The 57671-nt window shown below is 48.2% G+C and carries 59 protein-coding genes, 1 tRNA gene, 1 riboswitch and 1 other annotated feature (2 of these 62 running past the window's edge); of the genes, 7 read left to right on the top strand and 53 right to left on the bottom strand.

Features of this window, described 5'->3' with window-relative positions; all coding sequences use genetic code 11:
• From plsY to FN782_RS16630, 13 genes are all read right to left on the bottom strand, one after another.
• Positions 1-238, bottom strand: the 5' end (the start) of a protein-coding gene (gene plsY, locus FN782_RS02725; protein WP_142504218.1) for a glycerol-3-phosphate 1-O-acyltransferase PlsY. Its footprint begins 368 nt before the window's first position; only the first 238 of its 606 coding nucleotides appear in the window; the start codon lies at positions 236-238; the stop codon falls past the left edge of the window.
• Positions 239-325: 87 nt separating this feature from the next.
• The gene (der, locus tag FN782_RS02720) at positions 326-1645 is read right to left on the bottom strand and encodes a ribosome biogenesis GTPase Der (protein ID WP_142504217.1); all 1320 of its coding nucleotides are present in this window, start codon (positions 1643-1645) and stop codon (positions 326-328) included.
• 96 nt (positions 1646-1741) lie between these two features.
• Positions 1742-2203, bottom strand: a complete 462-nt coding sequence (locus FN782_RS02715) for a DUF3189 family protein (protein WP_142504216.1) — start codon at positions 2201-2203, stop codon at positions 1742-1744.
• A gap of 5 nt (positions 2204-2208) precedes the next feature.
• The gene (locus FN782_RS02710) at positions 2209-2586 is read right to left on the bottom strand and encodes a hypothetical protein (RefSeq protein WP_142504215.1); all 378 of its coding nucleotides are present in this window, start codon (positions 2584-2586) and stop codon (positions 2209-2211) included.
• Positions 2583-2780 (bottom strand): capping complex subunit for YIEGIA, encoded by a 198-nt coding sequence (locus FN782_RS02705; protein ID WP_425462669.1) that lies wholly within the window; start codon positions 2778-2780, stop codon positions 2583-2585. Before FN782_RS02705 ends, FN782_RS02710 begins: the two co-directional genes overlap by 4 nt.
• Complete coding sequence (locus tag FN782_RS02700; protein ID WP_342778340.1) at positions 2764-3663, bottom strand: YIEGIA family protein; 900 nt, start codon at positions 3661-3663, stop codon at positions 2764-2766. The genes FN782_RS02705 and FN782_RS02700 overlap by 17 nt, the downstream gene beginning before the upstream one ends.
• A 17-nt stretch (positions 3664-3680) precedes the next feature.
• Entirely contained in the window at positions 3681-4292 is a 612-nt protein-coding gene (locus FN782_RS02695) for a hypothetical protein (protein ID WP_142504214.1), read from the bottom strand.
• 99 nt (positions 4293-4391) lie between these two features.
• Positions 4392-5540 carry a 30S ribosomal protein S1 gene (gene rpsA / locus FN782_RS02690; protein ID WP_142504213.1) on the bottom strand — a complete coding sequence of 383 codons (1149 nt, stop codon included), beginning with the start codon at positions 5538-5540 and terminating at the stop codon, positions 4392-4394.
• A gap of 79 nt (positions 5541-5619) precedes the next feature.
• Positions 5620-5901 carry a hypothetical protein gene (locus FN782_RS02685; protein ID WP_142504212.1) on the bottom strand — a complete coding sequence of 94 codons (282 nt, stop codon included), beginning with the start codon at positions 5899-5901 and terminating at the stop codon, positions 5620-5622.
• Positions 5898-6491 carry a lysophospholipid acyltransferase family protein gene (locus FN782_RS02680; protein ID WP_142504211.1) on the bottom strand — a complete coding sequence of 198 codons (594 nt, stop codon included), beginning with the start codon at positions 6489-6491 and terminating at the stop codon, positions 5898-5900. Before FN782_RS02680 ends, FN782_RS02685 begins: the two co-directional genes overlap by 4 nt.
• A gap of 3 nt (positions 6492-6494) precedes the next feature.
• The gene (gene cmk / locus FN782_RS02675; protein WP_142504210.1) at positions 6495-7172 is read right to left on the bottom strand and encodes a (d)CMP kinase; all 678 of its coding nucleotides are present in this window, start codon (positions 7170-7172) and stop codon (positions 6495-6497) included.
• 500 nt (positions 7173-7672) lie between these two features.
• Complete coding sequence (ypeB, locus tag FN782_RS02670; RefSeq protein ID WP_142504209.1) at positions 7673-9019, bottom strand: germination protein YpeB; 1347 nt, start codon at positions 9017-9019, stop codon at positions 7673-7675.
• A gap of 242 nt (positions 9020-9261) precedes the next feature.
• Positions 9262-9429 carry a hypothetical protein gene (locus FN782_RS16630; protein WP_185955990.1) on the bottom strand — a complete coding sequence of 56 codons (168 nt, stop codon included), beginning with the start codon at positions 9427-9429 and terminating at the stop codon, positions 9262-9264.
• A gap of 157 nt (positions 9430-9586) precedes the next feature.
• Here FN782_RS16630 and FN782_RS02665 point away from each other — a divergent pair, with 157 nt between their 5' ends.
• Positions 9587-10576, top strand: a complete 990-nt coding sequence (locus FN782_RS02665; protein WP_142504208.1) for an asparaginase — start codon at positions 9587-9589, stop codon at positions 10574-10576.
• On the opposite strand, the gene FN782_RS02660 is transcribed toward FN782_RS02665, so the two are convergent.
• Positions 10577-11560, bottom strand: a complete 984-nt coding sequence (locus FN782_RS02660) for a YpdA family putative bacillithiol disulfide reductase (protein ID WP_142504207.1) — start codon at positions 11558-11560, stop codon at positions 10577-10579.
• An 84-nt stretch (positions 11561-11644) separates the two neighbouring features.
• Positions 11645-12925, bottom strand: a complete 1281-nt coding sequence (locus FN782_RS02655; protein ID WP_142504206.1) for a Glu/Leu/Phe/Val family dehydrogenase — start codon at positions 12923-12925, stop codon at positions 11645-11647.
• A 192-nt stretch (positions 12926-13117) separates the two neighbouring features.
• Here FN782_RS02655 and FN782_RS02650 point away from each other — a divergent pair, with 192 nt between their 5' ends.
• Entirely contained in the window at positions 13118-13819 is a 702-nt protein-coding gene (locus FN782_RS02650; protein ID WP_142504205.1) for a PIG-L deacetylase family protein, read from the top strand.
• 45 nt (positions 13820-13864) lie between these two features.
• Here FN782_RS02650 and FN782_RS02645 read toward each other — a convergent pair whose 3' ends face one another.
• The 17 genes from FN782_RS02645 to FN782_RS02565 form a co-directional block, all read right to left on the bottom strand.
• Entirely contained in the window at positions 13865-14458 is a 594-nt protein-coding gene (locus tag FN782_RS02645; RefSeq protein WP_142504204.1) for a genetic competence negative regulator, read from the bottom strand.
• A 308-nt stretch (positions 14459-14766) separates the two neighbouring features.
• Positions 14767-14858, bottom strand: a tRNA-Ser gene (locus tag FN782_RS02640).
• Positions 14859-14899: 41 nt separating this feature from the next.
• Complete coding sequence (locus FN782_RS02635; RefSeq protein WP_142504203.1) at positions 14900-15298, bottom strand: hypothetical protein; 399 nt, start codon at positions 15296-15298, stop codon at positions 14900-14902.
• Positions 15299-15637: 339 nt separating this feature from the next.
• Positions 15638-17098, bottom strand: coding sequence for a CoA-acylating methylmalonate-semialdehyde dehydrogenase (locus FN782_RS02630; protein WP_425462668.1), 1461 nt, complete (start codon positions 17096-17098; stop codon positions 15638-15640).
• A 34-nt stretch (positions 17099-17132) separates the two neighbouring features.
• The gene (gene iolC, locus FN782_RS02625; protein ID WP_142504201.1) at positions 17133-18074 is read right to left on the bottom strand and encodes a 5-dehydro-2-deoxygluconokinase; all 942 of its coding nucleotides are present in this window, start codon (positions 18072-18074) and stop codon (positions 17133-17135) included.
• The gene (locus FN782_RS02620) at positions 18074-18991 is read right to left on the bottom strand and encodes a Cgl0159 family (beta/alpha)8-fold protein (protein ID WP_142504200.1); all 918 of its coding nucleotides are present in this window, start codon (positions 18989-18991) and stop codon (positions 18074-18076) included. The genes iolC and FN782_RS02620 overlap by 1 nt, the downstream gene beginning before the upstream one ends.
• A gap of 13 nt (positions 18992-19004) precedes the next feature.
• Positions 19005-19850: a 5-deoxy-glucuronate isomerase gene (gene iolB / locus FN782_RS02615; RefSeq protein ID WP_142504199.1), complete on the bottom strand. Its 846-nt coding sequence runs from the start codon at positions 19848-19850 to the stop codon at positions 19005-19007.
• Between the two features lie 30 nt (positions 19851-19880).
• Positions 19881-20810: a myo-inosose-2 dehydratase gene (gene iolE, locus FN782_RS02610; protein WP_142504198.1), complete on the bottom strand. Its 930-nt coding sequence runs from the start codon at positions 20808-20810 to the stop codon at positions 19881-19883.
• Positions 20811-20857: 47 nt separating this feature from the next.
• Positions 20858-22792: a 3D-(3,5/4)-trihydroxycyclohexane-1,2-dione acylhydrolase (decyclizing) gene (iolD, locus tag FN782_RS02605; protein WP_142504197.1), complete on the bottom strand. Its 1935-nt coding sequence runs from the start codon at positions 22790-22792 to the stop codon at positions 20858-20860.
• A 65-nt stretch (positions 22793-22857) separates the two neighbouring features.
• Entirely contained in the window at positions 22858-23685 is an 828-nt protein-coding gene (locus FN782_RS02600) for a sugar phosphate isomerase/epimerase family protein (protein ID WP_142504196.1), read from the bottom strand.
• Positions 23686-23706: 21 nt separating this feature from the next.
• Positions 23707-24705: an ABC transporter permease gene (locus FN782_RS02595; protein ID WP_142504195.1), complete on the bottom strand. Its 999-nt coding sequence runs from the start codon at positions 24703-24705 to the stop codon at positions 23707-23709.
• 28 nt (positions 24706-24733) lie between these two features.
• The gene (locus FN782_RS02590) at positions 24734-26197 is read right to left on the bottom strand and encodes a sugar ABC transporter ATP-binding protein (RefSeq protein ID WP_425462675.1); all 1464 of its coding nucleotides are present in this window, start codon (positions 26195-26197) and stop codon (positions 24734-24736) included.
• A gap of 95 nt (positions 26198-26292) precedes the next feature.
• On the bottom strand, positions 26293-27276 hold the full coding sequence (locus tag FN782_RS02585) for a sugar ABC transporter substrate-binding protein (protein WP_142504193.1): 984 nt from the start codon (positions 27274-27276) through the stop codon (positions 26293-26295).
• Positions 27277-27401: 125 nt separating this feature from the next.
• Positions 27402-28565, bottom strand: coding sequence for a Gfo/Idh/MocA family protein (locus FN782_RS02580; RefSeq protein WP_142504192.1), 1164 nt, complete (start codon positions 28563-28565; stop codon positions 27402-27404).
• Between the two features lie 36 nt (positions 28566-28601).
• Positions 28602-29609, bottom strand: coding sequence for a Gfo/Idh/MocA family protein (locus tag FN782_RS02575; protein WP_142504191.1), 1008 nt, complete (start codon positions 29607-29609; stop codon positions 28602-28604).
• A gap of 60 nt (positions 29610-29669) precedes the next feature.
• The gene (locus FN782_RS02570; protein WP_142504190.1) at positions 29670-30677 is read right to left on the bottom strand and encodes a LacI family DNA-binding transcriptional regulator; all 1008 of its coding nucleotides are present in this window, start codon (positions 30675-30677) and stop codon (positions 29670-29672) included.
• A 70-nt stretch (positions 30678-30747) separates the two neighbouring features.
• Positions 30748-31767, bottom strand: a complete 1020-nt coding sequence (locus FN782_RS02565) for a Gfo/Idh/MocA family oxidoreductase (RefSeq protein ID WP_142504189.1) — start codon at positions 31765-31767, stop codon at positions 30748-30750.
• Positions 31768-32376: 609 nt separating this feature from the next.
• Here FN782_RS02565 and FN782_RS02560 point away from each other — a divergent pair.
• Complete coding sequence (locus FN782_RS02560) at positions 32377-32589, top strand: ferredoxin (protein ID WP_142504188.1); 213 nt, start codon at positions 32377-32379, stop codon at positions 32587-32589.
• A 39-nt stretch (positions 32590-32628) separates the two neighbouring features.
• On the opposite strand, the gene FN782_RS02555 is transcribed toward FN782_RS02560, so the two are convergent.
• Complete coding sequence (locus FN782_RS02555) at positions 32629-32961, bottom strand: rhodanese-like domain-containing protein (protein WP_221930155.1); 333 nt, start codon at positions 32959-32961, stop codon at positions 32629-32631.
• Between the two features lie 148 nt (positions 32962-33109).
• On the opposite strand from FN782_RS02555, the gene FN782_RS02550 reads away from it, so the two are divergent.
• On the top strand, positions 33110-33601 hold the full coding sequence (locus FN782_RS02550; RefSeq protein WP_142504187.1) for an inorganic diphosphatase: 492 nt from the start codon (positions 33110-33112) through the stop codon (positions 33599-33601).
• A 45-nt stretch (positions 33602-33646) separates the two neighbouring features.
• On the opposite strand, the gene FN782_RS02545 is transcribed toward FN782_RS02550, so the two are convergent.
• Entirely contained in the window at positions 33647-34204 is a 558-nt protein-coding gene (locus FN782_RS02545; RefSeq protein WP_281285907.1) for a short-chain dehydrogenase, read from the bottom strand.
• A 175-nt stretch (positions 34205-34379) separates the two neighbouring features.
• Positions 34380-36752, bottom strand: a complete 2373-nt coding sequence (locus tag FN782_RS02540; RefSeq protein ID WP_142504185.1) for a WIAG-tail domain — start codon at positions 36750-36752, stop codon at positions 34380-34382.
• 210 nt (positions 36753-36962) lie between these two features.
• Positions 36963-37187: a binding site (T-box leader), on the top strand.
• Between the two features lie 60 nt (positions 37188-37247).
• On the opposite strand from FN782_RS02540, the gene FN782_RS02535 reads away from it, so the two are divergent.
• The 3 genes from FN782_RS02535 (at position 37248) to FN782_RS02525 (ending at position 40759) form a co-directional block, all read left to right on the top strand.
• Positions 37248-38411 (top strand): pyridoxal-phosphate-dependent aminotransferase family protein, encoded by a 1164-nt coding sequence (locus tag FN782_RS02535; RefSeq protein ID WP_142504184.1) that lies wholly within the window; start codon positions 37248-37250, stop codon positions 38409-38411.
• The gene (serA, locus tag FN782_RS02530; RefSeq protein ID WP_142504183.1) at positions 38389-39969 is read left to right on the top strand and encodes a phosphoglycerate dehydrogenase; all 1581 of its coding nucleotides are present in this window, start codon (positions 38389-38391) and stop codon (positions 39967-39969) included. Before FN782_RS02535 ends, serA begins: the two co-directional genes overlap by 23 nt.
• Positions 39970-40057: 88 nt before the next feature.
• The gene (locus FN782_RS02525; protein ID WP_185955988.1) at positions 40058-40759 is read left to right on the top strand and encodes an SDR family oxidoreductase; all 702 of its coding nucleotides are present in this window, start codon (positions 40058-40060) and stop codon (positions 40757-40759) included.
• 39 nt (positions 40760-40798) lie between these two features.
• On the opposite strand, the gene FN782_RS02520 is transcribed toward FN782_RS02525, so the two are convergent.
• From FN782_RS02520 to FN782_RS02435, 18 genes are all read right to left on the bottom strand, one after another.
• Complete coding sequence (locus FN782_RS02520) at positions 40799-42592, bottom strand: ATP-binding protein (RefSeq protein ID WP_246064815.1); 1794 nt, start codon at positions 42590-42592, stop codon at positions 40799-40801.
• A complete protein-coding gene (locus FN782_RS02515) occupies positions 42589-43314 on the bottom strand; it encodes a response regulator transcription factor (RefSeq protein WP_425462674.1) in 726 nt (241 codons plus the stop codon). The genes FN782_RS02520 and FN782_RS02515 overlap by 4 nt, the downstream gene beginning before the upstream one ends.
• A 63-nt stretch (positions 43315-43377) precedes the next feature.
• Positions 43378-44580, bottom strand: a complete 1203-nt coding sequence (gene ccsB, locus FN782_RS02510; protein ID WP_142504180.1) for a c-type cytochrome biogenesis protein CcsB — start codon at positions 44578-44580, stop codon at positions 43378-43380.
• A 12-nt stretch (positions 44581-44592) separates the two neighbouring features.
• Complete coding sequence (gene resB, locus FN782_RS02505; RefSeq protein ID WP_142504179.1) at positions 44593-46206, bottom strand: cytochrome c biogenesis protein ResB; 1614 nt, start codon at positions 46204-46206, stop codon at positions 44593-44595.
• Positions 46207-46346: 140 nt separating this feature from the next.
• Positions 46347-47057: a pseudouridine synthase gene (locus tag FN782_RS02500; RefSeq protein WP_142504178.1), complete on the bottom strand. Its 711-nt coding sequence runs from the start codon at positions 47055-47057 to the stop codon at positions 46347-46349.
• Positions 47058-47209: 152 nt separating this feature from the next.
• Positions 47210-47746 carry a spore maturation protein gene (locus FN782_RS02495; RefSeq protein WP_142504177.1) on the bottom strand — a complete coding sequence of 179 codons (537 nt, stop codon included), beginning with the start codon at positions 47744-47746 and terminating at the stop codon, positions 47210-47212.
• Positions 47747-47775: 29 nt separating this feature from the next.
• Positions 47776-48369: a nucleoside recognition domain-containing protein gene (locus FN782_RS02490; RefSeq protein WP_142504176.1), complete on the bottom strand. Its 594-nt coding sequence runs from the start codon at positions 48367-48369 to the stop codon at positions 47776-47778.
• Positions 48370-48372: 3 nt separating this feature from the next.
• Positions 48373-49521 carry a D-alanyl-D-alanine carboxypeptidase family protein gene (locus tag FN782_RS02485; protein ID WP_142504175.1) on the bottom strand — a complete coding sequence of 383 codons (1149 nt, stop codon included), beginning with the start codon at positions 49519-49521 and terminating at the stop codon, positions 48373-48375.
• Positions 49522-49640: 119 nt separating this feature from the next.
• Positions 49641-50093, bottom strand: coding sequence for a GerW family sporulation protein (gene ytfJ, locus FN782_RS02480; protein WP_142504174.1), 453 nt, complete (start codon positions 50091-50093; stop codon positions 49641-49643).
• Positions 50066-50743 (bottom strand): DUF2953 domain-containing protein, encoded by a 678-nt coding sequence (locus tag FN782_RS02475; protein ID WP_185955987.1) that lies wholly within the window; start codon positions 50741-50743, stop codon positions 50066-50068. Before FN782_RS02475 ends, ytfJ begins: the two co-directional genes overlap by 28 nt.
• A gap of 99 nt (positions 50744-50842) precedes the next feature.
• Positions 50843-51478: an SMC-Scp complex subunit ScpB gene (scpB, locus tag FN782_RS02470; RefSeq protein WP_142504312.1), complete on the bottom strand. Its 636-nt coding sequence runs from the start codon at positions 51476-51478 to the stop codon at positions 50843-50845.
• The gene (locus FN782_RS02465; protein WP_142504172.1) at positions 51447-52232 is read right to left on the bottom strand and encodes a segregation and condensation protein A; all 786 of its coding nucleotides are present in this window, start codon (positions 52230-52232) and stop codon (positions 51447-51449) included. Before FN782_RS02465 ends, scpB begins: the two co-directional genes overlap by 32 nt.
• Positions 52233-52257: 25 nt before the next feature.
• Positions 52258-52740 carry a 6,7-dimethyl-8-ribityllumazine synthase gene (gene ribH, locus FN782_RS02460; RefSeq protein WP_142504171.1) on the bottom strand — a complete coding sequence of 161 codons (483 nt, stop codon included), beginning with the start codon at positions 52738-52740 and terminating at the stop codon, positions 52258-52260.
• Positions 52741-52759: 19 nt separating this feature from the next.
• A complete protein-coding gene (locus FN782_RS02455) occupies positions 52760-53959 on the bottom strand; it encodes a bifunctional 3,4-dihydroxy-2-butanone-4-phosphate synthase/GTP cyclohydrolase II (protein WP_142504170.1) in 1200 nt (399 codons plus the stop codon).
• A gap of 13 nt (positions 53960-53972) precedes the next feature.
• Positions 53973-54611 (bottom strand): riboflavin synthase, encoded by a 639-nt coding sequence (gene ribE, locus FN782_RS02450; protein WP_142504169.1) that lies wholly within the window; start codon positions 54609-54611, stop codon positions 53973-53975.
• 1 nt (position 54612) lies between these two features.
• The gene (gene ribD, locus FN782_RS02445) at positions 54613-55734 is read right to left on the bottom strand and encodes a bifunctional diaminohydroxyphosphoribosylaminopyrimidine deaminase/5-amino-6-(5-phosphoribosylamino)uracil reductase RibD (protein ID WP_246064814.1); all 1122 of its coding nucleotides are present in this window, start codon (positions 55732-55734) and stop codon (positions 54613-54615) included.
• 392 nt (positions 55735-56126) lie between these two features.
• Positions 56127-56260, bottom strand: a riboswitch (FMN riboswitch).
• A gap of 112 nt (positions 56261-56372) precedes the next feature.
• Positions 56373-57320, bottom strand: coding sequence for a COX15/CtaA family protein (locus tag FN782_RS02440; RefSeq protein WP_142504168.1), 948 nt, complete (start codon positions 57318-57320; stop codon positions 56373-56375).
• A 138-nt stretch (positions 57321-57458) separates the two neighbouring features.
• Positions 57459-57671 carry the final stretch of a murein hydrolase activator EnvC family protein gene (locus FN782_RS02435; protein ID WP_142504167.1) on the bottom strand. It continues 864 nt past the right edge of the window, so only the last 213 of its 1077 coding nucleotides appear in the window; its start codon lies beyond the right edge, outside the window; it ends in the stop codon at positions 57459-57461.

The following is a 57671-nucleotide window of genomic DNA, read 5'->3' as shown; positions in this document are numbered from 1 at the left end:
TGGGAGTTCCCGATAACCAGGCAGCCAAAGCGACTGCTGCTGTTCCTTTTAATGCATCCAGGATAAAGACGGCAGCTGCAGGACCTTTTCCAACAACACGTAACATATTGGTGGCTCCGGCATTTCCGCTTCCCCGCGAACGAATATCAATCCCTTTCAGCAATCGGGCAAACCAGTAACTGAAGCTAAAAGAACCCATCAGATAAGAAAGTACTACTACAAGTATGGAAATACCCATATCATCCCTCCTCATTGCATGACATTGATTAAGAGGTTATCAATAAAGTGGACAGAGGAAACCGGTTCCACACCTTTTTCCCGAATCTCAATTTCTCTTTTTCTTTCGCAACATCATTCGGATCGGTGTCCCGATAAAGCCAAATGCCTCACGAAGCTGATTTTCCAGATAGCGAGTATAGCTGAAATGGACAGATTCCGGATCATTGACAAACAGAACAAATGTGGGAGGTTTAACAGATACCTGTGTTCCATATTGGATTCGAGCCCTTTTTCCCTTTACTGAAGGAGGGGGCGTCGACATCGTTGCATCCTGAAGCACTTGGTTTAATACCGATGTGGAAACACGCATGGCATGTTGCTCGGCCACCTCTTTTACTACTGGCAAAACCCGGTTGACGCGTTGGCCGGTTTTGGCAGATGTAAACAGAACCGGAGCATAGTCCATAAACCCAAACGCTTCCCGTATTTCCTCTGAGAAGCGCTTCATCGTCTTATCATCTTTCTCTACAGCATCCCATTTGTTAACAACAAAGATCGCACCCCGTCCACCCTCATGAGCAATACCTGCCACCCGTTTATCCTGCTCGGTCACTCCTTCTACACCATCCAACACAATCAAGACGACATCGGAACGTTCAATCGCTTTTAAGGCACGGATGACACTGTACTTTTCCGTTGACTCATACACCTTCCCACGCTTTCGCATTCCAGCCGTATCCACAATAACATAATCCTGATCATCATGGGAAAAGGGAGTATCAATGGCATCGCGAGTAGTGCCGGCCACTGAACTTACGATAACCCGTTGTTCACCGAGAATTCGATTCACCAAAGAGGACTTGCCGACATTGGGTCGGCCGATAATGGAAACACGGATTGTATCGGTATCGTATTCCTCCTCCTCTCCTTCTGGGAAACAACGGATTACTGCATCCAACAAATCTCCTGTTCCAGAGCCATGCAGAGAAGAGATGGCAATCGGTTCCTCAAAACCCAAGCGATAAAAGTCATAGACATGATCCTCATGCTTGATATGATCCAGCTTATTAACCGCTAACACCACAGGCTTATTGGAACGATGAAGCAACCGACCCACTTCTTCGTCAGTAGCGGTCACACCTTCCTTACCATCCACGACAAACAAAATCACATCCGCTTCCTCGATGGCCAGTTCGGCTTGATGCCGGATATGCTCCACCACTTCATCTTTTTTGTTAAATTCCAAGCCCCCTGTATCGATTAAATGAAATGCTCGCCCTGACCAATCGGAGCGACTGTAGATTCGATCACGGGTAATTCCCGGTTTATCTTCCACAATAGCAATCCGTTGTCCTGCAATCCGATTGAAAAGCGTCGACTTGCCTACGTTGGGTCGGCCGACGATTGCTACAACAGGCATACTCATACCGAATTCCTCTCCTCAACATTTTCCAGTCAACATATTCCGAAAGATATACGAACAGTATGATTCTAACACAGAAGGGAGATGAAGCCCATAACCTTATGTACGATGAAGGTCATTTTTCACCTCTTGAACAAGAGTAACCAAGCGAGGGTAACTCTTACGAACTCCATAAGCAGCCAATCGCCTTCCCATCCACCAAAAGCCGTATTTTCTGGATAATGCCCCTCCCAGCTTTGTGGTAAAGGTAATACAATTCAACGCATGCACAATTCGAAACGTACTGGGATCTTGACCGATCAGTTGCAATAAAGATTCTACCGATCGCAATCCAACCTGCCACTCTCTGCCCAGTCCCAGGGTATAAACAGAAATTCCACATTCATCCTTTCCTTTATAGAACAATGTACCAATATAGGTATCCAATGATCGATCAAAGTCAGGCAAATTCATAACTTCCTTCACAGTGGGAATCCGGTTCTCAGGAAGCTTCCCCAAGTGGATCGCCGCAGCTGTTACCGAAGAATGTGCACTTCCATAGCATTGATAAATAATATTCATCTTGGTCAACCTCTTTCCGAAAGAATACGAATCAGTCGTGGATAATTCCGTACAAAGCCAGACCAAGACTTCACATTCTTACACCCATGATTCAATCGAATCATTTCCCATTCCAGCAGGCACTCACCAGCTAACTGAAGGATATGGGTCAATGCCCGCTCAAGGACTACTGGCTTCCACATCGTACCAATCATATAAATACTGACATTGGAGGGTGTACAACCCACCCAATAAATTCTTCCCGGTGTGCTCCAGATATCTTCCTTCCACAACGTACATTGTTGAATCTTTGCAGCCATCGAAGCTCCTTCATCCTGCAAATCTCTGAGTGCGGCAACCAAGGCCATGGCCCCATAATCAGAGCTGAGATATAAGCGGTTCATGATCGGTGACGAACCACAATTTTCGTTCTAGAATTCAATTCATGAACCATTCCATCCAAGATTTTTTCCAATAGAAAAGCGGTTTCTTCCATCTGCTCCTTATTTTTTGCATAGAAAATCGGAGCACCGCCGGCCACTTGCTCTCGATCAGTGGATACAATTGCCAATATGGCTTTTTCAAATGTCATTCCCATTACTGCGTCCCCTCCACGACAAACGTTTAAGAAGTTCCGTCGGCATCCGCACCGCGCTTTCCAACACAGGTACCCGTTGGATCATATCGATGGCCGCCTTTGAATCTTTTTCTTCAGGAATAAGAAAAACGCCCAGCCGACCATCATTTAGATCACGCTTAATCAAAGGAACCAATGAAGGCTCACCCGTATCTCTGTATACACCCAATACGGTGGATACATCATGTAGTATCGCCTGTCGTTGTCCAAGATTGGAAAGCGTAATCCGACTGTCTTTATCTTTGGGAGTAACGACAGCACCTAAACCCTGCTTCCTAATGCGATCTCGATTGTCCTTCAGCCCAATATTCATAATATATATATCATCCACATACAGACTGGAACCCTCAAATCGCAGAGTTCCCTCCTCTACATCCGCAATGTCGCCCAATAACTTGCCCGTTCGGAGCAGTCCTGATACTCCCACCAACACTACACCCATCAATACGCCCCAAATCCATTGACCCGCCAACAAAACGACAAGACTGGTTAAAAGTGCGGATAAAATAACGATATAATTTCTTCCTTCGAAAACCATCGCAATGCCTTCAATATAAGTGCTTCCTCTTTTCACCAACACCATTTCATCCAGCTTGGACAACGTCTCTCTTTCCATGTTTCTTACTTCCCGGAACTGTTGTGCTGCTAAAGAGAGAAAGGTAATCGCGGTATAGTTTTTATTGAGAAGAGCAGGAACAGCCACCGCTCCCAAACCTGCCGCAATCAGACCTAGGGACAAATGAATGACTCGCCCATGAGGATAAGTCGGATATTGCCGATAATCCGTTCGAAGCATTCGCATTCGACATAAAAAGCCTGTTAAGATCCCAATGACCACAGCCATCGTATTTGGACTCCACATCATATTTTCACCATCCGCCAGATTGTTCGAATCCACATCCGAATGTGTGGAAGAGCAGAGTGAGAAACCAGAATCACCACAAAAGTCATCCACAATAGATCTAAAAAACTCGGATCTCCAAAGAATACGGGATTCATCTCGTTTTGATGCAGAAGGACATGCAACCCTTCACTAAAACACAGCCCTCCCATAGCAACGACCAATTTACCGGCAAGGCATGAGGAAGAAACAAAAGCTAGCCCCGTAATGACTAACAACCCCAAGCTTCTCAACCCTGACCACGCCATTGCCGATTCAAACCGATATAACTCTTGCAGAAAAAACGTAAAAGAGCCTGTAAATAAAACGGAAAGAAACAATGGAATTCGTTCCTCTTCAACCCTTTGATAAAGGTAGTACAAAAACGGAATAAACAGAATCATCCCTGCATGCATGCGAACGTTTCCTTCAGGGGGAAGTTCTACCCAAAGCAACAGAGACTCCAACAGCAACCCCAACACCAACCACTCTTTTTTCAACTTCAAGCTTTTTTCCAAACCGGAAAACCAACCAGTCTGAATTAAGACTGCCAGGGATAAACACGACAGCATAGACAATGTCCCTGCAACCACATTCCTTTTCCTCCCTCCTTTTCTCATAGTATGGCTGACTTTTGTTCATTTCAGCCAAAAAAAAAAGCTTCCGGTTTTCACCGGAAGCTGTCTTTCAGCTTACTTTAGACGACGTAGTTGATCCCCCAGGACATCACCAAGGGTGACATTCATCCCACTATTGTTTCGATCCAGGTTTTCCATCTCCTGTTTTGCCTCTTCCTGTTCCACCTCTTTAATGCTGAGGCTAATCCGTTTCTGTTCAGGCTGCATATCCAATACTTTCACCCGTACTTCCTGACCTTCTTCCAACTCCTCAGAAGGGGAAGCGATATGCCGGCGGGAAATTTGCGAAATATGAACCAAACCTTCAACTCCCTCAGCCACTTCTACAAAGGCACCAAAAGAGACAAGACGTTTCACCGTACCATTGACAATATCTCCGGAATGAATGGAATCAGATACTTTTTCCCAGGGACCCGGTTGGGTTTCCTTAATACTGAGGCTGATCCGCTCGTTCTCTTTATCCACTTTGAGCACTTTCACCTTTACTTGATCTCCCTCTGAAAGCATCTCGGAGGGATGCTCCACACGAGACCAAGCCAATTCAGAAACATGTACCAAACCATCCACTCCGCCAATGTCAACAAAGGCACCGAAATCCGTAAGACGTTGTACGGTTCCGTCCAGAACTTCTCCGGGGGTCAGACGCTCCAAGGTTTCACGTTTCTGTTTCTCTTCCTCTTCATCAAGAACTGCTTTCCGAGAAAGGATCAGTTTGTTCTTTTCCCGATCCATTTCGATCACTTTCAAAGACAAGGTGCGACCTTTATAATCGGAAAAATCTTCTACATAATGCCGTTCCACCAAAGAGGCCGGAATAAATCCACGAACTCCGAGATCCACTACAAGCCCGCCTTTGACCACATCAGCGATTTCAGCTTCCAACGTTTCACCGGTTTCAAATTTTTGTTCCAGATCATTCCAGGCCCGATCGGCATCAACTGCTTTTTTGGAAAGGACCAGCTTTTCCTCTTCATCATCAATGCGGATCACCTTCACTTCAACTTCTTCCTCTTCGGAAAGAACATCGCCGGCTTTATCCACATGAAGACTGAAGAGCTCAGAAATCGGAATCACACCATCAAACTTGTAATTCACATCCACCAGAACTTGATTATCCTCCACCTTGGTGACTTTCCCTTTTACAATGTCTCCGCTTTTTAACGAAGTCACATCCGTCATTTCTGATTTCATTTCTTCCACCATGAACGACAACCTCCTCATTACCTGCTATATCAACCTAATTATATAATCTCCCACGAAACTGGAGAGATGAATAATGAAATCAAGAAAACCAGTTCCTTAATTTCATTAATCCCATGACCAATGCACCAGCCAAGAGAATCACACCAGCCAGAGCCGTCAATCCGCCAATCAGACCCACTTTAAAACCCAAACCCGTTAATGCAAGACCCCCTGCAAAAACATAAAACAAGAGTGAAAATTGACGAGACCGACGTTGGGCTTCAGCACTGGTGCCCCCTCGCCGAAGGCATTGCTTGACAATGATTCTTCGATAAGAAAAAAACAAGAGAAGAACCAGAAAATACAGTAGCAACCATCTCATTTGGAATGACCTTTTGACAAAAGCTTTTCAATCTCAGCCATAATTTGATCAGTAGCCTCCCGAAGCGTGTGAGAAGTCCATTGTTGGTTCTGGAAGTTCTCAAGATCCACTGGGGGACCAAAAACAATACGAACTTTTTGGAAGATCCGATAGGGACCGATCACTGCCGCCGGAACCACTTTGGCCTTTCCTTTCAAAGCGATAAAGGATGCTCCATTATGGGCTTTTCCGAGCGACCCATCCCGTGAACGCGTTCCCTCCGGGAAAACACCGAGTACTTCTCCCTGCTTCAACACTTCCAAGGCACTCTTCAAAGCTCGTTTGTCAGTGGAACCCCGTTTGACGGGAAACGCTCCAAACCGACGTAAAAGAAAGGATAAAACCGGTACTTTGAACAGTTCCTCCTTGGCCATAAACCTCACTGGCCGATTCGCGGCCGCCCCTACAATCGGCGGGTCCAAATTGTTGATATGGTTGCAACAGATGACTACCGGTCCCTGGGATGGGATATGTTTTACCCCTTCTATCTCCCATCGGTAGAATAACCTAAACAGAAACCGGAACAGGAGCCTAAATGTTCGGTACAGCATATATTACTCCCCACCGATCGCTTTGGTTCGAGATAGATTCAGAATCGCTTGAACCACTTCTTTAATCGAAAGACCGGTCGTATCTAGATGTATCGCATCTTCCGCCGGACGAAGGGGAGAATGTTCGCGTACACTATCTTTTTCATCCCGAAGCCGGATTTCTTCTTTCAGTTGATCCCAATCGACAGAATAGCCACGTTGTGTTAATTCACGATGTCGACGTTGGGCTCTTTCTTCGATTGATGCAGTTAAGAAAATCTTCAGATTAGCTTTTGGTAACACATGGGTACCGATATCCCGACCATCCATTACAACCCCCGTCTTTTGGGCGATTTCCCGTTGCTTATCTACCAATATCTCTCTTACACGCGCTTGACTTGCGATCAGAGAGACGTTGGATGTTACTTGAGGGGTTCGGATATCGTTGGTTACCTTTATCCCATCCACCCACACATCCACTCCATTTTCAGAAGATAGTTGGATATCGGTTTCCTGGGACATACGCGCAACAGAGGATTCATCCTCCAAATCAACATTTTGTTTCAGGGCTTTCCAAGTGATTGCCCGATACATGGCACCGGTATCCACATAAGTTAGCCCCAACTCTTTAGCCACTTGGCGAGCCACTGTACTCTTGCCAGATCCCGCCGGGCCATCAATTGCAATGGAAAAACATGTCACAAGTTACATCCTCCCCACGTTTAAGAAGGGATACACGACTATTGTACCCCAAAGGAAGTTCCTATGGGGTACGCAGATCCTCGGATTATGGAGTGCAAGAACTGCATCCTTCTCCTGAAAATCCCCATAAATTGACAAGAATCGTTTTTTAATTTTACACGATTCAATTGTCCAGATGCGAGTCGTTCATAAGTTTACCTTATTGTACACTCGCTTTCATCCTAACCCTGAAGGGCTGTCTATAAAAACATAAAGAGCAGGCATGGCCTGCTCGAAGCGGATGAACAGTATTTGATTCATCTCGAGAATAATTAGGATTTCCAAATTGGAAATCCAAAGGCCAGCGACTAAAATTGCGAACTTAAAATCGCTATGTATTCCCTTTTACCAATTCATTTATAGAATACCACAAAGGGAAATCGCTTGCAACGACCAAACCCGTTATTTACAGTGTTTAGAACGAAAAGATTTGGATCGGCTTTTTGCCGATCCAAAAAATTTTACAGTTCATCGGAAATTTGATCTTTCATTTTCTCTACAAATTCCTCATCACCGTTCTTTGCATTAATAAACACTGTGTATTTACTTTTCCCCAATCTACCGGCAAATTCGTAACATAACGTTTCTTTTTCATTATCTCCAAAGATGACCGCTAACTGCGATTCTTTCACTTTCAACTTGGGATTCACATATTTCCTGGCTTGGTCTTTGGTCAGTGTCGGTTTTAAATTTCGGTTTTCCTTATGGTTAAAAACATAATCATTTGCCTGATATCCAGTAATTTCTCCATTGTCCAACGCCACTTTGATAACAACCGATTCTGGATAGATCAATACATCATCTTCTTTTCTTACAAACGTAAAGGATGACATATTGCCGGCATCGTCATAATTGACCGCTTCCATTTGCGGATAACCCAAGCGGTCCATAAACTGGATCGCCTTCACCTGTGCCTGTTCCAAACTTAGGTTCTGTTTTTTTACATCTCTGTCATAATCCATCCACAACACATGCCCGCCTTTTTTCGTTACATCTGCATAGACCTCTTCACCGTTTTTCATCTTGACCCGTGCACTGTATATGGAAGTGTTTCTTTTTTTGTTGGCAACAACCTTTACCTGATCTGAATCCTGAAGGTTCAAGATATCGGCAATCTTCTCTTTCACTTCCTCCGGGGTTACAGGTTCTCCTTTTAGTTTGGTCACTTTTTTTCGCTGATGGGATTCCAGGTTGTTAACACTGGGACCCCAATCCACTTCCTTATAGCCTTCAGAGAGTTTATCAACTTTTTTAAAGCCATTGATAATGGTGTTGTCCATAACCTTGTCTTCAGAAGCCATCGCCAGCTCTACATCCATCCATCGTAAATTCTTCTCAAGGATTTGCGACTGAACCTTTGACAGGTCCTGCTGGATGGCATTGGATTTTTTATACAGTGTTTGCAGTGTATGATATTCCCGTTCATTGAGGGGCTTTCTGTCCAGGTCTCTGACTCCCAACCGATAAGTAAAATCTCCGATCTTTGACAGAAAGGATTCCGTTTTATCAAAAGGCATTAACGATAGTGGTAACTGACCTAAATCATTCTGGGCAACAAAGGATAAACGCCATACATTTGTTAGACAAGTGGATAACTGTTTTTTTGTATTCAGTGCCAGAGCCTTGCCCAATTCATCCTGAAGCTTATCCACATGAAAGTTCAGATCATGAAACGCCCGTTGATACTGGTTTTCCGCCTTGATTAATAAGCTGTTTTTCTCTTGGTTCTCTTGATATCCCCATACTGCTGTGCCAATCAATGCCAAAGTAACGATCGGAAAAAGCACAGCGGCAATCCGTCTGTACACGGCTGAACCACCCCTTCATTCTCTGAATAACCTAATGTTGGCTCTTTGAATGACTCAAATGATGTCAAATATAGCTTGATCCACATCTCCCATCTTTATGCAAAACAAAAAAGCCGGACCTCTCGGACCGACAGACTACTGATAAAGACTACAATTTAGAAAAGAAGGGGATTTCCGGTGAATCATTCTGCGGAACCTCCAGAGGTCCTATCGGTTCAGCGGATAATTGGGTTCCGACCGGCTTATAGCCTTTCAGATGAGATATCAAATCCTCGTGGATCATCATTATCGCAAATGCATTGCCGAAACCCTGTATCCAATTTCCCTTTTTTCATGCTGCCCTTTAAAACAAAGCGCTCCCCACACTGTTTACATCGGATTTTCACCAAGTAACGACGAGAATCTGCCATAAGCACTCCCTCCCACCACTAGGAAATCCTTTTTCTATTATCGGCAAAATCAATGCTTTTTAGTCTATGTTCAGACCATAGATTTACCATTCGCATTGCTCTTTGAATTCCATATAATAAGGATAGAGAACTTAACAGCTTTTTCGGGAGGTCGAGTATGAAACGGATAACAATTATTACTACTGGTGGTACCATTGCCATGGCAGAAGATGAACAATCAAACAGCGTAAAACCAAAAGGAATGGAAAGCTTTCAATCCTTCTTTCCTCTGCTTTCCCGTTATGCTCAAATTGAAATGGATGACTTCATAAACCTCCCAAGTCCCCATATCACTCCGGAATGGATGTATCAGATTGGAAAACGGATTTCTTACCATTTATCCCGCTCAGAAGTAGATGGGGTGGTTGTGACACACGGGACAGATACATTGGAGGAGACAGCCTTTTACTCTGACCTGACTGTTCCCGGCAATAAACCGGTTGTTTTTACAGGTGCGATGCGAAGTCAAAATGAATTGGGAGCCGATGGACCCGTTAATTTGGTCAATGCCATCCGAACCGCTGCTCACCCTGAAGCCCAAGGCAAAGGCACTTTGGTGGTCTTTAATGATGAGATCCATGCAGCCCGATGGGTAACGAAAACCCACACCAGCAATGTGGCGACTTTCCGCTCTCCGGCTCAAGGCCCTGTGGGTACACTGACCAAAAAGGATATAGTGTTTCATCAATCTCTGACGAGAAACCGGCTGTTCCCACAACTCCCCCCCGTAGATGACATCTTTTTAATAAAGGCAGCAGTAGGAACAGACGACCTGTTTATCCGCGCTGCTCTGGATCAAGGGGCATCCGGGCTTGTATTGGAATCTCTTGGGCAGGGAAACCTTCCTCCAAAGATGCTCCCTGGGCTTTTGGACGCTTTGAAACAAAATGTTCCAATTGTATTGGTATCCCGCTGTTACAACGGTTTTGTGGAAGATACCTATGGCTATGAGGGAGGCGGAAAGCAATTGAAAGAGTGGGGAGTGATCTTTTCCAACGGGCTAAACGGACAAAAAGCGCGGATCAAACTGATGACCGCGCTTCATGTCAGCCGTGACGCAACTGAACTTCAAACCCTTTTCAAGGATTCTCTGAGAGACCGGGATTGATCAGGAGGTCGCTGTCCGCATCTTTTCACCAATGTGGGCGGCGATTTTTCCCCCATGATACCGTCCATTTTCAATAAAAATGGAATTGGCATCCTTACCGGCGGCAATGACACCTGCAATATATAGTCCCGGCACTTGTGTTTCCATTGTCTCTGAATCATGGATTGGAGCACCGGTTTCCGAGTCGATATTTACACCCAGTTTCTGCAACATATCTGTCTTAGGACGGTATCCCGTCATGGCAAAGACCGCATCATTGGCGATGGAAAACGTGTGACCTTCCTGTTCCAACTCCACTTTATCTTCCAAAATACGTTTTACAACGGTATTCCAGTACATCTTAATCCAGCCTTTTTGAATCGCACTTTCAATCACTGGTTTCACCCATGCTTTTACACTGTTTGTAAACGCTCCCCGACGGTAAGCCATAGTTACATTGGCCCCCGCCTGATGTAAGTCCATCGCACAGTCAACAGCGGAATTTTTCCCGCCAATCACCAACACATTTAAGCCAGCGTATGGATGCCCTTCCGTATAATAATGTTTAACTTTGGACCGTTCCTCCCCAGGGATATTCAATTTATTGGGGTTGTCATAATACCCTGTAGCCATCACGACGTGGCGAGTGGTGTAGCGTTGGATCTCTCCGTTTTTTTCTGTTTGGATGACAAAATGTCCGTCTTCCTTTTCCATCCCGGTTACACGTTCATAGGTGTGAACATCCAGATTATATGCTTTTACAGCTGCCCGGTAATACTTGAGGGCTTCCAGACGATTGGGCTTTTCATTTGTTGTGACAAAGGGAAGACCACCAATCTCCAACAATTCCGGTGTACTGAAGAACTGCATATTTGTCGGATAGTAATATATCGAGTTGACAATACAGCCTTTGTCGATCACCAACGGATTTAACCCCTGTTTTTTTGATTCAATGGCAACAGATAACCCACAGGGCCCTGCTCCGATGATAATAAGATCCTTCATGACTGAATACCTCCTTATGAAGAAAACAGAAAAACACCTCCCAATTTCAGGCCAGGTGCCTTTCTGTCCTTTTCTTTGCTATTATTATACCCAACCGCGAAAACGAGAAGCTTCCGCTGCTTTACGTACTCCCACCATATAGGCCGCCAAACGCATATCCACTTTTCGGTTTTGAGCAGTCTGATATATATTATCAAAGGCCTTGACCATAATATCTTCCAGTTTTTGTTCCACTTCTTCTTCCGACCAATAATATCCCTGGTTGTTCTGCACCCATTCAAAATAGGATACCGTAACTCCACCTGCACTGGCCAAAACATCCGGTACCAGAAGGATATCACGTTCACTCAGAATCCGGGTCGCTTCCAGAGTCGTGGGACCATTGGCTGCTTCCACCACAATCTGCGCTTTGATCCGATGGGCGTTGGATGCAGTAATCTGATTTTCCACCGCAGCAGGAACCAAAATATCACAGTCCAACTCCAGAAGTTCCTCGTTGGTAATGGTATCCTTGAACAAATTGGTAACTGTACCAAAGGAGTCACGACGATCCAACAGATAATCGATATCCAGGCCATCCTCATCATACAAGGCACCATAAGCATCGGAAATGCCAATCACTCGTGCACCAGAATCGTTCATGAATTTTGCAAGGAAGCTACCCGCATTACCAAAACCTTGAATGACCACTCTGGCTTCTTTTAGAGACACACCCCGCTTTTTGGCGGCCTCACGAATCATAAGAGCCACACCTTTGGCGGTTGCTGTCTCCCGCCCACGAGATCCCCCAAGTACCAAGGGTTTACCAGTGATAAAACCCGGAGAATCAAATTCACGGATTCGGCTGTATTCATCCATCATCCAAGCCATGATCTGTGAGTTTGTAAAGACATCCGGTGCCGGTATATCCTTTGTAGGACCCACAATTTGGCTGATTGCTTTTACATATCCTCTGGATAGACGTTCCAGTTCACGAAAGGACATTTTCCGAGGGTCGCAAATGATCCCTCCTTTCCCTCCACCGTAAGGGAGGTCTACAATCCCCGCTTTCAGACTCATCCAAATTGAAAGCGCCTTCACTTCACTTTCAGTAACATCCGGATGAAACCGAACTCCACCTTTTGTCGGTCCCACCGCATCATTGTGTTGAGCCCGGTAACCGGTAAAAACCTGGACCGAGCCATCATCCATACGGACAGGAATCCGCACATGCATCACGCGCAAAGGTTCTTTCAAAAGATCAAATACCTGTTCTGGATAGCCCAGTTTATCCAAAGCTCTCTTAATAACCGTCTGTGTTGAAATGAGTACGTCCAAATTTTCTTCTTTTACCTCCGCATTGGAGGATTCCGACTGCTGTTCCATCCCTGACCACCTCAAAAAGAATAATTCCCATAAATTCATTAACAAGTATACACCAGTTACCTTTAAAAAGAGAACACTATTTCCTTGTCGGATTTTTTCTTCTTCTCTTATGCATAACTTCTTCCCATTCAATGAAGTATCATGCGCCCATTTTGATTATAATGGATACGAATTAAAAAAGGAGGTACCTTTATGAAAAACAAACTGATGTTTATCTATGCTCATCCGGATGACGAAACGTTCGCCTCAGGTGGAACCATTCTCCAATATGCCCATCAACCTGGGTGGGAAGTCACTCTATACTGTGCTACGCGCGGAGAGGGCGGAAGCACCGGAACTCCCCCTCTTTGCCCCCAACATCGCCTCGGTGAAGTCCGGGCCGATGAATTGGCAAAAGCAGCAAAGGTTTTGGGAATTGACCGGGTGATCCTAAGAGATTTCGGTGACGGAAAACTAGCGAACGTCCCCTTTCACATTTTGGTTGACGATATCACTCAGTCAATTTGCAAAGAGCAACCGTCTGCAGTGATCACATTTCCTTCACATGGTATTTCAGGACACCCAGACCATCAGACAATCCATCAGGCAACAACAGAAGCTATTAGACAGATTCAAAAAAACCGAATGATCCAGCTCTATTATATCGTGATCCCTCAATCGGTCGCAAAGGAGCAAACGATCTATACAACTCCCGATCAGGAAGTAACAAACCAAGTCAATGTGTCCGTCTGGCGGAAAAAAATAATGGAAGCATTGCAATGCCACAAAACACAACAACGTTCGGTTGAACGCGTTTTTCCAGGAGTTTCAAACGGTCATTGGGAACATTTAAGAACATTTGAGTATTACCAAAAAGCAGGAACCACAGGCATATTCAGGGAGGATGGACTATAAATATAAAACGATCGCGTTTAGCGGTCGCGATCGTTCACAAGGATATCAGGAAAAATAACGGGTAATCCCGCCAGTAGCTTCCTGAGCCCATATGGTTTTTCCGTATTCTTTCAATACATGTTCGGTCACTGTGGACGCTTCCCCGAATTCAGACAACACTGCAATTCCTTTTTGCAATGTTTGATTTTCCATATCGGTGTCCAGAACCAGAAAATACTGACCGCGATATGCATATACCCTGCCTACAGATCCGATCAAGGGTTGGACACGATGTCCCGCCTGCACCAGATGTTCAAAGTCGTGAAACTGAAAGATGACTTGGTCACTCTCCTCCAACGTCACTTCCAATTCATACATATCATCGCCATCCAACTCATCAAGTTCATTGGGGGAAGGGAGTCTGCCCCGCGTGACCACGACTACCATCCCTTGGGCCGGCAAAGCGAACACCTCCACGGCAACGGGACCCGAAATTTCAAAGTCAAGCTCCTGATATGCCTGTTCCATCATATCATTAAAGAGCTCATGTACTTTTGGTATATCCCGCCAAATGTCTTCTTTTTCAATTCCCCGCTCCATTAAATCATCCATTGATAAAAAAAAGCGGATTTTATCTTGGCTAAGTCGCTCGACACGCATGGTTTACCCTCCCTCACTGGAGACCCGCCACAATACAGCGTATGAGGGCGAGACATTGATCGTTACGCGTTACCAGGTCCCCTTTTTCATCTATCCCTATCATACACAAACTTTCCCTTGTGTGCACTAACCAATCTCAACTGTAATATATAAAAAGGAACCCTGGACTTTCCAGCCGGGATTCCCGTCAATTCAGCAACCTTTCCTCATCTTAGCCGAAGATGAAGGATGTGAACTCCCGTGCCTTGCCATCCGGCTACATCCTCGCACCTGATGAAGGATCAAACAGCAAACATTTACTGATTATATGGCGGAGAGGGAGGGATTCGAACCCTCGAGACGGTGATCACCGCCTACACGATTTCCAATCGTGCTCCTTCAGCCGCTCGGACACCTCTCCATAATGTCGCCAATACATTCTATTATAATGGGTTTTCCTTGTCAAGGAGAGTGTGATGATTTATCAACCAGATCTTTTTGCTTTTCTTGCCAGATCCATATCTCCCATATGATAAAGACAACGAACGATAACGGTCCTGTGATCGGGATTTGATAAATGAGAACTCCTCCTGTCACAATGGCCAGTAATATCACTAAATGATGAATCAGAGAGGTACCTCTTTTCGACCATGGAAGGTATATGAAGCAGAAAACTAACGCTCCTCCTGCCCGTGCGAATTGTCTGCTTGCCAAAACCGAAAAGCTTGAAGCAATCACAAAATCCAGATTTAAATATTGCCAAACCACAGGAAGAGAAGTACGCTGATCTGGAAGCCACAAGACGGCCAAAACCGAACCAATCCAACCTAAAATCACACGGAACCACAGTTTGGACAGCATGACTCCCACCTCCTGTTACTACAATTATATCCACTATCGATTCGAAAGATGACCCATAACACCTCCAACCACTCAACGCCCAATCAACTATACCATGGACAACTTGCTCAGTTGCGCCTGATAACCTTTGAAGATGGAAATACTTTGGGTTCAACACCCTTGTTGTGGACAATCCCCAGTTATTTTGACGCAAAATAGCAAGATTGGTTTGATTTCCCCCTCCCGTCAAGCAGATATTAAAAAGACGACATCCTGGGCATATACTGCCAGACTGAGGTGTTGTATCGAAAAACCCCCTTCGGCGATGTGAGCTGCATCGCTGAAAGGGGGCCTTTGTCCTCAATACCGTGCCGTCACCATTTTTTTGCGGGTGTAGAACTCCACACCGTCTTTCCCGTTGGCATGAAGGTCCCCGTAAAAGGAGTCTTTCCAGCCGGAGAATGGGAAGAAAGCCATCGGGGCAGGAACGCCCAGGTTGACACCCAACATTCCAGCATCAGCTTCCTCCCGGAATTGACGCACCGCTTTGGCGCTGTCCGTATAGATGCACATGCCGTTAGCGAAGCGGGAACGATTGGCCACTTCGATCGCCTCAGTCAGATCTTTTGCCCGAACCACCGAGAGGACCGGAGCGAAGATCTCCTCTTCCCAGATCTTCATGCCGGGTTTGACCTCGTCGAAGATCGTCGGGCCGACGAACCAGCCTTCTTCGGGCAAATCGTCTTTCCGTCCATCCCGCACCAACCGGGCCCCTTCCTTTTCTCCGATCTCGATAAAGCCCAATGTCCGTTCTTTGTGGGTATCCCGGATCACCGGGCCGAGAAAGACATCCTCCTTTAGACCGTTACCGATCCGGATCTCGTCGGAAGCGTTCACCAACCGGGCGACCAGTTCGTCGCCGATATCACCGACGGCCACCACCACAGAGCAGGCCATGCAGCGTTCCCCGGCGGAACCGAAGGCTGCGCCGATAATACCCTTGACCGCCGTATCCAAGTCGGCATCCGGCATCACCACCGAGTGGTTTTTGGCCCCAGCCAGGGCTTGCACCCGTTTACCGTTGGCGGAAGCGTTTTTGTAGACATATTCCGCCACCGGCTGGGACCCGACAAAAGAGATCGCCCGAATATCCGGGTGTTCCAGAATGCCGTTCACCACGTCATGGGCACCGTGAACCACGTTGAGCACTCCTGCAGGAAGTCCCGCCTCGGTGAACAGTTCGGCCAGCCGGTTGGCACACAGCGGCGCGCGCTCTGAGGGCTTCATGATAAAGGTATTGCCGCAGGCGATGGCGAGAGGAAACATCCAACAGGGAACCATCATCGGAAAATTGAAAGGGGTGATGCCTCCTACCACCCCCACGGGATAGCGGTACATTCCGGATTCAATGCCGTTGGCGATGTCCGGCAACTGACTGCCCATCATTAGCGTAGGGACCCCGGCAGCGAATTCCACGCACTCGATACCCCGTTGTACTTCCCCAAGGGCTTCTTTGAAGCTCTTGCCATTTTCCACCGTGATCAAGCGGGCCAGTTCTTCTTTGTGTTCGATCAGCAATTGCTGATATTTAAACATGATCCGCGCACGGACCGGGACCGGGGTTTTGCGCCAGCTCCGAAACGCCCTGTAAGCGGCTTTAGCCGCCCGATCCAGCTCTTCTTTCGACGAGAGGGGAACGGTCCCCAGGGATTCGCCAGTGGCCGGGTTGGGCACATCCAGCTGCTTGTCAGAAGTGGAATCGACCCACTCCCCGCCTATAAAGTTTTTCAGTTTTTTTGCTTGAGTTGGTACCGTCATCATCCTACCCCTTTCTCGCATTGATAATCGATTGATTTTACGCTCGTTGGCTGGCTATCAACTCTTCCACTTCAGAACGGCTGGGCATCGCTTCGGAGCAACTGTGGCGGCTGACCACGATTCCTCCCGCTGCGGCGGCGAATTCGGTTCGTTTCCGCGCCGGCCACCCCTGCAACAGCCCGTAGGTGTAAGCGGCCGCAAAACCGTCTCCCGCCCCAAGAGTGTTGAGCACCTCCACAGGTACCACTGGCACGCGGAACGCCTCCTCTCCATAGAAGAGAACGCCGTTACCACCGCGTTTGGCCACCACTTCCCTCACCCCTAGGGAAAGAAGGTGTTTGGACGCTTCGTCGGGGTCATTCGATTCTCCAGCAAAGACCAGCTCCGGCTCGTTGGCCAGAATCACGTCCGCCATCCGAATGGCGATCCGGTAGTAAACCCGTGCTTCCTCTTCACCGCCCCAGAACATCGGACGCCAGTCGAGGTCCAGCACGTTCAATCCTCCAGAAGCCCGATTGGCCTCCAAGGCGGCCAAGGTCGCTTCCCTTCCGGGGGACTGGGAAAGAACCGTACAGGAGACGGTCAGTACCTTGGCTTCCTTCAGGGCGTCGAAATCGATGTCTTCCAAGGAGATGTGAGCGTCGGCACAGGGTTTGCGATAAAAGAGCACATCAGAGTCCGACGGGGGAAACAGAGCAGCGAAGGCCAGCCCCGTCGGATAGCAGGGATCGGTCTTCACCATGCTGGTGTCCACCTTTTCCTCCTTCAGCCGTTCGGTCAGGAAGGCGCCGAATTCATCATTTCCCACTCGGCTGATCAATCCCGCTTTCGCTCCAAGACGGGCAAGGCCCACCGCCGTGTTTCCTGCCGAACCTCCCAGATATTTGTTGAAGGAACGCACCTTTCGAAGCGGAGTATGAATGTCGTTGGCATAAAGATCCACGATCACGCGTCCCAAGCTGTAAACTTCCGCGCCCATCAAACGACCTCCTTCGATGTCTTTTCGTGAACCGCCTCCGCCAACCGCGCGGCCACCGTAGCCGGTTTTTCCCCATCCTCAGGGAACAGGACCCCACGCCCGATCATCAATCCCCGCACATGGGGACCGGCATTCAGGCACCGTTTCACATCTTCCACCAACTCATCCGTCGCCCCCGGCTTTCCACCGCCGAGCAAAACGATCGGACAGGTGGTAGCCCGTGCCACCCGGTCAAACTCCGCGGTCATCGGCAACTTCAACCAGCGCCCTTCCGTGGTCCGTCCCAACCCTGTCGCCACCCCGGTCAGCCGCACCATCTCATCGGCATTGCGTGGGATGGACAGAGGTTCCAAAAACTGGGGTAAACCCCGGTCGGCCAAATCGTTCAGAGCTTCATAGCAATAAGCCAGCGTGCGGGCACAATCCCGGTCTTCGGGATGGAGGCGCAGGAGGAGTTTTCCCCCGTCGAGACCCATCTTCTCCATCTCTTCCGCCGTATAGGCCGTCACAAAATCGTCCAGTTCAAAAGATGTGCCGGCTAAACCCCCCCGGTTCATCGAGCCGATCAGAACCTTTCCGTCCAGGAAATCGGCTTGGCCGTTCTCTTTCAGCCATTCATTCACCAAGAACAATTCGTCAAACAGATCCGGCGTCGCCAACAATCCATCGATCCCAGGCTGGGAGAGGACGGTGGCGATCCGGAACAGGAGCTCCCCTCGATCGGCCATCGCCCAAGGGTTCCCTCCCCCGCCGGTTTCCCGCCGGGCCGGGTGATCACAGGCGAGAATGACCAGTTTCTCCGCTTGCCACCCCTTCCGACGGATGCGCTGGGTGGCCAGCCGCCGCGGGCGGCCCGGATCCCGGAGCTTTTGGTGCAGGATGGTTGACAGAAGTTCTTCCTTTTCCAACACGGTCATGCCGCTTCCCCCTCTACTTTCCTTGTTCCACTTTCCCCATGATATTGCCATCTTTGGGGGCGATGTGTTTAAAGTTACTGTCGATCTGGAATTTCCAGGTCCGGTTGTGTCCGGCCATCACATTCAAATAGTAGGAATCGAATCCAACCGGTACACCCACGGGATGGTATCCTTTCGGAACCAGCACCACATCCCCATCGGAGGGAGTGAGTACTTCATCCAGCCCCTGTTTGTCGTACACCCTTTGCCATGCTTGCCCCTGGGAAGGGTTTAACCGATGGTAGTAGGTTTCTTCCAAATAGGCCTCGTTTTCCGACTCGGTGTCATGCTTGTGGGGAGGGTAGCTGGACCAATTGCCGCTGGGAGTGAGCACCTCCACGAGCAACAGCTTCTTCGCGGGGTGGTGTTCGTCAAGGATGTGCCGGATATAACGGCGAGTACTCCCTTCCCCCCGTTCCTCATAGGGGATGTCCGCTGGCGTGATGCGCCGGACAGGTCCCTCTCCCTCCTCCGTCACCGCCGAGGCAACCGCCACTTCGGTTCGGGTGACCGCTTCCACCTCGATCGCGGCACCGGGAGGACAATAGACCGCTTCGGGAGATTGGTTGTCAAATACCGAGGTGCGGGATCCGACCGAGGAAAACCTCTCTCCGCTCGCGCTCACGTGGCAGGTTCCCTCCAAGACGATCACGGCCTGTTCCAAGCCCGGCCGATCGAGGGAAAAACATTCCCCTTCCTTCAGTCGGTAAACTTCAAATCCCGTGTAAGTCCACCCGGCACTCTGCGGTGTCACCTGCACTACCGGATCGTTTCCTTCCGCATTCGTGCGGGAGCGAGCCAGCAGCGTTCGATTCGGCATGATGTATCATCCTTTCATAGGGAGTTTGGTTCAAGAAGTCTGGACGGTCATGACTGCGGAATCGATATAGTCTTTGGCCATCTTCGCATAACGATAGGGATTAGCCACCCTAGGATCCTGTTCGGCCTCCACCACCACCCAACCATCGTATCCTCTCCCCAACAATTCCCTGAAAATCGGGAGGAAGTCGATGCATCCTTCCGGATCGCCCGGCACCGTGAACAACCCATTCACCACCGCAGACCGGAAATCGATATTTTCCCTTTGGACCCAGTCCAGCACCTTTTGTCTCACGTCTTTCAGATGAACGTAAGGGATTCGATCCCAGTAGATCCGCAATTGTTCCAGCGGATCATAGCCCCCGTAGTAAGCGTGACCCGTGTCATACAGCAGGTGGACCAGGGAGGGATCGGTCGACGACATCAATCGGTCCACCTCTTCTTTGGTTTCCACCACCGTTCCGGCGTGGGGGTGAAACACCAGTGTCTGCCCGTATGTTCCGCAAATCTCGCCGGCCTGGTGCAATCCCTGGACCAAGGACTTCCATTCCGCGTCGTTCAGCTTCTGGATGCTGTTGTCTTTTTCCGGTCGGCGGGGGTCCCAATGCATCGATCCGCCCATTTCGCAGGTGATCACATACTTACTCCCCATTTCATGCAGGAATTTCGCCCATTTCGCAAAGGATTGCAACTCCTGCTCCAGCCGTTCAGGATCGGAAAAGATAACCCCCACAAACTTGCTGGCCAATTGGATGTTATATTCTTTCAACTTGTTCTTAAAAGCGGGAATATCTGACGAGAAAATTCGTCCCATTTCAGTGGATACATACCCGATGGTGGCCATCTCGGACAGCACTTTGTCTTGCGTGTACAGATCGTCTCCCAGGCCCGGAATATCGTCATTCACCCAGCTGATCGGGGCGATCCCCACCCGTAAAGGATTGATTTGTGTCACACTCATCTCCCCTTTCACATCCTCTCACACAAGGCCCTACCCTTCCGCGATCCTCAATACGGACGAGCACGCTTCAAGTTTTCCTCTTTGTCCCGATACGCTTGACGCACACGGGGATTGCCGGATACCTCCGCGACACCGACGTGCCACCAGGATTCGTAGTCGCCGGTCATTGTCTTGGGTAATACCTTGATGTCGATCAGCGTAGACACCGTCTGCTTTTTCGCGTCATCCAAAGCCTCCCGCAACTCTTTCCGGTTGCGGACGCTGTAAGTCTTCACCCCATAGGCCGAGGCGGCCTTGGCAAAGTCGATCGGCATCAATCCGCCTTCCAGTTGATGGGTGTCGGGCTTCCGATACCGGAATTCCGTCCCCAGGCTGCCCATGCCGTTTTCCATCTGCAGATTGTTGATACACCCGAAGGATGCGTTGTCAAACAGCACCACGTTGATTTTCTTGCCTTCTTGCAGGCTGGTCACCAGTTCAGAGTGCAACATGAGGTAGCTTCCGTCCCCCACCATGGCGTACACTTCCCTGTCGGGCTCCGCCACCTTCACGCCGAGAGAGCCGGAGATCTCGTATCCCATGCAGGAATACCCGTACTCCATGTGATAGGTATTGGGCTCACGTGCCTGCCACATCCGCTGCAAGTCGCCGGGCAGACTGCCAGCCGCCCCCACGACGACGGCCTTGGAATCGATCTGCCGGTTCACCTCGCCGATCACTTCCGTTTGAGTCAGACGGGAGCGGTGGAGCGCGGCGAACTCCGGTAGCACCTCGTCCAGTTGCCCTGCAATTTCCGGCTTGAAACCCTCATCGTCATAACAGGTGTGGTGGAGCCGATCCAGTTCCTTCTCCCATGCATCCTTGGCTCTCTTGATTTCATTCGTATATCCTGAACGGTAATCCGTCGCCTCCAACTCCTTCTCCAAAGCCTCCAGAGCGAGTCGAGCATCAGCCACGAGTTTGACAGAATCCAGCTTGGTGGCATGATAGTCGGATATGTTGATCGTCAGGAATTCCAGCTCAGGATGCTGAAACAAGCGTTTGGAAGCGGTGGTGAAGTCGGAATACCGCGTACCCACGCCGATGATCAGATCCGCTTCTTGGGCGATCCGGTTGGCGGCGAGGTTGCCGGTCACTCCGATCCCGCCCAGGTTGTGGGAATGATCGCTCTCCACCGCGCTTTTGCCGGCCTGGGTCTCACCGTAGGGAATGTTGAATTTCTCCGCAAACCGCCGCAAAACGTCCCCCGCTTCGGAGTAGCGGACGCCACCGCCACACAGGAGGAGGGGTTTCTTCTTTCGCCGGAGCAACGTAACCGCCTCCTGAAGGTCCGCCGTGGCAGGGACACGCCGATCGATGCGGTGGACCCGTTTTTTGAAGAAGATCTCCGGAAAATCATACGCTTCCCCCTGCACATCCTGGGGAAGGGCGATGGTAACCGCTCCCGTGTTGGCTGGATCGGTCAGGACGCGCATCGCCTGGATCATGGCCGTCATCAATTGCTCCGGCCGGTTGACCCGATCCCAGTATTTGCTGACCGCCCGGAAGGCGTCATTCGTGGTCAGCGTCATATCATGGGGATGTTCCACCTGCTGAAGGACAGGATCGGGCTGTCTCATGGCAAACGTATCCCCCGGAAGCAACAACAGCGGGATGCTGTTGGCGGAAGCCGTCGCCGCAGCTGTCACCATATTGGCCGAACCCGGACCGACAGAGGAGGTGCAGGCGATGATTTGTTTCCGGTGCCTTTGCTTGGCGAAAGCAATCGCCGCATGGGCCATCCCCTGTTCGTTTCGCCCCTGGTAAACGCCCAGGTCTCCTGCCTCTTCCTCTAACGCCTGACCGATTCCCAGCACGTTTCCGTGGCCGAACAGGGTGAAAATTCCATGGACAAATTTCCTTTCGTTCCCGTCAAACTCCACATATTGTTGATTCAAAAACCGAATCAACGCTTGCGCTGTCGTCAGCCTGACTGTATTCATATCTGGCATCCCCGCCTTTCCTTAAGGTTAAGCGCTTCACAGCTGATTGAAAAAAAGAAGGCCACTCAGAAAAACTTGCGGATCGCCTCTTCCGTTTTCTCTTTTCCCACTTGAATCGCTTTTTCCACTTCCCAATCCCAATATTCCGGCCGGAACAGTTCAATCGATACCATTTCGTCATAACCGATCGCTTTCAGTGTCGCCAGGATGGAATCGAGGGGGATCGCCCCCTCACCCGGCCACAGTCGGTGGTGGTCCCGCAAGACGCCGACGGGGAGGTCTTCGCAGTCATCAATGTGGAAGGCGAAAATTTTGGAGGGATTCGCCTTGCGTAAGTCTTCCAGATGCGAGTTCATAGCGTGGAAGTGAAAACAATCCAGGACCAGACCCACATCCTCCCTGTTCACTTCTTCCACGATCTCGTAGGCTTGGCTGAAGGTGTTGACCGAACAATTGGGATAACCGACAAATTCCAGGGCCAAACGCATGCCGTAGGGTTGCGCCAGCTCCACCAATTCACGCATCCTCGCAACCGTCTCTTTCCGGATCTCCGATTTGCTCCGGTCCCCCACGTCAAACGTGGGGATGACGACGATGTTTTGGCAATTGAGGATTTCTCCCATCTCACAACAGAACACCAGGTCCTCTTTGATTTGATGGAAACCCTCATCGTCCCTGAAACTGATAAATTCCAAGGCATTAAAGGCAAAGGGTTGAATCCGGCTGTTGGAAAAGAATGCTTTCAGGTCTTTCACCGTGCGTTCCTTTAGATACTCCTTCAATTGATCCAACCGGATTTCGATGAGATCATATCCGTGTTTTTCGCAGGCCTCCAGATCCAGTTGGAGCGTGGAACGTTTCATGGTCGTCGCTTGGTTGAATGCGATTTTCACCGATTATCCCGCCCTTCAATATCAAGATTTCCTGTTCTTCCGCGAGTCGATGAGGACAGCCGTCACGATGATGATCCCTTTCAGGATTTGCTGCCAGTAGGAGGAGACGTTCATCAGATCCAGCCCGTTGTTGAGTACCCCAATGATCAGCGCGCCGATCATTGTTCCCGGTATGGTTCCGATTCCACCGGTCAGGCTCGTGCCCCCGATAACAGCCGCGGCGATGGCATCCAATTCATACATAACCCCCATGCTGGGCTGACCCGCACTGATCCGGGCCGTCAGCATCAGGGCGGCGATCCCCGTAAGGAAACCGGCGTAGGTGTACACCAGAATCAGATGGCGATCCACGTTGATCCCGCAGATGCGGGCCGCTTGTTCATTACCCCCGATCGCGTAGGTGGATTTCCCAAATTTGGTGTTGTTCAATAACAAATGGGAGATGAGCCCCATCACTAGGAACATGATGATCGGAAACGGAAGGCCCAAAAGATCGCCTGAACCCATGAAGAGAAAGGAATCCGTCAAGTTTCCAATCGGGCGCCCGTTGCTGTACAACAAGGCCATTCCCCTGGCGGCGGTCATCATGCCCAAGGTGGCGATAAACGGAGGGATCATCCCTTTCGTCGCGATCGTTCCGTTGATCAGCCCCGTCAATGCCCCGATGCCCAAGCCGATCAAAATCGGAACCACCAACGAATGGCCTCCTTGGGCAAAGCTGGCCGCCATCACGGAGACCAATGCGATCACTGAACCGGACGAGAGGTCGATCCCCTTGGTGATGATGACAAAGGTTACGCCCATGGCGACGATCCCGATAAAGGAAACCTGCCGAACGACGTTGATTAAGTTAAAGTAGGTGAAGAAATGGGGAGTCAGGATCGACATCAACGCCACCATGCCAAGAAAAATCAAGAAAATTCCATAACGGCTGACAACCTCGGACCCTTTCTCCTTCCAATCCACCCGCACCCGCCCGTTGACAGGCGCCTGTTTTTCAATGGTTTGTTGGTTTTTCATACGATCTCACCTTCCTTTTAGATCGGCTCTACTGAAAGGCAATCTGCAATATCCGTTCCTGATTGGCTTCTTCCCTGCTCAATTCGCCCTTGAAATGGCCCTCGTGCATCACCAGAATCCGGTCACTCATACCCAAGATCTCAGGCATTTCTGAGGAAATCATGATGATGGCTTTTCCTTCCTGAGCCAATTTGCACATCAGCTTGTGGATTTCCGCTTTGGCGCCCACGTCCACCCCTCGTGTCGGTTCATCCAGGATCAACAGATCCGGATCATTGAGCAACCATCGGGCCAACAGGACTTTTTGCTGATTCCCGCCGCTCAAATTCATGATGAGTTTGTTCAGGTTCGGCGTTTTAATGTTCAACTTTTCGACCATGGACACACAGCTTTGTTTGACTTTTCCACCGTTGACGAAACCGAAATTCAAGAACTTGTTCATCCCGGACATGATCATGTTCTCTTTGACGGACAGCGGAAGGAAAGCGCCAGTCAATTTGCGGTCTTCCGTTAACAACCCGATTTTATGCCGGATCGCGTCAGAGGGGTGTTTGATCTTGATGGGCTTCCCGCAGAGATAGATTTCTCCCGACGTGGGAGGATCGACCCCGAAAATGCTTTCAATCACCTCGGTCCGTCCCGCACCCATCAACCCCGCAATCCCCAAGATCTCCCCCTTTCGCACTTCAAAACTGATATTTTTGAATTTTCCTTCTTTTGACAGGTTTTTAACCGACAAAATGACCTCTTTGATTTCCGCCGGCTCTTTGTGAAAGACTTGCTTGATTTCCCGTCCCACCATCATCTGAGTCAACGAATCATGATCCAATTCATCCGTCCGTTTCGTTCCGATGTATTGACCGTCTCTCAAAACGGTGATTTCATCGCAAATCCGGAAAACCTCATCCATTTTGTGGGAGATATAAATAATTGCAACCCCTTTGCTTTTCAGGGAGCGGATGATTTCAAACAGATACTTCACCTCTTTATCCGTGATGGCGGAAGTAGGTTCGTCCATGATGATCAGATCCGCGCTATGAGAAACTGCCATCGCAATTTCCACCATCTGCATGCTGGCGATGGTCAGATCTTTCATCTTCGTCGTCGGATCGATCGGAATGTTTAAGGTTTCAAACAGTTCTGCCGTCTGTTGGACCAGCTTTTTTTTGTTGACCCATCCCGTCTTCCCGTATACAGGTTCCCTTCCCAGAAAGATGTTCTCGGCCACCGTCATTTCCGGAATCGGGTTCAACTCTTGATGGATCATCGAAATCCCTTTTTTCAGCGCATCCTTGGGACCGGACAGCTTCAACTCTTCCCCTTTGAAGGAGATCGTCCCACTGCCGCTGTAGATACCGAAGAGAATTTTCATCAAGGTGGACTTTCCCGCTCCATTCTCCCCCATCAACGCGTGAACGGTGCCTTTTTTAACCGTGAGTTGAATCTTGTCTAGCGCTTTCACACCGGGGAATTCTTTGGATATGTCTTTCATCTCCAGAAGAATTTCTTCTCCCACCTGTCCTCACCTCCGGGTTCATGAATAAGGGGAAGGAGCGGCGGTCCGCCGGGGTCTCCCCTTAGTTATTCTCAGTTGCTTTTATTCTTGTTGTACACATCCCATCTCTCTTCAAACTCTTGCACATTCCTTTTCGTGATCAATTCATAGGGAATCCAGACCATCTTGTCCTTTAGCTTTTCCCCTTTGGCCAGTTTGACCGCCGTATCGATGGCACCTTTGCCTTGCCCTACCGGATCCTGAAACACGGAGACGTCCAGATCGCCGGATTTGACATACTTCAGCGCATCGGGGGTTCCATCGACCCCGGCAACCACGGTTTCATCCAATTTACCCGCTTCCTTCAGGGCTTTGATTGCACCGATCGCCATCTCATCGTTGTTCGCCACCACGGCATCAATCTTTTTACCAGATTGGAGCCAGTTTTCCATCAGCTGAATCCCTTCGGCCCGTTGCCACTTAGCCGTTCCTTCAAGGATAATTTGCATGTCCGGATGCTTTTGGATGACTTCTTTGTTCCCTACCGTCCGTTTCACTTGCGCTTCGTGACCCAGTTGACCGGTCATGATAGCGACATTTCCCTTATTATTCAGAATTTTGGCTACCTCTTCCATCTGAATGATTCCGCCCTTGATTGACTCGGAACCGACATAAGAATCTACATCTTTCATAACATCCTTCGGAGGAATCCGGTTGACGATGACAATCGGAATATTGGCCTGTTTGGCCACATTCACCATCGGTTTTACCGCGGCGGTGTCAACGGGGCAGACGACGATCACGTCCACTCCCTCGGTGGCGAACTTTTCAACTTGGGACAATTGTTTGCTGGAATCGTTTTTGGCGTCTACCATTTTGAGATCGACATTCTTGTCTTTAGCGCCGTCTTTCATCGCATCATACAGATAGGAAAGCCACTTGTCGTCAAAGACGGGCATCGCTGCGCCGACGACGACCTTTCTGTCAGCATTTGATCCGTCACTTGCACAACCCGTCAGCGCACCGAACAACACAACCAAGGCCATTAACAAACCCGTGATCTTTTTGCATTTCATCGATAAGCCCCTCCCGTTACTTTTCAATCAAGACCTGTAGAGCGTAAATTTATAATGGAACCCTCCGAAAAAGGAGGAATTTCTCCAACTCTCCGTTTCCAGCAATGATGCCCGGCAGGATGGCTTTAATCTGGAATCTCGATCCAACCCCGTTTTTCCGCGGACTGCTCCACCGCTTCCAATACCGCCTGGTTTTTGACGCCGTCTGCAAAGTTCGGTTCAGGACTGGTCCCTTGGGCAATTCCATCCATCAGACGGAAGACAATGTTGACAAAGGTGTGTTCATAGCCGAGAATGTGGCCGGCAGGCCAGTAGGAACCCGCAAAGGGGTGACTCTCTTCCGTGCAATTGATGGTCCGGAAACCCTGCAAACCGGGTTCGTCTTCTTCCAAGTAAACGTGCAGGTTGTTCAGGTTCTCCATATCCCATCGGATCGACCCTTTTTCCCCGTTGATCTCGAAGCGATTGCCCGCACGGTTCCCTCGGCTGAACCGGGACGCTTCAAAGGTACCGATCGCCCCATTGTGGAACCGGGCCAAGAACATGGTGGCGTCGTCCACCGTCACCTCTCCCCACTGATCGGATTGGATTTGCCCTTTCAGGTTGTTCGTCATCGTTCCAAGCGGGCGTTTTTTCACGAACGTCTCCATCATCCCGGCGACTTCATGGAATTCTCCCACCAAAAAACGCGCCAAATCGATGATATGCGCACCCAGATCACTGAGCGTTCCGCCGCCCGACACTTCCTTCTTCAACCGCCAGATAAGGGGAAATTCCGGGTCCATCAGCCAGTCTTGCAGGAACGTGGCCCGCATATGATAGATCTTGCCCAGCCTCCCCTCGTCGATCAATTTTTTGGCGTACTGCACAGCTGGGGAAAAGCGATAGTTGTGGCAGATCATGTGGGTAACACCGGTTCTGTTCACCGCTTCCAGCATCCGTTTGGCTTCGTTCAGGGACATGGCCAACGGTTTTTCGCAAAACACATGCTTGCCGGCGTCGGCGGCAGCGATGGCAATGTCCGCGTGGGTATTATTTGGGGTAACAATGTCGATCAGATCGATGTCCTCCCGCTCTATCAAACGACGCCAATCCGTTTCCCAGGATTCCCATCCCATCTTGTCCGCGGCGGCTTTCGTCGACTCTTCATCCCGCCCGGCAATTGCTTGCAATCGGGGTTCCACATCTGGATTGAAGTAGAAAGGAACATCCCGGTACGCGTGGGAATGGGCCCGTCCCATCAGCCGATAACCGACCATTCCAACCCGTATCTGTTTTTTTGATGCCATCCAATCACATCCCTTTGCGGAAGATCCACCCAACAGTTATCCATGGATCGTCGTTTGTTTTCTGAAGTCGATGCTTTTTCCTGTTTTGGCGCTTTCATAGATTGACTCCAAGAGTTGAATCGAGCGGAAACCGTCCTCAGCCGTGACAGGCGGTTGGGTGCCGTCGAGGATGGCATCCACAAACAATCGGTCCTCTTCCCTATATCCCCACTTGTCTTGGATGGAGAGCTGATAAAAGTCTTCCAACTGAATCGGTTGCTTCAATCCTGGAGCGACCATCACTTTTTCCAGCTCTTGGGTAGCCACCGTGGAATGCTTTCCATAAACCTCAAGACTTTCAAAGGGGAAACTCCAGCCGGCGTGGGCGTAGGTGACGAAATTGGCGATCGCACCCGACTCAAACGTCAGCATGATCGCGAAGGTGTCCAATTCAGCTTCCGACAGGTTTTGCCGGGCTTCACAGTGGATCGTCTGCACTTCGCCAAACAGATAGCGGCTCAGATCCATGAGGTGGAACGGAGTTTCGTACAGGAATCCGCCCGTAATTTTGGGATTGGACGTCCAGGCGGGCTCCAACAATTCACCCCGGTTCATTTTGATATGAGCCAAGTACGGATTCAGATCCCCTGCATCGATCAACTCCTTTACCTTCTTGTACACCAAAGCGTAGCGGCGGTTCATCCCCAGATTGTACAAGGCCTTGGACTTCGCAGCGGCTTGCCGGATTTTCTCCGCTTCCGGCAAGGAGGTGGCCATTGGCTTTTCCGAGAAAACATGCACGTTGTTTTCCAGACATTTCAACACGGGTTCCACATGTAAGGTGTTGGGGGTGGTCACATATACCGCGTCGATGCCCAATTCAAAAAGATCTTCCACGCTTGAAACCGGTGTCGCGTCTCCCACTTCCTTCGCCAAAGTAGCGGCTCTTTCTTCGGCAATGTCGGCCACCCCGACGATCTTTACCCGCTGGTCTTCGCTCAGGATCGAGCTGTGCACCTTGGCGATGCCGCCCGCTCCCAAAATTCCCACGTTTACTTCCGGCATGGGACCCACTCCCTTAATGGTGATCTCTTTTTAAGCGCTTACATTTTTGCGTCATCAATCTTACCCTTTATCGGATGGACAGGGGCCGGTCGATTGACGGATAATGAGACGGGGCAACATGATGATTCGTTTTTTCAAGTCGCTCTTCCCCTCGATCTCTTCGATGAGCAGGTCGACGACTTGGGAACACATGTCCTGCATCGGCTGCTCCATCGTCGTCAACGGAGGATCGCAAGCCCTGGACAGCAGGGTGTTGTCAAACCCGATGATGGAGAGATCGTCTGGAACGGGGATTTTCTTTTCCCGCGCCGCCAAAATGGCATCAATCGCCAACAAGTCGTTGCATGCGAACACCGCCGTCGGCCGGTCGGAAGCTCCCAACATCTCCCCTACCAGGCGTTCCCCGTTTCCCCGATTGAAATCGCTGATAGCGATCCACTCTTCACGAACCTCGATACCGTTTTCCATGAGCGCCTGTTTGTAGCCGCGAATCCGGTCCTGGGTGCTGGTGGCATCCTCCCCCAGAACAGCGATCCGTCGGTGTCCCAGAGAGAGAAGGTAGCTTGTCACTTCATATCCCCCGGTGAAGTCATCCACCTTGACACTATTGACTGAAGTCGATGGGTGGGATTCCGCCAGCAATGCGACAGGCGTTTGTTCCTCCAGCAATTCCTTGATGATCTCCACACTCTTAAAACCACCGGCCAGGATAAACCCGTCAACGCTCTTCTGTTTCAGCAGAGATGTGTAGAGCGCCTCTTTGTTTGGATCGAAATCGGTACTGCAAATGACGAGGTTATATCCCCGTTCATGAGCACGATCTTCCACCCGGCGGGCCATTTCCGCAACAAAGGGGTTGGCTAGATCGGGGAGCAGGAAACCGATGGTGGAAGTTGGTTTGCCTGTCAGGGCCGATGCGAGAACACTGGGCTTGTAATTGAGTTCACGCATCGCCTGCAATACTTTTTCCTTGGACTTTTTCCCCACCCGTTGATTGTTCAACACATACGACACGGTGGCAATGGAGACACCTGCTCTCTCCGCTACGTCGTAGATGGTTGGTTTCATGGATCATCCGCCTCTTTTCATTCGCGTTGGACGAAACGGTTATAAGTCTCCCTTTCGTCCCATTCTGGTCTTAAACCGCTTTGACGGGCTCCAGCTGGATTTCCGTTCCCGTTTGGTAGGATTTGGTTGCAGCGATAGCGATTTCAAGGGCGATTTTTCCGTCGACTTCATTCACATTGGGCTTCTCATCATTTTGCAGATGTTCGATAAAGGAAACCATCTCCATGAGATAGGCATCCCGGAATTGCGACGGAAAGTCGGGATAAATGTCATAAGAACTTCGGTTCTTAGCCAGGATTTTGATATCGTGATGCTGCATCGAGCCAATCTGGATCGCCCCCTCCGTACCGATAATCTCAGCGCGGATATCGTACCCGTATGCCGCATTGCGGCTGGCTTCGATATCGGCCGCCGCACCAGAGTCAAAGGTGAGATAGGTCAACGCCTGGTCTACATCGTTAAACTCCGCAACATACTTCTTCTCCACCACGCTTCCGAGTCCGCTTACAGTCGTGACGTTCCCGCCCAAGAAAAACCGGGCCGAATCGTAGTCATGGATGGAAAAGTCCAGATATAACCCGCCGCTGTGTTTGATGAAGTCCGGTGGCGGCGCGATTCCGTCCCGCGTAATCCCTTTGAAATAGATCGGCTTCCCGATATCCCCGGCCAGTATCCGCCTTTTCGCTTCCACGTACGAAGGATCAAACCTTCTCATAAAACCGACCTGACAGAAGACGCCCCGGTCATCAATCGCCTTGATCACTTCCTCCGCTTCTTCCACCGTACGTGTGATCGGCTTTTCGACAAAAACGTGTTTTCCGTGGGCGACGGCTTTTTTGATCATGTCGGCATGAGTGGAAGTGGGAGTGACGATGACCACAGCGTCAATACCGCAATCTTCAAACACATCGTCAGGGTTCTGGTGCCATTTCGGCACCCCCAGGTCACGCGCCACCTGTTCCGCTCGTCCTTCCATCGGATCAGCGACAGCGATCAATTCGCCCCCCCTCACTCGCTGGGAGAGATTTTCCGCATGCCAGTATCCCAATCTTCCCAATCCCAGTACCGCGCAACGGATTTTTTTTGCCAACCGGCACACAACCTTTCTGTTCAATTTTCCAAAGCGCTTAAATTATGAACGTCGCCAGCATGATTTCCTTTTTTTCTTCAAACAATGATAAACAGCCATTGATAGCGTTTACATAAACCTGTAGTAGATACCAATGAAAATCAGACACTCCAAACCTTCCAGCGGGAAAACCAATCGAATAAAACCTCATATTTTTCGGGAGTCTAACGATCAACCTCCGACTTTGAAACTGTTTTCTAAGCGCTTCAAAAAGAAGTATAAAGCAATGTCCGATGAATTTCAATAGTTGGACAAATTTAATTTTTAGAAAATTATCCCTTTAACAACCTGCAAACCATCCCAAATCGCTCTGGACAAGTATTTATATTTCTAACTGACAGTTGTCTTCTTCCGACTCTCAGCCCTTCCGAATCATGGGCCATTAGTGAATAAAATCACCAAACGTCAGGCGTCAGCAGGGATATTCCCGATTGGAAAGAGAGATCGTTTGGAAACCCCACCTCTGCCTTCTCTTCCTATCAATACACCTGAATCATCGACTTGCAAAACCCCGAAAAGCGTTCTAAAATAAAGTTTGGCAAGAGGCTATTATATGGAAGGAGATCATTCATGCGTACTTGGGTTGACAAGGACACTTGTATCGCCTGTGGGGCATGTGGAGCCGCAGCTCCTGATGTATACGATTATGATGAAGATGGTATCGCCTATGTCATTTTGGATGACAATACAGGAACTGCGGAAGTCCCTGAGGAATTTCATGAAGATGTATGCGATGCGCAAGAAGGTTGCCCCACAGATTCGATTAAAGTAGAAGACGAATAGATTCTGAACAAAAAGGCTCCCTGATCAAGGAAGCCTTTTTTAATCGCTTGAGTCCAAATAAAGACTGACTTCAGCCAATCCGCCATCAACATTCACCACCTGATGATAGCCACAGGTATATAAAAAGTTGACAGCATAGACACTTCGGACACCATGAGCACAATAAACATAGATTTTCCGTTTTGGGTCCAGGCGATCCAACTGTTCGGGGAGTGTTTGAAGAGGAATCAAAAGAGCATCTTCCAAGTGATATATTTCCCACTCCTTTGGCTCCCGAACATCCAGAAGTAAAGCATGATTCAACATCTTATCCCGGTATTTTTTTGCAAAAGAGTGAGCACCAATCCGATGCTTGCTATCTTTTTCCGTCATGAAAATCACCCATTACGGTTTCCTTATTTGACTCCCTACATTTTAACATAGGTAAACAAATGAAATTGATTCTGCTGATAAAAGAGAATAAAATGAGATAGAGTAACGTTTCATTATACATAATTCAGATCAGGGAGGTTGTATTTTCATGGCTGAGAAACAACTAACGGTGGATGCCTATATTGAAATTCCGACGGGCAGCCAGAACAAGTATGAATACGACAAAGAGGAAGGCGTGTTTCGTTTGGACCGGGTGCTGTATTCTCCCATGCATTACCCTACAGAATACGGCTACCTGAAAAACACCCTGGCGGAAGATGGAGATCCTCTTGATATTCTGGTACTGACGACATTCCCTACTTTTCCTGGTTGTGTCATTGAGTCCCGCGTGGTCGGTGTGTTGTTGATGTCTGATGACAAAGGCAAAGATGAGAAACTTCTGGGTGTTCCTACGGAAGATCCTCGCTGGAATCATGTAAAAACGCTTGAAGATATCCCGGAACATACCTTAAAGGAAATCGAGCACTTCTTCCAGGTATATAAAGATCTTGAAAATAAAGAGACCCGCATTGAAGGCTGGAAAGGGACCGACGAAGCGACACGATTGTACCAGGAAAGCCTCGCTCGCTATAAGGGATAACGCAAAAAACCTCCGACACCCCATGGATGGGATGCCGGGGGTTTTTTATGGCTTTTTGGACCAAGGATCGACTGTCCCTACAACCGTTTGTTTTTGATTGGATTGGATCGCCCGGATCACTCCTTGACTGATCTCTTTATTGGTCAACCATCTCGAACCATTCTTCTCCACAACGAATCCGAGAATGACTTCGTGATATTGAATATGAGGATATTGCATAAACTGCTTTTTTCTTCTTCCATCTTGTTGGGAGGGGTCTGCCACACTGCTCCCTAGAACATGAAAATAATCACAGGATGGCGTTGTCTCATTCAATAAGGATGCCAACTGATAGGGTGCTTGGGGAGCAGTTGAATGAATCCAAACGACAGCCATCCGGATTGGTCCATACGTCGATATGGCTTTCTCCACTTGATGAATAAATAAATGATCATCTCGATAATCCACTTGTACGGGATGGATACAACCCTCAACAGAGCCGCTTTCTTCAACCAAGGTATTTAAGCGCTTTTGATTTCGTGCAATCACCGTTACATTGCAGCCTTTCTGGGTCAGATAAACGGATACATCTCGAAGCATCCCCGTCCCACCCACAACAATCACATGCAAACGATTCACCTGCCTTGGAATCGATCTTTACTACGGATTCCATTTCGGAACAGAATCCGGTGAAAATTCTATTTTTTATCACATCTTTCGCCTCTTTCACTATATCATACCTTCAGCAGGTCAAAATGAAGTCCGCAAGGCAAAAGAGGTACCCCGCGGACTTTTTAGACTACCTTTCGATCCAGTGATTTTTTTCATTGTGCAAAAAGTCATCCAAGGTTTTTTCCCCTTCGGTTTCTTCTTCCTGGGTGGTTTCGTCGTCTCCTTCTGCTCCATCCATTGAAGTGGGATCTTCCTCGATCTGAACACTGGACAAAGGAGAATGGTTCAGAGGGACTTCGTTTGTTTCCTCACTTTCCACATCCGTCTTTGGAATGATGGCCTTCTCCCCATCATCCTCCCTCTTTAATGACTCATGTAAATCTTCTTCCTTTTGTTTCAAAGGCTCGATTACTGCTACATTCCGAGACTGAGATGCATCCGTTTGGCAAGGAACAGCAATCCAAAACAGAAACCCTAAAACCGTAGATCCGGTCTGTGAGTCCAGCAACTGAATCCGAAGGGTAAAGGCATTGCTAACCCGGTTTTCCAAATGAATCTGGCAGGAAGGTTGATCGGTCATCGCCACAGGAACAAAATGGGAGTCAGGAAAAGGTTTATCCAAGGGAATTGTGATTAAAATTTCCGGCTCTTCTCTGCTGATCGTAAAAGGAGTTACACCGGAACGAACGGTGGCACTAAATAATGAGGATGGATTAAAGGACAGTTTTTCCGGTTGGATGGACCCATCAGCGATTTTTTCTGAGGTGATAGAATGATTTTCTATATGATGATTCTGAATCACTGTATCTCCGAGATGATTGGATGAAACCGACTTCTCTGTAAGATGAGCCTGATTAATGCTCCCTTTTCGAAGGTGCCTAGAATCAATAGCACCTTCAGCCACATGCTCCGAATCAACCGATTGGTCGGCCAAGTGCTCTCTTTTGACAGCTTTTTCGGCAATCTGTTCCCCATGAACACTTCCGGAGCAAAGATGGTTGTTGGAGATGTTTTTTTCAGCCACATGTTTCCCTGAGATCTGGTTGGCTTGGATGTGACGGGAGCAGATGGATTCATTCATGATTTTTTCCGATGTGACGGCATTGATGTCTAAATGTTGATTTTGCACAATATGATGCTGCAAGTGATAAGAGGCAACAGACTCTTTCCGCAGTTGCCGTTCTCCCACACTCTGGGGAGAGAGTTTATCCTCCGTAACGGATTCATCAGCCAACTTGGAGGTGGTAACCGACAGGTCGATCATTTTGTCTGTAGATACACATTCTGGAGAAAGTTTGGAAGTGGTTACGGAATGGTCAACCAGTTTGTTGCCAGTGATCGCATTCTCGGAAAGGTGCTGTTCCTTTACGGCATTGTTTTGAATATGCCGACTGTCCAGACATTGCATGCCGAGATGCTGCTCTCGAATCACCTGATCAGTCAGATGTTCCGGCCGGATACTTCCCAAATCAAGCATCTTGGATTGGATGGAACGTGGCGCCACTTTGTTTCGTGTGACTGCACCATCCCGAATATGTTCCTCTTTCACTGCCTGAGGAAGCAAGTGTTCTTCTCGGATGGATTTTTTCTTGATGGTTGAACTTCCAACTGAATTGGGTGCCAACTTTTTTTCCGTTACACTGTTGTGATGCAGATGATGGGAGTGTACGGATGAATCTTCCAGATGTTCCTCCCCGATGCTCCCGGAACGAATATGTTTGCTGTCGATGGCACCTTCAGCCAATTTTTGGTCTGTCACCGCTCGATTTTGCAGGTTTTCAGTAGCGACAGCTTTGCTGGCCAGTTTGGATTGATTGATGGCTTCATTCGCTAAATGATGGGTGGTGATCGATCCACTTTTGATCTTGTCCGCAGTAATGGCTGTATTTTCCAGATGTTCTTCTTGGATCTGTTCCGGTGCAATATGCCATGCATGGATGGAGCGATCTTTCAACTTGTGGCTGTCCACACTGCTGTCTTTTAAACAATCTCCTTCAATGCTATTGTCGGCAAAATGATCACCTTTGATTGCTTCTTTTTCAATTTGCTCCGATCCGACACATCCATCGGAAAGATGATGTCTTTTTACCGCTTTATCTGCCAGTTTGGACGATGTAACCGCATGACGGGAAAGTTTGGAAGTATTCACGCTCTCTTTTTTGAGATGCTTGCCTTCCACAGCTCCTGTTCGGATGCTGGAACTGTCCACACAGTTGTTTTCCAACTTTTCATGCGTGATCGACCGGTCTACAATATCTCCAGTGTAAATAAACGGTTTTTCAGAACGGCCCCCAACTCGGTTTCTTTTTAACTTTGCAATATCTTCGGAAACAGAGGGGTTTTTTCCCGGATCTTTTTTTTCATTTTTATCCGTATGATCCACCGACTGGTTGGAATGGAGTTCCTGTTGTTCTTCCCGGGTAATCTGGTCAAGGAGCCATTCGTCTTCGGGCTGAAATGTACGAGACAGAGTGCGCTTCCTTCTTCTTTTCCGGTTCAAACAGTCTCATCCTCTCTTTTACATAGTTACTCAAACATAGGTATATTCACCACATTGGATACCCGGAACGGCTGGATTAAAAATATGGGCCTCTTTCATATCCAATAGGAAACCGAATCAATCGATTACAATTTTTCAATGCCTTCCCGGTTGACACCCATAACTTTAACGTGTTAGAGTGATTACAATCTTTTTTGAAATACTGATCAGGAAAAGACAATGACGGAGCCAAGTGGCGAAAAACGGAACTGCAGAGAGCCGATGGTAGCTGCGAATCGGTGTTCCAACCGCTGCGGAGCACTCCTGAGTCATTCGGCTGAATCACAGTAGGTCGAATCGGTGAACCGTTATCCCAGGGTCTTCAATAGACCCAATGAGACTCCGGCTGTGAGGTCGGAGTGAATGAGGGTGGCAACACGGCCTTTCGTCCCTCACCGCTGGACAGTGGTGTGGGATGAAAGGCTTTTTTACATTTTACAGAGGAGGAGAGAAACCGTGTTAAAAGACAAATTTCGTCTTCAAATCCCTGGACCCACACCGATTCCCCCTCGGGTTCAGCAGGCGATGAATCGACCGATGATCGGTCATCGCGACCCGGATTGTTCCAAACTTGTACACAATCTGAGTCTTCGCCTTGGACCGGTGTTTGGAACTCAAAATCCCGTACTGATTTTGACTGGAAGTGGTACATCCGCCTTGGAAGCCGCTGCAGCCAACACCCTGACTGAAGGCGATGAAGCAGCAGTTATTGTAACTGGAGCTTTCGGGGATCGTTTTGCCAAAATCCTCAATTCCATGAATGTTCAAACCCATCGCTTGGATATTGAATGGGGAAAGGCGTGCCATCCAGAAGAATTAAAAACCTTTTTGAAAAAACATCCCAAAATCAAAGCCGTCTTTCTCACCTATTGCGAAACATCCACAGGCGTTTTAAATCCCATTAAAACACTAGCCGAAACGATCCGGGAACATACGGATGCCTTAACCATCGTGGATGGAGTCAGCTGTATCGGTGGTGTTCCGGCGGGTCTGGATGAGTGGGGGGTTGATATACTGGTCTCCGGTTCGCAGAAAGCATTGATGTTACCCGCCGGTCTCTCTTTTGCGGCTGTTGGCGAGCGAGCCTGGACAACAATTCAATCCAACTCCCATCCACGCTTTTACTTGGATTTTCGCAAATACCAAAACAGTCTGGAACAATCCACCACTCCATTCACTCCGGCAGTTTCCCTACTGTTTGGATTGGAGGAAGTTCTTGATATGTTGGAGGAAGAAGGCCTGGAGCATGTCTTTCATCGCCATCGCTTGATGCGAGACATGGCACGTGCAGGCGTTAAAGCCCTTGGTCTAGAGTTGCTGGCGAACCACCGAGATGCTTCCCCAACGGTGACATCCATTATGGGTGGAGAACAGTGGTCCGTCGAAAGCTTGCGTTCAGAACTCCGATATCTTGGATTGCGAGTGGCCGGTGGACAGCAACATTTGAAGGGGAAAATCTTCCGTATTGGACACATGGGTTATGCCGATCCATTGGATGTACTGACCGCTTTATCCGCATTAGAAGTTGCACTGGCACGGATCGGCGCCCCGGTTGAAACCGGAGCCGGCACCAAAGCAGCAGAGGAGGAATGGATTCGTGTTTCGCGTATTGATCACTGACCCTCTCAGCAAGCTGGGAATTGAACAGTTGTTGGATGCAACCGATGTAAAGGTCGTTCAAAAAACCGATTTATCCAAAGAAGAGCTACTGACTGAAATCGCTGATGCAGACGCCTTAATCGTCCGCAGTCAGACCCAGGTAACCGCCGAGCTTATCCAACATGCCAAAAAACTAAAGGTGATCGGACGTGCTGGGGTGGGAGTGGATAACATCGATATTCCCGCTGCCACTGCCCAGGGAATCATCGTCGTAAATGCCCCGGATGGCAATACCATTTCCACTGCGGAGCATACCTTTGCCATGTTGATTTCGTTGGCTCGAAACATTCCCCAGGGATACCGATCCATCGTTCGGGGAGAATGGAACCGAAAAGCGTATGTCGGAGTGGAATTAAACAACAAAACGCTCGGTATTCTCGGCCTGGGTAGAATCGGAACAGAGCTTGCCAAACGGGCTAGGGCTTTTCACATGAATGTCATGGCTTTTGATCCCTATCTCACAGAAGATCGGGCAAAAAAAATCGGTGTACAAAAAGCATCACTGGATCATGTCATCGCTGCATCCGACTTCATTACGGTTCACACTCCCCTTACAAAGGAAACCCGGCATCTGATCGATGCAAAAGCCTTCAGCCAGATGAAAAACGGTGTCCGTATACTCAACTGTGCGCGGGGCGGAATCATTGATGAAAATGCCTTGTTTGATGCGATCCAGAGTGGAAAGGTCGCTGGGGCTGCACTTGATGTCTTTGAAACCGAGCCACCCGGTGAGCATCCATTGTTCACCCTTCCACAAGTGATCGCCACTCCTCATCTGGGAGCGTCCACTCGCGAAGCTCAAGAAAATGTAGCCATCGATGTTTCCCAAGAGATTCTTCACATCCTCCGGGATGAACCGTTTAAAAATGCCGTTAATTTACCTTCTATACCGGCGGAACTTCAAGAAAAACTCCGTCCCTACCAAATCTTGGCCGAAAGGCTGGGCAGCTTCTCTATTCAATCGGCTGAAGGAGCTCTGGAGGAAATAACCATTACCTTTTCCGGAGAACTGGCTGAAATGGACACCGCTCCACTCAGCAGAATCATCCTGAAAGGAACACTGTCCCACTATTTGTCTGATGTGAACTACGTCAGTGCTCCCTATTTGGCCAAGGAACGGGGCATCAAGGTAACTGAGCAAAAAACTTCCCAAAGCCACGGCTTTACACATCTTATCCATGTGGGGATTCGAACCGATCAAGGAGAGTTTATAGTGTCCGGTACCCTCCTAAATGGCTTGGGGACAAGAATTGTAAAAATTGATCAATATCCGGTCGATGTCCAACCAGAAGGTCACCTGCTATTGATCCATCACTATGACCGTCCCGGTGCAATCGGCCGTGTAGGAACCATTCTGGGCGACCACGGCGTAAATATTGCCACTATGCAGGTTGGCAGGAAAAACATCGGCGGACGGGCGATTATGATGTTACATGTGGATAAACAAGTTTCAGAAACGTTATTGGAGTCATTGGAGGCATTGGATGAAATCCATCGAGTGACTGCAATCGACCTTTAATGTTGTTCACCGAAAAAACGTTTTATCTTACCAATATACCGGGTAAATGAACCATTGGGACGATACAACGAACGCAGGGGGTCGTTTTATGGCCGATTTGAAAGGAAAAACGGCGATTATCACCGGTGCCAGTAAAGGCTTGGGAGCAGCCCTGGCCCGGCGCTTTGTCGAAGGAGGTGCCCATGTCGCCATTGCTGCTCGCAGCAAGGCACAGTTGGAGAAACAGGCAAAAGAATACCCGGATCAAATCCTTCCGGTTCCCTGTGATGTCACCTGTTCGGATCAAGTGAAAACGTTGATTGAGAAAACAGTCAATCAGTTTGGTCAACTGGATATTTTGGTCAACAATGCGGGAATTGGACGTTTTGGAACAGTTCAGGATTTGTCGGAGGAAGATTGGGATCAAATGATGGATGTCAATTTGAAAGGAGCGTTTCTCACCTCCAAATTTGCCATTCCACATTTGCAACAAACAAAAGGACATATCGTCAATATCTCCAGTGTAGCCGGCACCGTCACTTTTCCCAAGGGAAGTGGCTATTGTGCTTCCAAATTTGGGTTAATGGCTTTGTCTGATGTTCTGAGTCAGGAGTTGAAAAAGGATGAAGTCAAAGTAAACACGATATGTCCTGGCTCCATCCAAACGGAATTTTTTGAGACCGCTCCATCATACGCCCTTACGGCAGAACAGGTGACTGAAGCCGTATGGCATATGGTAACCGCACCGGAAGGCGTAATCTACAATCAGATTATCATGCGTCCACAAGTTCCGCCTGAGTTGCAAAAATAAAAGAGAAACCCAAGTGACTCTTCACTTGGGTTTCTCTTGTTACGTTTTTTCTCTGTTGTCTAAAGGCATTTGTACCTGAAAACGCGTGCCTTCTCCCTCTTTGCTTCTCACATTAACAGATCCACCATGTGCTTCCACAATATGTTTCACAATTGCCAAGCCCAACCCGGTTCCGCTTTGCCCCCTGGTTCGGGCTTTATCCGCTTTGTAAAAGCGTTCAAAGATAAAGGGCAAGTCTTCTTCAGGAATTCCACTTCCCGTATCTTCCACTGTTAACTGAATCTCATTTTCTTCATCGACAACCGTGAGCTTAACCTCCCCGCCTTCCTGTGTATGACGGATCGCATTGTCGGTCAAATTGGTCAACACCTGCTCCACTTTGTCCTCATCCCACCAAGCCACAGGAAGTTGATTGGGAACCTCTACATTCAAACGGATTCCTTGTTCTTTGGCAATCGTATTAAATTTTCTTCCCACCCGGAGCACCAGGTCCGGAATATCCACCTTGGAAGGTTCCAATCGAATATGACCCGATTCCATTCTCGCCAGATCCAACAGTTCCCGAACCAAACGTCCCATGCGTAACGACTCATCATGAATCACTTGGGCAATTTCCTTCTGATCCTCCGGCGATGAGGCAACCCCATCCACCAATGCTTCACTGTAACCCTGCAACATGGACAGCGGTGTTCGAAGTTCATGGGAAACATTGGCTACAAAATCCTTGCGCAGCTTATCCATTCGCCGTTCCTCCGTCACATCCCGTAAAACAGCCACCGCTCCCCGGACTTGATTTTTTGCATATAAAGGAGTGATCACTAAAGCCCATATTCGGCCATGTACAGTAATATCATCAAATACCTCTTTCTCTTCCTCCAACACTTGGCAAAAATACTGATTCAACTGGGGAGGGAGTTCCGACTCTCCCCCTTCTTCATGCCACTCTTTCAAGAGTTGATCTGCAAGCGGATTGGTGACGATAATTTGCCCTTGCGCATTCATTGTAATCACACCGTCAGCCATACTGCGAAGAATGCTGGCCAGCGTTTCCTTCTCTTGTGATAACGCATAAACCGACTCTTCCAACTGGGCAGCCATTCGGTTAAAGGCCACTGCGAGATCACTCATTTCATCCCGTTCATGTGAACGAACGCGAACACGCGCTGAAAACTCCCCTTCAGCCATGCGTTCTGCCGCTCTTTTCATCTGAATCAACGGTTGCGTAATCCGGGTTGACAGGAAAAAGGCAAAAATCGTAGCCAGCACAATACCGATCACCGCAGAAATGAAGATCAGCTTTTTCACCTGATCTTCAGAAAGCTGTCCCTGCGTTCGGTACATGACGACAGCCCCGGTTACTTCCCCATTCTTCTTCAACGGAAGAGCCACCATCATCACTTCATCTTTAAACAAGGGGTACGGCGTCTCCCCTTCTTCTCCCACAATCACTCTTGTTCGCAGGGATTGTGGCTTTCCTTGCAATACCTGATCCACCTCTGTCTGCTCAAGAATATCCTGCCAAGGAATATCCGGAACGTTGGGGGAGGTTCCCAAAGGTTCTACAGATCCATCCGGACCGAGCACAATCGTATAGGTTTCATTCAATTCCGCCACTTTTAAAACCGAGCGGAGATAATCCGCCCGGTCTCCGTTCTCCGGTTGCTTCAGGGTATCCCGGACCAAATTAGCCAATTGCTCCATGTTTTTCAATTCTGCATTATAGTAGGTGGAGATAATCTGTTCAGATAAAAAAATACTGAGAACGACAAGCACCACAGCAACCAAACCAATAATTGTTAACCACAGCTTGCCAACAATACTTCGCCAGATCAATCCTTTGGCACCTCAAGTTTATAGCCGACTCCCCAAACGGTATGAATCATGGAGGCAGCCTCCGGGGAAGCACGGTTCAGCTTTTCCCGAAGCCGTTTAATATGGGTATCCACCGTCCGAAGATCACCAAAGAATTCATAGTGCCATACATCCTTGAGGAGCTCTTCCCTTGTGAACACTTTGTCCGGAGAAGAGGCCAGGTAATGAAGGAGTTCATATTCCTTTGGCGTCAGTGTCACTTCCACGCCATCTGCCCGGACTTCATGGGCATCATGGTCGATTGTAAGATTGGGGAAAACAATGACGTTATGTGTATCCACTTCCGTTGATAAAAAAGCTGTGGCGGAGGAGCGCCGGATTACGGCCTTGACGCGATGAACCAATTCCCTTGGACTGAAAGGTTTCACCACATAATCATCCGTTCCAACCTCAAACCCTTCCACCCGATTGGTTTCTTCTCCTCGCGCTGTCAACATAATTACCGGCGTGGCTTTTTTGTTTCGAATCTCCTGGCAAACTTCCAGTCCGTCCATACCAGGGAGCATTAAATCCAAAAGGATTAGATCATAATCGGTTTCAAGCGCTTTTGTCAACGCAGTTTCGCCGTCCTCTGCTTCATCGATCTGGTAGCCTTCCCGTTCCAAATACATACGTAACAGACGGCGAATTCGATCTTCGTCATCCACAACCAGAATTCGTTCCTGTAGTCCCACCCGATTCACCTCTCTGGTAAACAAACGTTAGAACAACTTGTATTATTATACCATATTCTGCTTACTTCATAATTACGCATAGGAGTGGAGCCCGGCAATGACCAAATTGACAAAGATGGTATTGATCAGGATGACCACAAATCCTCCCACAGCCATCCAGGAAGACTTCAAACCATGCCATCCTTTGGATAGACGAAAATGAAGATAGGCACTGTAAAACAGCCAGGTTACAAGCGCCCAGATTTCTTTGGGATCATTCCCCCAAAACCGCCCCCAAGCTTCATGGGCCCAGATCATGGCGAAAACCAGTCCACCCAGGGTAAAAATCGGATATCCGATGGCGATCGCCCGATAACTGATTTCATCCACTGTTTCCAGGTTGAGATGTTTCACCAAAGGATAAAGCATCTCATAGATCCGCTTGCGGATGGTGAGGCGCAACACGGTATACAGTAATAAGCCCGACAAGACCGACCAGATTACAGAATTCAGTTTCCTCGCCGCCTCTTTTCCCTCCATCCAGGAAGGGATTGCAAATAGCGGTTCCTTCATTCCCAGGAATGAATCAGCTTGCACCGTTTTTCCTTCATAAGGTCCTGCAATCGCAGGCATATGATATTCCTGAACGACCGCTTTCCCTTCAACACTGTGCCGGAAAGAGGCTTGATAGTCCATTGCCCCAAAAATAAAGGACGTTAATACAAATCCAACGACCATCAGAATGACAGCCATAATCACTTCCAGCCAAGTAGCTGTCCGCGACATACGGTTATCCCCAACCCATCGGATCAGATAAACCAAACCCGCCACAAAACCGACAGCCAGAGCTCCTTCTCCCAAAGCCACGGTCGTTACGTGAATATGAAGCCAATAACTTTGCAGAGCGGGAATCAAAGGCTCTACCTCTCGTGGAAAGACGGAAGCATATCCCAGCATAATGACTGACAACGGCATTACAAATGCTCCAAGCGTTACCGTTCGGTACAGGAAGAAAATCACGATAAACGACGCCACAATGGTAAAGCACAAAAAGGCGATAAACTCAAACATATTGCTTGTAAAATGGCCACCGATCATTACACGAACCACAATAAATACAACATGCAATGCTACCCCGATCATGGCCAAGACAATCCCCCGCCGTCCCCAGATCCGGGTATGAACCTCTTTTCCCACACGGGACCCTTTTCCTGTCACCGCTGTCACAAAGGCGATGGTGGACAGAAGGTAGCAGAAGAACGTGGTGAAAAGAGAGTACTCCATAAGCTGAACCATAATCCCATCCTCCTAACGTTGTTCAGGACTGAAAGACAGCGGATACTCTGCCTTCTTGGAAGCATCCTCCAATTCCCTTCTCAATCCGAACCAGTTTTTATTGGTATGAGCTCCAATGTATAACGTTCCTTCTTCCCAACGAACCCAGACCCTTCGATGATGCCAAAAGAAGCCCATGACCAGACCAATCATTGAAATGATTCCACCCAGAAAGATGATTGGAAGGCTTTTATCAACCCGAACCATCAATCCGGAAACATTGACGGTTTTCAACGTCTTTAGCTCCATCGCAAATCGGTTTTCTTTGTTTACGTCATCCAAATTTGTACCTGAAATCATCCAAGATTTTTCCGGTTTCTTTAGACCCGGAGCATTCACTTTAAAAATAAATGCGGGACGATTGGGATATTCCGACTTGGTGATCGGTATACTCACTTTTTTTCCGTTTTCCAGACGTTTATTCTCCAATGCAAAGTCAGGAAAATAATCCAGAACCGTCACCTTCAGCCCCTCTTTTAAACGGTACTCTTCTTTGGGGTCAAACAGATTTACCTTAAAGGTATCCACAATCCGGTCTTTTTTCTGATCCCTGACATTCAGGACAATCGCCCTCGTCTCCGTGCTGAAATCAGACTGAAACAGCTCTACATCATCGTATTTCATGGGATGATTGACAATAATGGACCCTTTTTTTACTTCTTTCAATTCTCCCGTATCCTTGTTTTTCTCATAAAGAACTGCCTGTGTCTCATACTTTTTCACGACATTCTGCCCATTTTTTGAGCCCATCGGTATTTCCTCGGAGTCGTAAAGTTCTGCCGACGCTTTCTTGTTCTCAATATAATAATTTAATCCAGGCAGTTTTTTTGTTTCCCCTTCCCGGACAAAAACCGTCTCATCCAGATACCAACCAGGGATCGAATGGCGCAATAATACACCGAAAAGAAACAGAATCAGACCGATATGATTAATATACGGACCCCAACGGCTGAAGCGCCCTTTTTCCGCCAGAATGGAATCGCCATCCCGACGGATGTTGTAATATTTTCGGCTTAATTGTTCTGCGAGCCGATCCAAGAGCGCTTCTTTCTCTTCACTGGATACTGTTTCCGTACGAGTGACTCGCTGGCGGGCAATAAACACCGGACTTTTCTTTACTTGCTGGTTTTTTAGCGCCTTGTAAAGAGGAAGTACCCGATCCAGACTGCATATGACCAAGGAGATCCCAATACTTGCCAGCAAAGCGATATATACAGGTGACTCGTATACATCGTATAAGCCAAGCTTGTAATATAGATCTCCCCAAAATCCATATTCTTGGGCATAATACACTTCTGGACGGTTGGAAGGAATAAATTGTTTTTGAGGAAAAACGGTCCCCAATGCAGAGAGCACCAATGTAATCAAGATCAACCAAATAGCCACTTTTACCGAGGAGAAAAAGTTCCATACCCGGTCAACTAACGAAGCCTTTTTTGTCTGAGATCGCCGGGCCTTACCTTCATAGCGCATATCCAATGGTTGATCCGGCCGATCGCCCCTTTCATCCAAAGGCTTTCCACAATGCTCGCACAAAACCGTACCAACAGGGTTATTGTGCCCGCATTCGCACTTGGTATTTTCCATCGTTTCACTCCCGTTCGGTCACCGTACTCATTTACATACCAATGAAAAAGAGCGTAACTCTTCGATACTATTATAACGTGGCTTCCAACCTCCATTAAAAAATCAGTTTGAAGATTGTTTGAAAGCTTTCCGGCAAAAAACTAGATGAATTGCTTTAATCGAGCTACTTCCCTTGCTTTCAATTCCCGATAACCTCCTGATGACAATCCATCTAACGTCAGAAAAGCCAGGCGAATCCGTTTTAAATGAATCACAGGATGGCCCACAGCATCACACATACGCCGCACCTGACGATTGCGTCCTTCATGTAGACTGAGTTCAATGAGGGACTCTCCCTTGAATGCTTTGATCATTCTGGCTTTGGCAGGTGCCGTCCAGCCGTCAGACAGCTTTACTCCTGACATCAGTCGCTGAAGATCCCTCTGCTTTGGAATCCCTTTTACGCGCGCCTGATACACTTTGTTCACTTCATGACGGGGATGCGTCAAGCCATGAGCCATTTCACCATCATTGGTTAAAAGGAGAAGTCCTTCCGTATCATAGTCAAGACGCCCTACCGGATATACCCGTTCTTTCACTTCCCGAAAAAAGTCGGCCACCACAGGTCTTCCTTTCGGATCAGACATACTGGTAATGACGCCTTTCGGCTTGTAAAAGAGAAAATATCGTTTATTTTCGGCGTGGATTTGAGAACCATTTACTTCAATCACATCAAAATCAGGATCTACTCGACGGCCCAATTCTGTCACCTTCTCCCCGTTTACCCGAACCCTCCCTTCCCTAATCCATTCCTCACTTTTTCGTCGGGATGCGATGCCTGCCTGAGCCATCACTTTTTGTAACCGTTCCATGATTTCACCTCATTCATCATCTTAACCATCTTGGAACAGGGATACAAGAAAAGCCACATGCTTTTCACAATCAAAGCGGACTCTCCCTACACAACAAAAACGGCTTCGTAATGACAACAAAGCCGCTCCCATATCAAGTACAGCTTCTTCCCTTAAATACCAAATACCCAGCAAACAATAAACCATGAAGCCAAAACTCCTGTCAAATCAGCCAGCAGGCCCACTTTAGCCGCATACAGAGAACGGCGAACCCCCACCGCTCCAAAATAGACCGTCAATACATACAACGTGGTATCGGTGCTTCCCTGCATCGTAGAAGCCATTCGTCCGAGGAAAGAATCCGGACCTTCCGTATGGAAAATACTCTCGGCAAATGCCAAGGCGCCGGTTCCAGTGATCGGCCGCAAAAGAGCAAGCGGAAGAATCTCTTCCGGAAAATGAATCCAACTGAAAAGCGGTCTACAGAGCCCCAGATAAAAATCAAGCGCCCCGGTTTCACGAAAGATGGAGACGGCCACCATCATACCGACCAAGTGAGGAATAATCTGTATGGCAGTGGGAAACCCTTCTTTTGCTCCCTCAATAAAACTTTCATAGACAGGAACGTTACGAAATGCGGCATAAAGCGGAATAAATGCCAAGACAGCCGGAATCATCACCTTGGATAGAAACAATACTGCATCGTACATCCGATCCCTCCTTACCGCACCTCTGGACCCTAAATTCTCTTTTTGGAGGCTTCCCGTCTACGAAACCAACGATCCAAAAGGATGGCCATGACGGTGGAACAACAGGTGGCAAATATGGTGGTTCCAATAATTTCTGTGGGATTGACTGACCCATATTCCATCCGAATTCCAATGATCGTCGTGGGGATCAGTGTTAAACTGGATGTATTCAAAGCCAACAATGTACACATTGCGGGTGTTGCTGTCTTTTTATCCGGATTTAACTTCTGAAGCTCCTCCATCGCTTTCAATCCCATCGGGGTAGCTGCATTTCCCAAACCAAACAGGTTGGCACTCATGTTGGACAGAATATAGCCCATAGCTGGGTGATCCCTTGGAATATTCGGAAAGAGAAAACGGGCCACTGGATGTAAAACAGAAGCCAATTTTTTTAATAATCCTGCATCTTGGGCGATTCGCATCATTCCCAACCAGAATACCAAAACACTGATCAAACCAATGCAAACAGCCACTCCTTCCTTTGCCCCTTTTAAAGCGGCCTGGGTTACCACATTCATCTCCCCCTGAACGATTCCAGCAATCACTCCGCTAAGGATCATAAATAGCCAAATATAGTTAACCACGTTTTATTCTCCTCTTTCAAAAACTGAAGCTAATAGATTGACCCACTCGTAAAACATCGTATCCTCTTGGGAATTTTGAACAACGACCTGTGTTTCCAGAGGAACTGAGCCAACCACTTGTCCGTCGATCAAGATGCGGGCAAAGCCTACCTGCACCCCTTCTTCCCGGACATTGGACAAAGGATGGGTAATGATCGGTTTCACGTTCACACGATCCCGTTCTTCTTTGGTAATGGGATAAGTAAAATGCCGGGAAGCCACCACTCGCATCTGTAGATTGTTGCTGTTTGAAACGGGTTTCATCACCTCTCCTTTGCTTACCAATTTTTCCTCTTGAAAATGATTGAAACCATACTCCAACAGATGCATGGAATCATTCCAATCATCAGGCGCATTCAGGGTAACAGTGGCAATCTGTCTTCCATCACGTGTCGCTGAAGAAACCAGCGTTCGTTTGGATCGTTTCGTATAGCCGGTTTTTACACCGTCTGCCCCCGGATAAAGACGAAGCATTTTATTTTTGTTGTACCACTTTCTCTTCCATTTCTCTTTCGGCCAAGGAACAGTAATCACACTAGATTGGACAATCTTTTGAAAAACGGGATTTTTCAAAGCATACGCCGCCAATTGTGCCATATCTTCTGCAGTGGAATAATGCTTTGAGCCATCCAAACCATGCGGGTTTTCAAAATGAGTATTCTCCATTCCCAAATAGCGTGCTTTTTCATTCATTTTGTAAACAAACCCTTCTACAGAACCGCCAATGTGCTCTGCAATGGCAACCGCAGCATCATTTCCGGAACGGAGCATCAACCCATACAACAGGTATTTCAGCGGGATGCTTTCCCCTTGCTTCAGATAGATGGATGACCCTTCAACTCCTTCTGCCCTGGAGCTTACTTTTACCTTTTGGTCCAAGTTCCCATGTTCAATCGCGATAATGGCTGTCATAATTTTGGTAATACTGGCAATCGGCATCCTTTTTCCAGCCTGTTTTTCAAACAGCATTCTACCCGACTTTACATCAATGACGGCTGCTGCTTTGGCACTTAATTCCGGCTGTGGCAATCCGTGATGCCCATAAACCTTTGAAGGGAAAATCGACCAACATCCAACGACACTGATGATAAGCAAAGAACGTATCCACCACATAACTTTTCCACCTTAGGGCTTGTTTGTACAATTTATATGCTGGAAAGACAAGGTTATGAAAAACACAAACAACACTGTTCCGTTGTTTTTCCAAGAACAGTGTTGTTTCTATATTTTCATCAGATTTCCGTATCGTTTTTTTGCTTGCAAGGATCTTTTTCCTGTCCCTTTTTTGTAAGTTGCTGAAGTCGCTCCATTAAATTGGGAGCCAGATCCAACAGACGATCAAACATATGAGTATTGCCATCCATATTTAACATGCGAATCCCTTTCTCATTTACAACCAAAAAGCCTATAGGAGTAATGGAAACACCACCCCCACTACCTCCTCCAAACGGTAACTCCGGTGGTTCGTCATTTCTCCGTTTTGGGCTTTCATCCATCCCATCCGCTTTGACCCCATGAAATTCACTGCCTCCCGCCGCAAAACCAAAACCTACTCTGGAAACGGGAATGATCACACTTCCGTCCGGTGTCTCCACTGGATCACCAATAATCGTGTTCACATCCACCATTTCTTTGATATTTTCCATGGCAGTGGTCATCAGGCCTTGAATTGGGTGCTCTGCCAACCTTCTTCACCCCCTTTGTTATTTCGCACAAATCGAATCAACAGGCGAATAACAGCAACTATAGCGTACCCGATCCGGAAACGGATTATACTGTCCAATGTGGTTTCCACTTTGTCATTGTTAAAGAGGGGTTGAACATTTAAACGGGGGGGACAAGCCCAACGAATATAAGACCCTGCAAACCCGACCAAACTCGTTTTGACTCCCCAGATCACTCCTGTAAGGACACCGGTGGAAGCCGCATCTCCTGTTCCCACAGATGTATCCCACCTTAGCCGTTCACACACGACATGTCGGAGAAATCGACGGCTAACTTCCAATGTAATATGATTAAAGGAGGCGATTTGTCGGCGTATACGGGATAATTTCGCTCGAAACTGTTTGATATTTTTGAGGCTGATCCTTCCCTTTTTTTTTGCATCAGATACTTGACGGGTATCCTGTTCCCGCCAAAAAGAGACTCCGGTTTGATCCAATCGGAAGGAAGGCAACGTCGACTTAAAACGGATCAGCCCCCAGAATAGCCGAACATACACCTCTAAGTGATCCTTTTCCTCTTTTCTCCAGTACCGTACTTGAATCCGAACTGAAGTAAGCGGAAAGATCATCAGTATGATAAGAATCGCTCCGAGAAGAAGTTTCCAGATCACATCCATCACCCATCCGGCGATACCTGTTCCAATATCTGATATTATCGTCTGTTCTTCCCCCAAACATACTAAAAAACCGCGGGAATCACCCGCGGAAAATCAAATATTGGATTCATCTTCATCTATAGGAGCATCATCCACTGACTCTTCTGCAGCTAAAGGGTCCACACCCAGGCGTTCATAAAGTTCATTTTTCTCTCGCTCCCACTCTGCCCATTCAAAGATAGAATCCGCCGGTGGAAGTTCCTTTAAGCTCGTCAATCCGAAATAATCAAGAAATTCACGGGTCGTTCCATACAGAATGGGCCGACCCACTCCTTCCGCTCTTCCAACTTCCCGAATCAGACCTTTTCGCTTTAAATAGTAGATCGCCTTTTCACTTTTTACCCCCCGAATCTCCTCCAACTCCGCCCGGATAATGGGTTGACGGTATGCAATAATTGCCAATGTCTCCAAAGCCGCACGGGAAAGTCGGGAACGAGAGGGGGATTTGGCCAACTGTTCAAAATAAGTACGGTGTTCTGGAAGCGTCGTCAATTGGTAGACCTGAGCCACTTCCACAATCTGAATCCCCCGGCCCGCCGTCTTCCAATCCTCTTTCATCTCATTTAACAGTTTTCGTACTTCTCTGGTATTCACTCCGGTTACTTCTGCAATTTCCGCCGGACGAAGTCCGTCCTCCCCAGCTGCAAACAGAAGACCTTCAATAACCGGCTTCAGCTGTTGGCTGTCCAGTCTCCTCTCCTCCTTCCTCTGAAAAAGCTTCCACGCGGATATCCTCAAATAATTCTCCCTGCTGGATACGAATCCGCCTTAATTTTAACAACTCCAACAGGGCCAAAAAGGTAGTAACGACCCTTTCCCTGGTGATGCGGTTCCAATGAAGCAGCTCAGAAAAGTGGACCTGCCCTTTTTGTAACAAAAAACTGTGAATTTCCTCCATGCGGTCACTCACAGAAACCTCTTCACGGGTCATGTGAGTCAGAGATTCTTCCTCTTCCTCCTGTTCTGCCATGACATCAACAAATATCTGAAGAAGATCATCCGGTGTGATTCCTTCCAATGGATTTTCTTCCGGAACATAAGGAGTAAAGTCCATCGGCATCCGAGTGTAGACCTGACTTCTCTGTTCTTCACGTTCTCGCAATGTATCCGCGAGACGTTTATACCGTTTGTATTCCAACAGCCGCTGAATCAGTTCTTCCCTGGGATCAAAACCTTCTTCATCCTCCAGTACTTCTGAAACATCAGCAGGTTCCGGCCTGGGAAGGAGCATTTGACTTTTGATCGAAAGCAGTGTAGCGGCCATCACAAGAAATTCACTGGCAATCTCCAATCGAAATTCTTGCATCGCTTCTAAATATTCCATATATTGATCTGTAATTCGGGAAATGGGGATATCGCATACATCCAATTCGGATGTATCAATCAGATGAAGGAGGAGATCCAGCGGTCCTTCAAACATATCCAACTTAATATTCATTTTCATGCCGCTTGTCTCCCTTTCCACTCATTTAATTGTCCCAAGCCTGCTTCAATGAGCGTTGCAAATTGGCGGTTTCGATCGCGGACATGGCTGCCTCCCAGCCCTTGTTTCCCGCTTTGGTTCCGGCACGTTCTATCGCCTGCTCAATGGTGTCCACCGTAATCACCCCAAAAATCACCGGAAGGGAATGTTTAAGAGATGCGGCAGCAATTCCTTTAGCCGATTCACCACACACATAATCAAAGTGGGGTGTAGAGCCACGAATCACTGCACCTAGAGCAATCACTGCATCATACTTTTTAGACCCGGCCATTTGATCCGCAATCAGGGGAATCTCAAATGCGCCCGGCACCCAAGCCACATCAACCCCTTGTTCATTTACTCCATGTCGTCTTAAGGCATCTTTGGCTCCTTCCAACAATTTGGAAGTAATCAATTCATTAAACCGGCTCACCACAATACCAAATGAAAGACCTTCTCCGGTCAAATTCCCTTCAAAAATTCTGCCCATATTTCTCTCTCCTTTTTGACTAGAAATGAAGCATATGTCCCAGTTTGCTCTGTTTCGTCCTTAAGTACTTTTCGTTATCCGGAATCACTGGCATTTGGATCGGCAGTACTTCCGTCACTTCCAGGCCATAACCTTTCAATCCTTTGATTTTGCGTGGGTTATTTGTCAACAGACGCATCTTACGAACACCGAGATCCCTCAGTATCTGGGCACCGATTCCATAATCTCTGAGATCCGAACGAAACCCCAGTTTCTGGTTGGCCTCTACCGTATCCAATCCCTCTTCCTGCAACTTGTAAGCCTTCAGTTTGTTTAGAAGCCCAATCCCCCGACCTTCCTGCCGCATATAGAGAAGCACTCCTGTTCCTTCCCTTTCAATTTGTTGAAGTGCTGCATGAAGTTGGGGTCCACAGTCACAACGGTGGGAACCAAATACATCCCCTGTCAGACATTCCGAATGAACGCGAACCATTACCGGTTTTTCCGGATCAATCTTGCCTTTTACCAAGGCAACATGCTCCTTGTCATCCACTTCATTTTGATAGCCGCATGCCGTAAACTCCCCAAACTCGGTCGGAAGACGTGTGGACACCACCCGCTCCACCAATTGATCCTTTCGGTTGCGGTAATGGATCAGATCTTGGATGGTAATGATTTTAAGATCTTCTTTTTTTGCAATCTCCATTAAATCCGGAACCCGTGCCATTTCTCCATTTTCTTTGATCACTTCACAGATGACAGCAGCAGGATACGCTCCGCATAACCGTGCAAGATCCACTCCCGCTTCGGTATGCCCCGCCCGCCGAAGAACCCCTCCTTCCTTGGCGACCAAAGGAAAGATATGACCAGGACGACGAAAATCTTCACCGCAGGCATCGGGATCAATCAAAGACTTTACCGTTTTGGAACGCTCATGTGCAGAAATGCCCGTTGTACAGTCTACACTATCCACGGATACCGTAAAAGCCGTCTCGTGGGCTTCCGTATTCTTTTGAACCATCAGGGGCAAATCTAATTCCTTGGCCCGACTTTCCGTAATGGGAACACATACCAACCCCCGTCCATGTTTAATCATAAAATTAATGGCTTCGGGAGAGGCTTTCTCGGCCAGAACAACAAAATCTCCTTCATTCTCCCGGTCTTCATCATCCACCACAATAATAATTTGCCCTTCCATTAAGGCATAGATCGCTTCTTCAATGGAATGAAACCCAGACATACATCACACCTCCTTATGAAAAACCATGTTTTCTTAAAACATTTTCGGTAACTCCAACCGATGAATAACCGTGTGCCAGCTTGGCAACATATTTACCCACCAAGTCACATTCAATATTGACTGAATCGCCCGTTCGAGCTTCTTTCAGTTGTGTAGCCTCAAGGGTATGTGGAATGATTGAAACGGAAAAAGATTCTGATTCGACCTTTACAATGGTCAAGCTGATCCCATTCACTGCCACAGATCCTTGATCCACCATCCAGTCTGTGAGCTCTTCTGGAACCTGGATCGTAAACAGAACCGCATTATCATATGGAATCCGGGAAAGAATCTTTCCCTCACCGTCCACATGTCCCTGAACAAAGTGCCCTCCCATCCGCTCACCCACAGCCAGCGCGCGTTCCAAGTTTACAAGGGAACGCGGACTCAGGCTTTTGAAATTTGTTTTCTTAACCGTCTCCGGCATAATATCTGCTGTAAAAAAATCGGAACCAAATGATGTCACTGTTAAACAGACACCATTAACCGCAATACTGTCCCCTTTCTTTAAGCCCTTCAATATTTGGTGACACGTAACGGTAACCTTCATGGCATTGCCGGTACGATGCATCGAACGAATGGACCCCACCTCTTCCACCAAACCGGTAAACATCCTATCCCTCCTCTTTTCCTCGCCTAGGATATCCGATCAAACATAAGTCTTCCCCAAAAGAACGGAAAGAGACATCCTGAAGCGCCCATGCATCCCCCATCCTTTGCGGTCCATCACCTTCAACGGCTGTGGGACTCTCTTTTCCTCCCAGAATTTTGGGGGCAATAAAAAAGATCACTTTATTTACCCAACCTTCCCGAAGCAGGGAGGCATTTAACTCTCCACCGCTTTCCGCCAAAACAGAAATAACCCCTTCATTCCCCAGACGTTTAAAAACCTCAGCCAAATGAACCCTTGGCCCATTTCCTGTCCGAATCACCCGCACTCCCTTTTGCAGCAAGATTCTTTCTTTCTCCTGATCTGCATGATTGGTACAAAATATCCAAGTCGGAGCTGTTTCTACATCTGTCACTGGAGTCTCGATCGGCAGGCGCAGATAACTGTCCAATATGACACGAAGCGGGTTTTTTCCACCTCCAGGAACGCGAGCAGTTAAACGGGGGTGATCGTTAAGAACCGTTTTGGAACCGACGAGAATTGCATCATACTGATGACGAAGCCGATGGACCTCCTCCCGTGCTGCTTTCCCCGTCACCCAGCGACTGTCTCCTGTTGGGGTTGCAATCTTCCCATCCAAAGTGATCGCTGCCTTTAAACATACAAAAGGGGTCCCTGTCCTGCGATGGTGAAAATACGCTTCATTCAATCGATCACATGGTTCAGCTAAAACTCCCAGTTCCACTTCGATTCCTGCATTTTGCAGACGACGAATCCCTTCACCGGAAACACGGGGGTCCGGATCTTTACTCCCGATCACAACCCTTTTTACACCGGATTGAATAATCCTTTCGGTGCAGGGAGGGGTGCATCCCATATGATTGCAAGGCTCCAAGGTGACATAGAGCGTGCTCCCTTTGGCCATGTCTCCAGCCATCTGAAGAGCATGCACTTCTGCATGGGGAGTACCCGCCTTCAGGTGCGCACCTGAACCAATTAACTCCCCCTTTTTTACTGCAACCGCTCCAACCATCGGATTGGGAGATGTCTGTCCCTTGGCCGATCCCGCAAGTTGCAACGCTAACTCCATCCAATGTTTATCGTAGGCTTGATCCTTCTCTTTCACATCATCCCCCCCTTTTCATACGGCATCAAAAAAAGCCCTGTCTAGACCTTCAGGGCTTTTACTGTGGGAGATATACAAAACATGCGCAACGTATCTCTGATCCATCACAGTCCGTAACAGCAGAAGGAACGTTCATTCTTCTCCGTCCCTTCCCCTTCCACCTGGGTGGTCGGGTCAATAGCCAAACGGTAAACAGCGATACGGCACGACTTATAAAGGGTACTGCCAAAAAACGTACCCGTCTATGTGCGACGATTTTAGGACAAATCCAAGAAAACGATATGGACACACGTCTCCCTGGGAAGCTCTGTCCGCAAATATGTCCAATCGGAACCAAACCCTCCTTCATTCATAGAGAGGGTTTCCCGATTACTACGCACGAGTATGAAACATTCATCCTTCTCCCATCCAGACTTTCACTGTCGGCCCCGGAGTTTCACCGGATCCACCGCTTGCGCGGGTCACGGACTGAGGAGTACTCTCCATCACCGCCGGTCGGGAATTTCACCCAGCCCCGAAGGATTGTGCAGTTTCTATATGCTTTTTTGAAAATACCCTCACCACAGTGAGGGACATGATCCAATCCTTACCCTTATCTTAACACAAAAAATAAATCGATGTTCATACTTTTTATATGATTATTGGGATAGCTGCGGTTTTGCTTTCATATCTGTCCTTTTTTTCCATGGAGGACCTACCTGCATACAGAGATAACAGAGAGCTGAAAAATAGGCAGATACCAGCGCAGCATGAATCAACGCAATCATCAATTCCAGTTTGGTTAGTACAATCGCTCCTCCTGTCACCACTTGAAGGAGAATGAGGACAACGGACCACCAAGCACCGCGAATCAAATCCTTTCGATTTGGATGATGCTTCTTTATAGCCCATAAAAGCCATATGGTGAAGAAAAGGAGAAGGCCCGCAAATAGACGGTGAGTAAGTTGGATTCCAACTTGGCTGGTCATATCGGGAATCCACTGACCACCACAAAGTGGCCAATCGGTACATCCCAGACTGGAACCCGTGTGGCGGACATAAGCCCCAGTATAAACCACGATATAGGTATATACAGCCAGTCCCCAAATCGCCGCTTTCATTTTAGGAGTGACAGCCGTATCCCCTTGATTTGGCCGCCCTCTCTGTTTTTCATCCATCTGCAATAACAAGATCAATAGAAGAACCACACTGGAAAAAGAAAGCAGCGAAAAACCGAAATGCAGGGCTAAAACAGCATCTGACTGTCCCCACACAACGGCTGCCGCTCCAATCAATCCTTGCAGGACCACAAAAAAACTACTGCTGAAAGCAAACAACTTCATCTTCCCATTATCTGGATAATCCCGCCAGGACCACACCGACAGGATCAAAACGATCAAGCCTACCAAGCCGGCTACAATTCTGTGACTATATTCAATCCACAACTCCAGGGTATGATAACTGGGAAACACTTCCCCATGACAGAAGGGCCATGTATTACCACACCCCGCCTGAGAACCGGTTTTTGTCACCAAAGCTCCCATGAGGAGAATCAGAAACGTCCCGATAACCCCCAGCACAGCAAGCCCTTTATGAAAACGATTCATTTCTGTAGCATCCCCCTCTCTGTGTACGGGTTTCCTTGTTCATTCTACCACAGATCGAAAAAATCCAACCCTAACTGCTTGATCAGGCACAAATTCTTCATAAAAAAACCCTTCCACCAAAGGGAAGGGGTAAGCAAATTATTGAATATAGGACCACGGGTTGGTATAATTTCCAGGCCGTCCCTTATGTACTTCAAAGTGAAGGTGTGATCCGGTGGACCGACCATTATTTCCAACATAAGCGATCAATTGTCCTTTTTTGACCACCTGGCCGACAGACACCTTGGACTGCCAAGACCACATATGCGCGTATAAGGAAAAGACACCGCCTCCGTGATCAATCATAATGTA

Origin of the sequence: Melghirimyces algeriensis (genome assembly GCF_900182565.1) — a bacterium.
Lineage (GTDB): Bacteria > Bacillota > Bacilli > Thermoactinomycetales > DSM-45169 > Melghirimyces > Melghirimyces algeriensis.
This window is presented reverse-complemented; position numbering and strand designations above follow the sequence as displayed.

Coding starts and splice junctions, on each gene's coding strand:
- FN782_RS02525 (WP_185955988.1), top strand. CDS start 40,058: ATGGCCGATTTGAAAGGAAAAACGGCGATTATCACCGGTGCCAGTAAA.
- FN782_RS02560 (WP_142504188.1), top strand. CDS start 32,377: ATGCGTACTTGGGTTGACAAGGACACTTGTATCGCCTGTGGGGCATGT.
- FN782_RS02685 (WP_142504212.1), bottom strand. CDS start 5,901: ATGAGATGGTTGCTACTGTATTTTCTGGTTCTTCTCTTGTTTTTTTCT.
- ribE (WP_142504169.1), bottom strand. CDS start 54,611: ATGTTTACCGGTTTGGTGGAAGAGGTGGGGTCCATTCGTTCGATGCAT.
- FN782_RS02700 (WP_342778340.1), bottom strand. CDS start 3,663: ATGGCTGTGGTCATTGGGATCTTAACAGGCTTTTTATGTCGAATGCGA.
- FN782_RS02465 (WP_142504172.1), bottom strand. CDS start 52,232: ATGAAAATGAATATTAAGTTGGATATGTTTGAAGGACCGCTGGATCTC.
- FN782_RS02655 (WP_142504206.1), bottom strand. CDS start 12,925: ATGGAACAGCAGTCGGAATCCTCCAATGCGGAGGTAAAAGAAGAAAAT.
- FN782_RS02635 (WP_142504203.1), bottom strand. CDS start 15,298: ATGCTGTCCAAACTGTGGTTCCGTGTGATTTTAGGTTGGATTGGTTCG.
- FN782_RS02575 (WP_142504191.1), bottom strand. CDS start 29,609: ATGCCGGAAGTAAACGTGGGAATTTTGGGAGCGGGCGGCATCGCCAAG.
- iolB (WP_142504199.1), bottom strand. CDS start 19,850: ATGCCGAATCGAACGCTGCTGGCTCGCTCCCGCACGAATGCGGAAGGA.
- FN782_RS02715 (WP_142504216.1), bottom strand. CDS start 2,203: ATGAATATTATTTATCAATGCTATGGAAGTGCACATTCTTCGGTAACA.
- FN782_RS02570 (WP_142504190.1), bottom strand. CDS start 30,677: ATGAAACCAACCATCTACGACGTAGCGGAGAGAGCAGGTGTCTCCATT.
- FN782_RS02495 (WP_142504177.1), bottom strand. CDS start 47,746: ATGTACGATGCAGTATTGTTTCTATCCAAGGTGATGATTCCGGCTGTC.
- iolE (WP_142504198.1), bottom strand. CDS start 20,810: ATGAGTGTGACACAAATCAATCCTTTACGGGTGGGGATCGCCCCGATC.
- FN782_RS02585 (WP_142504193.1), bottom strand. CDS start 27,276: ATGAAATGCAAAAAGATCACGGGTTTGTTAATGGCCTTGGTTGTGTTG.
- FN782_RS02650 (WP_142504205.1), top strand. CDS start 13,118: ATGAAAAACAAACTGATGTTTATCTATGCTCATCCGGATGACGAAACG.
- iolD (WP_142504197.1), bottom strand. CDS start 22,792: ATGAATACAGTCAGGCTGACGACAGCGCAAGCGTTGATTCGGTTTTTG.
- FN782_RS02710 (WP_142504215.1), bottom strand. CDS start 2,586: ATGAACCGCTTATATCTCAGCTCTGATTATGGGGCCATGGCCTTGGTT.
- FN782_RS02620 (WP_142504200.1), bottom strand. CDS start 18,991: ATGACCGTGTTGGAAAAGGAAGAACTTCTGTCAACCATCCTGCACCAA.
- FN782_RS02500 (WP_142504178.1), bottom strand. CDS start 47,057: ATGGAACGGTTACAAAAAGTGATGGCTCAGGCAGGCATCGCATCCCGA.
- FN782_RS02680 (WP_142504211.1), bottom strand. CDS start 6,491: ATGCTGTACCGAACATTTAGGCTCCTGTTCCGGTTTCTGTTTAGGTTA.
- resB (WP_142504179.1), bottom strand. CDS start 46,206: ATGGAAAATACCAAGTGCGAATGCGGGCACAATAACCCTGTTGGTACG.
- FN782_RS02590 (WP_425462675.1), bottom strand. CDS start 26,197: ATGAAAGACATATCCAAAGAATTCCCCGGTGTGAAAGCGCTAGACAAG.
- FN782_RS02580 (WP_142504192.1), bottom strand. CDS start 28,565: ATGGCATCAAAAAAACAGATACGGGTTGGAATGGTCGGTTATCGGCTG.
- FN782_RS02660 (WP_142504207.1), bottom strand. CDS start 11,560: ATGAAGGATCTTATTATCATCGGAGCAGGGCCCTGTGGGTTATCTGTT.
- FN782_RS02705 (WP_425462669.1), bottom strand. CDS start 2,780: ATGGGAATGACATTTGAAAAAGCCATATTGGCAATTGTATCCACTGAT.
- FN782_RS02595 (WP_142504195.1), bottom strand. CDS start 24,705: ATGAAAAACCAACAAACCATTGAAAAACAGGCGCCTGTCAACGGGCGG.
- ribH (WP_142504171.1), bottom strand. CDS start 52,740: ATGGGCAGAATTTTTGAAGGGAATTTGACCGGAGAAGGTCTTTCATTT.
- FN782_RS02555 (WP_221930155.1), bottom strand. CDS start 32,961: ATGACGGAAAAAGATAGCAAGCATCGGATTGGTGCTCACTCTTTTGCA.
- ccsB (WP_142504180.1), bottom strand. CDS start 44,580: ATGGTTCAGCTTATGGAGTACTCTCTTTTCACCACGTTCTTCTGCTAC.
- FN782_RS02485 (WP_142504175.1), bottom strand. CDS start 49,521: ATGTGGTGGATACGTTCTTTGCTTATCATCAGTGTCGTTGGATGTTGG.
- FN782_RS02645 (WP_142504204.1), bottom strand. CDS start 14,458: ATGCGTGTCGAGCGACTTAGCCAAGATAAAATCCGCTTTTTTTTATCA.
- FN782_RS02665 (WP_142504208.1), top strand. CDS start 9,587: ATGAAACGGATAACAATTATTACTACTGGTGGTACCATTGCCATGGCA.
- FN782_RS16630 (WP_185955990.1), bottom strand. CDS start 9,429: ATGGCAGATTCTCGTCGTTACTTGGTGAAAATCCGATGTAAACAGTGT.
- FN782_RS02440 (WP_142504168.1), bottom strand. CDS start 57,320: ATGAATCGTTTTCATAAAGGGCTTGCTGTGCTGGGGGTTATCGGGACG.
- FN782_RS02455 (WP_142504170.1), bottom strand. CDS start 53,959: ATGTCTGGGTTTCATTCCATTGAAGAAGCGATCTATGCCTTAATGGAA.
- der (WP_142504217.1), bottom strand. CDS start 1,645: ATGAGTATGCCTGTTGTAGCAATCGTCGGCCGACCCAACGTAGGCAAG.
- FN782_RS02630 (WP_425462668.1), bottom strand. CDS start 17,098: ATGATGACGGTACCAACTCAAGCAAAAAAACTGAAAAACTTTATAGGC.
- rpsA (WP_142504213.1), bottom strand. CDS start 5,540: ATGGTGGAAGAAATGAAATCAGAAATGACGGATGTGACTTCGTTAAAA.
- FN782_RS02550 (WP_142504187.1), top strand. CDS start 33,110: ATGGCTGAGAAACAACTAACGGTGGATGCCTATATTGAAATTCCGACG.
- iolC (WP_142504201.1), bottom strand. CDS start 18,074: ATGGGCGCGGAAGTTTACAGCTTGGGACGCGTGATCGTGGATCTTTAT.